The sequence below is a fragment of the Streptomyces sp. NPDC001985 genome, assembly GCF_040296845.1.
In the GTDB taxonomy this organism is placed as follows: domain Bacteria; phylum Actinomycetota; class Actinomycetes; order Streptomycetales; family Streptomycetaceae; genus Streptomyces.
Map to the genome: position 1 here is coordinate 113,243 of NZ_JBEOYB010000004.1, position 40,433 is coordinate 153,675.

Consider the following 40,433-nt stretch of genomic DNA (forward strand, 5'->3'; position numbering starts at 1 on the left):
CAGCACTCGGTTCAGCTGGGGTGCTCTCTCAGTGTTTGTACTGGACACCGGCTTGATTCCTCTCCGCGCCCGTCGGTTCAACGGGAGTTCAATCGATTCCCGAAGAGTGGCAAAACCCGGCGGTGACCGACATACGCATCTGTACGTACGGCGGGACGGCGGGCGGAGCCGGACGGGAGCCGGGCGCAGTGGCGGCGGGCGGGGCTGGTGGGGCCTGCGGGGCGGGGGCTGGGGGCGATACGTAATCTTACGGAGTTCGCGAAACGATCCGACTCGTTAACGTGTTCCTCGATCCCGCTCCGGAGAGAGGACCACAGATGTGGCCAGCAGGCTATAAGGCGGCTTTCGCGCTGACGGTCGACTTCGACGCCGAGGAATTGTGGCTCGCCGAGGACCCCGCCAACGCCCACCGCCCCGGAGTTCTCTCCCAGGCCCGGTACGGCGCCGAGATCGCGGTTCCGCAGTTGCTGGACATGCTCGACCGCATCGGAATACCCGCGACCTTCTTCGTCTGCGGCGGCGACGCCGAGCGCTATCCCTCGATCCTGGAATCGATCGCCGAGCGGGGGCATGAAATCGGCCATCACGGCTACTCGCACCGCTCCCCGCATCTCATGGAGCGGGACGAGGAGGCGGCGGAGCTGGCGCGCGGTCTCGCCGTGCTGCGGGAGTTCACGGACCGGGTCGAGGGGTACCGGTCGCCGTCGTGGGACCTCAGCCCGCACACCCTGGGGCTGCTGGCCGAGCACGGGTTCCGCTACTCCTCCAATCTGATGGACGCGATCCTCCCGTACGCCCACGCGGGTCACGACCTGGTGGAGATACCCGTCCACTGGTCCCTGGACGACGCGCCCCACTTCTGGTTCGACGCCACGAGCTGGGACCGGACGATGCGGTCCGCGCGGGAGGTCGCCGAGCTGTGGAACGAGGAGACCTCGGCGATCCACGACACGGGCGGGCTGGTGACGCTCACCGTGCACCCGCAGCTCATCGGGCGGCCGGGGCGGCTGCTGATGCTGGAGCGGTTCCTCACCGGGGTGCGGGACGGGAACAGAAGCGGCAGCGGCAGCGGCAGCGGCAGCGGCAGCGGGGACGGAGGCGGCTCGGGGGAGGTCTGGTTCGCGACCTGCCGCGAGGTGGCGGAGGCGGCGCGGGTCTCCGGACGCACCCCGGTCTCCCCGGAGGCACGGCCGTGAAGCGGCGCACCGCCGTGGTGACCGGCGCGGCGCGCGGGATCGGGCACAGCATCGCCCGGCGGCTGCTGGACGAGGGGTGGAATGTCGTCCTCTCCGATGTGGACCCCGGGGTGACCGCCACAGCCGAGCGGCTCGACGGCTCCGCGCGGCCCGAGGGCTCCGCGCGGCCCGACGGCGACGGTGAGCGGCGCGCGGTGGGGCTGGTCGCCGATGTGGCCGTGCCCCGGGACGCGGCGCGGCTGGCGGAGACGGCGGTGAGCGCCTTCGGCGGTGTCGACGCCCTGGTGGCGAACGCCGCCGTCGGCGGGCCCGACACTCCGCTGCTCGACACCGACGACGACGCCATCCGCCGGGTGTTCGAGATCAACTTCTTCGGTGTGCTGCACTGTGTGCAGGCGGTCCGGCCCCTTCTCGCCGGCGCCCCCGGTGGCGGGCGGATCGTGGTCATCGGCTCGCTCTTCGCCCAGCGGCCCACCCCCGGCGCGGGCGCCTACAGCGCCTCCAAGGCCGCCGTCCACTCCCTGATGCGCACGCTCTCGCTGGAGCTGGCCCCGCACTGCACGGTCAACGCGGTCGCGCCCGGCTATGTGATGACCGAGATGCACCGCGAGGAGCTGGACGCCCGCGCCCGGCGCGGCGGGTACTCCTTCGAGGCGGTACGCGACCAGGTGGCCGCCGAGGTGCCGCTCGGGCGGCACGGCGTGGGCGCCGATGTCGCCGACGCCGTCCACTATCTGCTCTCGGGGGCCGGCTATGTCACCGGCCAGACCCTGAACGTCAACGGAGGAGTGCTCACCTCATGAACAACACCACCCGGCGGCGGCTGGTCGTCACCGGCGCCGGCTCCGGGATCGGGCGGGCCACCGCGGCGCTCGCGAGCGGTCTCGGCTGGTCGGTCATCGGGCTGGACCTCCACCCGTCGGAGGTCTCCCCGGACTCCGGCCACGATTCCGGCTCCGGCTCGGATTCCGGCTCCGGCTCCGGCTCCGGCTCCGGCTCGGACCCCGTTGGCGGCTTCCCGGTGCTCCGGTGCGACATCACGGACGAGGACTCCGTGCGCGGCGCCTTCGAGCGGATCGACGAGGTGTGGGACGGCCGGGCGCCGGACGCCCTGGTGCACTGCGCCGGGGTCTACCGCTTCAAGCCCGCCACCGCCACCACCGCCGCCGACTGGGACGCGGTGCTGAACCTCAACGGCCGGGGCTCGCTGCTGGTCGCCGCGGCGGCCGGGCGGCGCATGATCGACGGCGGGGAGGGGGGGAGCGTCGTCCTGCTGTCGTCGATCGCGGCGGTGCGCGGCGACGCGGGCGAACCCAGCGCCGCGTACAGCGCCAGCAAGGGGGCGGTGGTGTCGCTCGCCCGTCAACTGGCCGTCGAGTGGGGACCGCACGGCGTCCGCTGCAACGCGGTCGCGCCCGGGGTGATCGACACCCCGATGACCACCGTCTCGCACTCCCCGGACGCCCTCGGGCAGGTCCTCGCGCGCATTCCCGCGCGCCGTCTGGGCACGGCGGGCGAGGTGGCGCAGGTCTGTCTCTTCCTCGCCTCCGAGCAGTCCGCCTATGTCAGCGGGACCGTGATCGCCGTGGACGGAGGGCAGAGCGCGTCATGAGTGGCACCGGCAGGACCGAACCGCTGGTCATACGGGTGAGCGGTGGGCCGCGCGAGCGCGGGCGGCGGTACGGGGTCGCGGCCCGGGAGCGGATCGGGCTCTCCCTGGAGAACTACGCCCGTGTGTACGAGAGGTTCGCGGAGCTGCGGTGGGACGCGGCGACGGAGCTGGCCGAGACTTTCGTCCCGGCGGTCTCGCGCTTCGACGCCGGGCTTCTGGAGGAGATGGAGGGCATCGCGCTGGGCGCCGGAGTGGCCTTCGAGGACATTCTCGCGCTGAATCTGCGGACCGAGATCCTGTTCTCCGGGAAGGCCCGCAGGATCGCGGCGGAGGCGGCGAAGGCGGCCGGTTCCGGGGCCGGGGCTGGTTCCGGTTCCGGGGCCGGGGCTGGTTCCGGTTCCGGTTCCGGTTCCGCTTCCGGGCGGGGTGCGCCCGGCGAGTGCACCGCCTTCTGCGATCTGCGCGGGCCCGAGCCGGTCGTGGGGCAGAACTGGGACTGGATTCCCTTCTCGCACGGCACGGTGGTGGTGCTGGAGGCCGCGCCCGACCGGGGGCCCCGGTGGGTGTCGGTGGTGGAGGCCGGGCTGCTGGCCAAGTTCGGGATGAACGCGGCCGGGGTGACCGTACTGACCAACGCGCTGGTCACCTCGGTGGACCGGGGTGCGCCGGGGATGCCGTACCACCTGCTGCTGCGGGCGCTGCTCGCGGCCGAGTCGCCCGGGGCGGCCGAGGAGGTGCTGCGTACCGTCACGCGCTCGTCGTCGGCGAACTATCTGATCGTGGGCGGCGGGCGGGGCGTCGACATCGAGGCGCGGCCGGGCGGTGCCGGTGACCTCAGCCGGAGGGCGGTGGGGCCGGGCGAGTTCCTCGTCCACGCCAACCACTTCACCGCCGGGGAGGGCGACTTCGCCTCCTCGGGCGCCGATCACGGACCCCGGGTCATGCCGGACACCCTCTTCCGGCAGGGGCGGGCGACGGAGCTGGCGGAGCTGATGCCGCAGCCGTCGGTCGCCGGGTGGCACGAGGTGCTGAGCGACCATGTCAACTATCCGGACGCCGTGTGCTGCCACCCCGACCCGCGCGAACACGAGCTGGAGCAGGGGTCGACGGTGGCGAGCGCGGTCATCGAGCCGGAGCGGCGGCTGATGCACCTGGTGCTCGGTCACCCGTGCGCGGAGCCCCGGGTGACCCATGACTACGGGGACTTCTTCTCCGGGCTCCCCGGAGCGTGAGGGTGGGGCGCGGCTGCTACGCCACGGTCAGGATCTGCTGGTCCGCGCCCGAGAGGCGGTAGGTGAGGGTGGGCTGGGAGAGGCTGCGGTCGACCGTGTCGTACGGGAATCCGCAGACCGCCTGGCCGGGTTCGGCGAAGAGGTAGGTGCCGTTGACCCCCCGGTAGGCGGAGTCCCGCAGATAGGCGCCGACCGCCTGCGGCCGGTGCGAGCCGGTGACGGCGAACGCCGCGTGCAGCATCCGTATCTGGTCGTAGGCGGCGCTGGCCTGGCTGCGGCCCGGGGCGGTGCCGAAGGTGCGGGCGTACGCCTCCGAGAAGCGGCGGCCGAGCGGGTCGTCGGGACGGCCGGTGACGGTGGACCAGACGACGCGGGCGCCGGAGTGCTCGATCCCGCGCGCGAAGCCCGGGACCGACGGGGTGTAGATGTGGTAGGTCAACTGGTGCGGGCTGTGGGCGGTGATCGCGTTCTGGAGGGCGGCGGCGGTCTCCACGGAGAGGTGGGAGACCACGACGATGTCCGGGCGGTCCGCGAGGACCCCGGCGATCAGCTCGTCCACGGCGTCGACGGTCAGGCCCACGCGGTGGGTGGAGGCGACCGTCCAGCCGATCTCCCTGGTCCGGGCCTCGAAGGTGTCATCGGTGACCGCGCAGCCGTAGCCGTCGAGTTCGATCACGGCCAGGCGGGGGGTGTGGTCGTCGGAGGCCCGTGAGCCCTTGAGGAAGGCGAGCAGCGCGGACTGGTAGGCGGTCTCGGTGGGACAGGTCTGGAAGACATGGCCCAGCCGGCGCGGGTCCTCGCGGACGGCGTCGACGCTGCGGGTCCAGGTGTTGGTGTGGAGGAAGGTCCGGCCGAAGTCGGCGGCGAAGTCGAAGACTCCGGGGCTCAGCGCGCTGGCGTAGCTGCTGGTGACAGCGTCGACATCGGCGTCGACGAGCGCGGCCAGACCCTCCCGTACGGATGTCTCGTCCAGCGGGTCGATGCCGACGACGACATGCTCGACCGAGCGGCCGTCGTCGTGGAGCAGGGCGTTGATGTCACGGACGGCGAGGGCGGCGCCCTGGGCGGTCTCCCGGCCGTCGGCGGCGAAGGCCCCGGCGACGGCGATGGTGCCGATCCGGACGGTGTCCCGGCCGGCGGCCCGGACCCGGCGGGGGGTGGGGGCGGCCGTCGGGGGCTCGGCTCCCTGGGCGTGGCGCTCGATGTCGAGGACCCGGATGCCGGGGTGGTGGTCGACCCCGCCGGGGACGGGCAGCCGGATCAGGTCGCGGTCGACGGCGAGGGCGCTCAGACCGGCCCGGGAGTCCTGGTCCAGCTTTCTGAGCAGGCGTTCGACCTGGGTGGTGACGGTGCGGATGCTGGTGCCGAGGCGGCTGGATATCTCACGGTTCGAGAGGCCCATCGCGACGAGCGAGATGATGTCGATCTCGCGGGCGGTGAGGCCGGAGGGCGGGCCGGGGAGCGGGCGCAGGGTGAGGGTGACGGCGGGGCCGGGACCGGGTGCGGGACCGGGACCGGGTCCGGCGCGCGTTTCGAGGGTGCACCAGGCCCAGTGGCCGTCTTCGCACCACAGGAAGCGGGCGGAGGCGAGCCGGGCGGCGTGGAAACCGGCGACGCGGCGGAGGAGAGGGGTGCTGAGGGGGGTGGCGGCGGGGTGGCCGGGGTCGGGGTCGCCGGGGGTGAGGGGGATGTCCCAGGAGAGCGCGGGGGTGGTGGGCGGTCCGGCGGTGGGCGTGCTGCCGCTACCGCTGTCGCTGTCGCTGTTGTGAGGCTGAGGCTCAGGTGTCCGCAAGGCGACTCCTCCATTCGTCTCGACGGGACGGCTCACCGTGACCCGCCCGCGCGACGGAACCCCCGCTCAGCACGATAGACCGAAGGGGCCACATGGGGGAATACCCGCCATGGCCTGAAATCGACGGACAGGGGCGGGTCCCGCCCCGGGAGCCCCCGCCGGCCCTCGGAACGGCCCAGCCACGGCCCGACCACTGCCCAGCCACGGCCCGGCATCGCCTCAGCGGCCGAAGCGGCGGCCCCGGTTCGAGTACGAGCGCATGGCGCGGAGGAAGTCCAGGAGCCGGAAATCGGGCCAGTAGCACTCGCAGAAATGAATCTCCGCGTACACGGACTGCCACAGCATGAACCCGGAGAGTCGCTGCTCCCCGCTGGTGCGGATGATCAGATCGACGGGTGGCTGCCCGGCCGTGTAGATGTGCCGGGAAATGAGATCCACATCGAAATTCATCGCGAGATCGTCAAGGCTCTGCCCGGAATCGAGATACTCCTCGATGGCGGATTTGACCGCATCGGCGACTTCCCGCTGACCGCCGTATCCCACGGCCACATTCACCTGGACACCGCCCGTGCGGTCGGCGGTGCGGGCGGAATTCTCCTTCAGCCGGGCGGCCAGATCGGCGGGGAGGAGATCGAGTGCGCCGATGGCCTTGATCGGCCAGGGGTGACCGTCGGCGGCCAGCGCGGTGACCGTGTCGTCGATGATGGTGACCAGGGCGGAGACCTCGTCCTCGGGGCGGTTGAGGTTGTCGTCCGAGAGGAGGAAGAGGGTGACGCTCTCGATTCCGACGGCATCACACCACTTCAGCAGCGTGGGAATCTTCGCGCCGCCCACCCGGTGACCGTCGCTCGGGTTGTCGAGCCCGATCGACTTCGCCCAGCGGCGGTTGCCGTCGACCATGACACCGATATGCCGGGGGACTTGGCCCTTCTGGACCTTCGCCATGAGCCTCTTGGCGTACACCGCTTCGAGTGCGGCCCTCAGAGCGTCTCGCATCATATGTCCCTCGCAGTGTCGTGCCGCACTCTTCTGAAATGACCCGGGAAATGATTTCGGCCTATTCGTGCGACGGTCCTGCTCGACCTGCAAGAATTTACTTCAACGGGGGACGCTGAAAACTTGACAGCCGTCGATTCGATCCGGAAGCCCGGCTCCGCCGGCGCGCTCATGGGGCGCCGGCCGATCTCTTCCCAAGTGACAAACTCGCCCTCGACCATATCATCAAACATGATCACCCCGATCACTGCACTTGGACATTTAACAACAACTACGCCAAGTGGCCGTCGGATGGAGTGAAATTCAGTCAATTTCGCCCAAATGGCGGACCTCGGGGGTGGGTGCCGATCATTCCCGAATGGGGGAGTGCGGGCCCGCCGCCACCGGGGCGCGGGCGCCTGCGGGGCACAGCTCCGGCCGCCGGCCGCTCGGCGGCCGCGGCGAGGGCGGTCCGCCGGCGGAGGTCACGGTGCGCCGCGTCGGCCGCGACGCCGACCGGGTGGGACGGGCGCGTACATCCCTCACCGGCCCCGGGGGCTGATGTCACGCGCGTGCCGCGCCCCCCGACATGGAGGGGGCGCGGCACGCGAGAGTCGTTTCCCCTCACACCGGAGGGCGCTCGGGTCAGGGAGTCGCGCTCCCCGCGCACATGCGTCCGCCCGCTCCTATGGTGATGTCATTGTCGGAAGCACCGGGCGGCAGGGTGCGGACCGGGGCACCGAGGGAGTGAATCCTCACCGGCACCGAAAGATTGTTCACTATCGACCGGGTCGAGCCGGAAGCGGCCGGGGCGGCACAGAAGTTCGTTCCGGCAATGACCTGGACGCTACCGGTGAAATTGACACCGGTGTACAGACAGAGCCTGGACGAAGCACAGTTCTGGGCGGTGGCTGTCACCGAGGCCGTCGTGGCCGGGGCGGCCACGGCGGGAGCCGCCGTGGCCAGTAAGCCGGCTCCGGCGATGGCGAGCGCCGAGAAGACCGCGGCGGATTCCCTCTTCACCTTCATGTTCTCCCTCTCCGAGCGAGTGCTGTCGTTGTCGATGGTCGGTGGTCGGTGGGTCGGTGGTCGATGCCGATGTGTTCGCACTGTTCCGAACGGATGGCCCCTGCCGGGACGCCCCCGCCTCCCGGGAGCGCGGCCGGAGGTCAGGGCGTCGCGCTGCCCATGCACACCCGGTCGAGGTTCCCTCCCCCGCGCGGCACCACGATGTCGCTGCTGAAGCCGCCGGACGGCAGGCCCTTGATGATCCAGTTGTCCATCAGGCCGTTCCACTCATAGATCTTGGCGTCAACCGAAAGACCATTGGAATAGGATCTGACCTCACTGAATCCCGGAGTGCTGATGGGACGGAAACAGGCATTGGTACTCGCACTCGTTATTTTTGTGCCGCTGAAGTTGACACCGTCCCACACGCAGAGCCGATTCGGCGCACAATCCCCCGCCGCCGCAGCGGACGGAGCCGTGACGAGCATTCCCGCTCCAGCGACGGCAAGCACCGAAAGAACGGCAGCAGACCTCTTCATCCAGTTCACTGTGTTTTCCCCTTCTCGAATACCGATGAGGCCGCTGCCTCGCGTATCCAGGGCCTCGACAGGCCATGGATGCCCATCCGGTTCACCCGCCACACACATAAATGTCCCGGGCGGCACCGAGCCGTATTCCTTATCGGCCGAGGAGCAGGAGGGTTCCTCAGAGGAAAGTCACGCAAAATGCTTGCACATAGTGTGAAATCAGGTACCGGAATGAGCCGCCCCTGAGGGCGCCCGGGCGGGGATATCACCGGATTTCCGATGCCTTCATCACCCGGGGATCGCCGTGTGCGACACGAAAGGCCTCCGGAACGGCCGTGGGCCGTTCCGGAGGCCTTTCGACGACTGTCGGCAGACGAGCCGGGCTGTACGCCGGGTTCTGTGCCTCGGGACCTCGCGGTCGTCGAGGCGACGGCCATCCATCTAGGACCGGTGTTGCCACCGGCCTCGTGCGGTCTACCCGCGGACTCGGGCGAGCAGCCCTCGAACGTCCGCGCAGGGCCACCGGTTGGGGTGGCCCCTCTTGACCTTGCTCCGGGTGGGGTTTACCTAGCCGCCTGAGTCACCTCAGGCGCTGGTGGTCTCTTACACCACCGTTTCACCCTTACCGGGGGCCGAAGCCCCAGGCGGTCTGTTTTCTGTGGCACTGTCCCGCGGGTCACCCCGGGTGGGCGTTACCCACCACCCTGCTCTGTGGAGCCCGGACGTTCCTCGGGAAGATCGGGTGGATCTTCACGCGGCCGTCCGCCCGGCTCGTCTGCCGTGTCGACCATGCTACCCGGCGGGTGCGAAGAGGACCTTCGCCACCCCGGGCTCCGCGCGGGTGAGCCGCACCCGGAGGCGCTCCCCGAGCGGCAGCGGCGGCGGGCCCTCGACCCGGCCCACGACCGCCGGGTCCTCCAGATGGACCGTGCCCACGCCCGGGTCGTGCTCCTTCACCTCGACGACGCGGGCGTCGAAGATCTCCCCGACCCGGCCGGCGAGGAGCGCCGCCTCCACGAGGTCCACGCACTCCCGCTCGACCGTGTTCGCGCGCCGGGAGCCCTCCGCCATCTCCCCGGGGAGGGAGTCGAGCGCTTCGAGCACCCACTCCGGCACGCCCCGCCCCGCGCAGGCCGCGAGGCACAGCTCTCCCGTATAGCGGTCGACCAGTCGCCGCAGGGGTGCGGTGCAGTGGGTGTACGGGGCGGCGACGGCGGCGTGGACCGCCGGGGAGGGGAGCCTGCCGCCGGTGAAGACGGTGTAGCCCGCGCCGCGCAGGAGGGTGGTGCACTCCTGGAGGAAGGCCGCGTGGCGGGGGTCGCGCGGGTCGAGGGAGCGGACCACGTCGGCGTACGAGACATGGTGCGGCCAGTCGATGCGCAGGGCCTTCGCCGAGCGGCGCAGCCGGGCGACGGCGCCGTCGGGGGCGGTGGGGAGGGTACGGAGCACGCCGGTGCCGGCGGCCGTCATGATCTCGGCGGCGGCCATGCCGGTGAGGAGGGAGATCTGGGCGTTCCATGCCTCGGTGGGGTGGGGGGCGCGGTAGGCGAGGTGGTAGGCGCCGTCGCGTTCGGTGATCTCCTGCTCGGGGACCTGGAGCGAGATTCCGCCGCGCTCGCGCTCGCGCTCCTCCCGGAGGAGGCCGATGGCGCGGAGGAGGGCGAGGGGTTCCTCGGCGGTGCGGGCGTCGATCCTGCGCTGGGCGGTTTCGTAGTCGAGCCGCTCCCGGCTGCGGACCAGGGCCCGCCGCACCTCGGCGGTGAGGGTGCGGCCCTCGGCGTCGAGGTCGATCCGCCAGAGGAGGGCGGGGACGGTGCGCCCGGGGAGCAGGCTCGCGGCGGCCTCGGAGAGAACGGGAGGGTGCAGCGGGATGGTGCCGTCGGGGAAGTAGAGCGTCTGGACCCGTCGGTGGGCCTCGGTGTCCAGGGCGCCGCCCGGGGTGACGAAGGCGGCGACATCGGCGATGGCGTAGTGGACGCGGTAGCCGGTGCCGTGGCGGGCGAGGTGCATGGCCTGGTCGAGGTCGAGGGAGTGGGGTGGGTCGATGGTGAGGAGGGGGAGGTGGGTGGCGTCGGTGCGGGGGGTGGGGGGCGCCGCGGTGGCGGCGGTGGCCGCGGTGGCCGCCTCGGCGAGGACCGGGGGTGGGAAGCCGGCCGGCGCGCCGAGGGTGGTGCGGAGGGTGTGGAGGGCGGTGCTGAGGGGGGAGGCGGTGATGCGGATCGGGCGGCGGGGCATGTTTTGAGCGTAGGGCGGGGGGAGGGGGTCGGCACCTGGGCGCGGGGGGCCGGAGAGGGCCGCAGGGGGCAGGGTCCCGTGGTCCGGGGTCCGTCATCGAACTCCCCCAGAGCTGCCTCCGGCAGGTGCCCCCGGACGGGCTGGGACTGCTCGGGTTGCCTGGGGACCGGGGTCCGTCCTCAAACGCCGGGCTCCCAGCTCCTCCGGCGGGCCGAGGCACACACCCCAGCGGACGGGCTCCCAGCCCCTCCGGCGGGCCGAGGCACACACCCCAGCGGACGGGCTCCCAGCCCCTCCGGCGAGCCGAGGCACACACCCCAGCCTCTGCGGCGACTGAGCCTCGCCACCCCAGCCTCGTCTGCGAGCCGAGGCACGGAATCCAGCCCCTCCGGCGACTGAGCCGCACCACCCCAGCCTCGTCTGCGAGCCGAGGCACACACCCCAGCCCCTCCAGCGACTGAGCCGCACCACCCCAGCCCCTCCGGCGATTGAGGAGCGGGGGTTCGGGGGCAGGCCCCCGACCGAGGCCCGCAGCATGCGGGGACCTGTCGCACAGGGTCCGTCCTCAAACGCCGGACGGACGGGTGGGGGGGTGGGGGGAACGTAAAGTGGGGGGAAGCTTTGTGGGTGAGGAGAGGGTTCGTGCTCGTACTGTTGCCGCCGTCCGAAGGCAAGGCCGCATCCGGGCGCGGAGCGCCTCTCAAGCTGGAGGGGCTCTCGCTGAGCGGCCTCGGCGACGCCCGGGCCGCCGTGCTCGACGAGCTGGTCGAGCTGTGCTCCGGCGACGAGGCGAAGGCTCAGCAGGTGCTCGGGCTGAGCGACGGGCTGCGCGGGGAGATCGCGAAGAACGCGCTGCTCCACACCGCGGGCACCCGGCCGGCCGGGGAGATCTACACCGGCGTACTGTACGACGCCCTCGACCTCCCCACCCTCCCCCCGCCCGCCCGCCGCCGCGCCCACTCCTCCCTCCTGGTCTTCTCCGGCCTCTGGGGAGCCGTCCGCGTCGGCGACCGCATCCCCTCGTACCGCTGCTCCATGGGCGTCAGGCTCCCGCGCGCCGGCGCGCTCGGCACGCACTGGCGCGGGCCCATGGAGTCCGTCCTGCCCGAGGCGGCCGGTGACGGCCTGATCCTCGATCTCCGGTCCTCCGCCTACACCGCCGCGTGGAAGCCGAAGGGCGAGCCGGCCGGGCGCACCGCGACCGTCCGGGTGCTGCACTCGCAGCTCGTCGACGGTGTCGAGAAGCGCTCCGTCGTGAGCCACTTCAACAAGGCGACCAAGGGGCGGATCGTCCGCGACCTGCTGCTCTCGGGCGCCGAGCCGGAGACCCCGGGCGAGCTGGTGGAGGCGCTGCGGGAGCTGAAGTACACCGTGGAGGCCGCTCCCCCGGCCCGCGCCGGGCGCCCCTGGGCGCTCGACGTCGTGGTGACGCAGATCCACTGACCCCACCTCATTGCGGAGGGTGCAACGAGCGTTGCGCCCAGTGCGGGGGCACGGCAGGATGAGCCCATGACCTCCGTGCTGGATCTCGCGCCCGTCGTCCCCGTCGTCGTCATCGAGGACGCCGAGGACGCCGTCCCCCTCGCACGGGCCCTCGTCGCCGGCGGGCTCCCCGCGATCGAGGTGACCCTGCGGACCCCCGCCGCGCTGGAGGCCATCCGCGCCATCGCCGCCGATGTGCCCGAGGCCGTCGTCGGCGCCGGCACCGTCCTGACCCCCGCCCAGGTCGACACGGCCGTGGACGCGGGGGCCCGCTTCCTGGTGAGCCCCGGGTGGACCGACCGGCTGCTGGACGCCATGAAGGGCTCGGGCCAGGCGTTTCTGCCCGGCGTCTCCACCACGTCGGAAGTGGTGGCGCTGCTGGAACGCGGGGTGAGCGAGCTGAAGTTCTTCCCGGCGGAGGCGGCCGGCGGCACCCCGTATCTGAAGTCCCTCTCGGGCCCGCTCCCGCAGGCCCGTTTCTGCCCGACCGGCGGGATCTCGCTCGCCTCCGCCCCCGCCTATCTCGCCCTGCCGAACGTCGGCTGTGTCGGCGGCACCTGGATGCTCCCGGCCGACGCGCTCGCCGCGAAGGACTGGGGCCGGGTCCGGGCACTGGCCGCCGAGGCCGCCGGACTGCGCGCCTGACGCGCGTACCCCGGCGGCGGTCGCCGAGACGGCGGCCCGTACCCGGCCGGGGCCGGGCGCGGGCCGTCGCGGTCAACCGCGCAGATGCGAGGTGTCGTTGAGCAGCCGGACGGACGCGTTGCCGTCGGCGTAGTACGCCACCGCCGAGACCGAGGCCGCCGACAGCTCCATCCGGAAGAGGGAGTCCGGCGGCGCGCCGAGGGCGAGCCTGACCAGGGTCTTGATCGGCGTGACATGGGTGACCAGCAGGGCGGTGCGCCCCGCGAAACGGTCCGTGAGCCGGTCCCGGGCCGCCGCGACCCGGCGGGAGACGGTGGCGAAGCTCTCGCCGCCGCCCGTCGGCCGGGCCTTCGGCGAGGCGAGCCAGGCGGCCAGATCGTCCGCGTACCGCTCCTGGACCTCGGCGAACGTCAGACCCTCCCAGGCCCCGAAGTCCGTCTCGCGCAGCCCCTCGTCGACCTCGACATCGAGATTCAGCCGGGTGGCGACCGCCTCGGCGGTCTCCCGGCAGCGCCTCAAGGGGGAGCTGACGATCGCCTGGACCGTGCCGCGCGCGGCGAGCGCGGACGCCACGGCCTCGGCCTGGCGCCGGCCGGCCGGGGAGAGGGAGGGATCGCCGCCGCCGCTGCCCGAGAAGCGCTTCTCGGGGGTGAGGGCGGTCTCGCCGTGCCGCAGCAGGACGAAGGTGGCGGGGGCGCCGAGGTCGGCGGGGGCCGCCCAGCCTACGGGAGGGGCGGCGGCGGTCACCTCGGGGGAGCCGTCGGCCACGGCGGTGGTGGCCACGGCGCCGGCGGCCGGGGCGGCGGCGGTGGCCACGGCGGCGGCGGTGGTGCTCAGTGCCGCGCGGGCCTTCGCCGCGCCGGCCGCCGCGTCGCCGACGACCCGGGCCGCCTCCTCGTCCCGCGCGGAGAGCTGCGCCATGGAGCGCGAGGGCTCCCACTGCTTGCCGCGCTTGCCCGCGTCCATCGCCTCGTTGGCGAGCCGGTCCGCGTGCTTGTTCTTCTCGCGCGGAATCCACTCGTAGGTGACGGAGGACGCCGGGAAGATCCGCGCCGCCTCCGCCGCCAGCGGCTTCATGTCCGGGTGCTTGATCTTCCAGCGGCCCGACATCTGCTCGACGACGAGCTTGGAGTCCATCCGGACGTGCACCGTCGCGTCCGGGTCGAGCGCGCGGGCGGCCTTGAGACCGGCCACCAGGCCCTTGTACTCGGCGACGTTGTTGGTCGCGACACCGATGTACTCGGCCGCCTCGGCGACCGTCTCACCGGTCGCGGCCTCGATCACCGCGGCGCCGTACCCCGCGGGGCCCGGGTTGCCCCGGGAGCCGCCGTCCGCCTCGACGATGAACCTCGGCTGGGACCTCGGCGGCATCAGAGACCGGACTCCGAGGTGCGGATCAGGATGCGGTGGCAGTTCTCGCAGCGCAGCACGGTGTCGGGGGCCGCGGCGCGGACCTCGTTGACCTCGGTGATGTTCAGTTCGAGGCGGCAGCCCTCGCAGCGGCGCTGGTAGAGACGGGCGGCGCCCACCCCGCCCTGCTGGACGCGGAGCTTCTCGTACAGCTTGAGGAGGTCGGCGGGGACGACGGCGGAGACGGCCTCGCGGTCCTTGGCGACCGAGGCGGCGTCGGCGTCCAGCGCGCCCTGGGCCTCGTCGCGGCGGGCCGTGGCGTCGTCGACCTTGGCCTGCACGGCCGAGACGCGCTCGGTCAGCTCGGTGACGCGCTCCTGCACGGACTCACGGCGCTCCATCACATCGAGGACGATGTCCTCCAGGTCGCCCTGGCGCTTGGCGAGGGAGACGATCTCGCGCTGGAGGTTCTCCAGGTCCTTCGGGGAGCCGACGGCGCCGGAGTCCAGGCGCTGCTGGTCGCGCACGGCGCGCTGACGGACCTGGTCGACGTCCTGCTCCGCCTTGGTCTGCTCGCGGGCGGTGTCGCTCTCCTCGGTCTGGGCGGCGACCAGGAGGTCGCGCAGCTGGGTGAGGTCCTTGGTGAGCGCTTCGATCTCGGCGTGCTCGGGGAGCGACTTGCGCTTGTGGGCGAGCTGCGACAGGCGTACGTCGAGGGCCTGGACTTCGAGAAGTCGGATCTGGTCGGCGGGCGCGGCGTTCAGTTGGGGGCTCCAGGAGAAGAGAATCGGGATGACCAGGGATCGGTGACCGTGCGCGAGACATGGACCCGCAGGTTCCAGCCCTGCCGGTCGGAGATGTCGTCGAGCTGGGCGGCGGCCAGCTCGCACCAGGGCCACTCGGTGGCCCAGTGCGCGGCGTCGACCAGCCCGAGCGGGGAGTGCTGGGTGGCTTCGGACACGGGGTGGTGGCGCAGATCGGCGGTGAGGAAGGCGTCCACGCCCGCGGCCCGTACGGCGTCGAAGAGGCTGTCACCGGAGCCGCCGCTCACGGCGACGGTACGGACGAGGGCGTCCGGGTCGCCGGCGACGCGGACGCCCTGCGCGGTGGCGGGGAGGTGCTTCGCGGCGCGCTCGGCGAAGGCGGCGAGGGTCTCGGGGTGGTCCAGCTCACAGATCCGGCCGAGACCGCGGCGGCCGGAGGGGTCGTCCGGAGCGGGGACCAGAGGGCGTACGACCCGGAGGCCGAGGGCGCCCGCGAGGGCGTCGGAGACCCCGGGGTCGGCGGTGTCGGCGTTGGTGTGCGCGACGTGGAGTGCGATGTCGTGCTTGATCAGGGTGTGCACGACACGGCCCTTGAAGTGGCCGGCCGCGACGGTGGTGGTGCCCCGGAGGTAGAGGGGGTGGTGCGTGATGATCAGTTGGGCGCCGAGGCGGAGTGCCTCGTCGGCGATGTCCTGGACCGGGTCGACGGCGAGGAGGACGGTGCCGACCTCGGCGTCCGGGTCGCCGCAGACGGTGCCGACGGCGTCCCACTGCTCGGCCCATGCGGGGGGCCAGAGGGTGTCGAGGGCGGCGATGACTTCAGACAGACGGGGCACGCAAACAGGTTACCCGCGCCACGGGGCCGCCGGTCCTGGGGAGCCCGGCCGCCTTCCGCCCCCGGGTCACCACCGGCCCGGGGGCCACTCCGGGCGCCGCCCGTCCCGTCCGACTCCGGATCGCCCGTGCCGCGGCCCTCGCGCAGCACAGGCCTTCCCTCCCCCTCAGCCGAATCCCCGGGTGGCCACCCTTATGTGTGAACCCGTCGGTCTCGCGTTGTTCGGCAGGGAGTGCGAAATCTAGCTTCGTGACCGGAGGTGACGAAGCGATGACAGTGTGTGCCATCACCGTGGACGGCTCGTACGCCGCACGGCTCGCGGGAGAGGGGGACGCCCTGTTCGCCGAGCGCTGGACGCTGGACGGCCCCGAGCCCTACGCCGTACCGCTGCCGCTCGCGCAGCCGGAGGAGCCCGGCACGGAGGTGGTGCCGCTGAGCGACGGGCGGGTGCTGGTCCGGCGGCGGGTGGCCGGGCGGCAGCTGTTCTCACTGGTGTATCCGGCGGGCGCGGGCACCGGGGAACTCCCGCTCGGCGGGGTCGAGTCGGACTGTCTGGAGCTGCTGCCGCCGGCGCCGGACGGGCGGCGGGTGTACGCCCTCGCCCCCGGGGAGCGGTCGTCGGCGATCTGGCTGGTGGCCGGGGGAGACTTCGGCCCCGAGCATGTCGCGGAGGTGCCCGGGCGCTGCTCGGGAGGGGTGTGGCTGGACCGTACGGGCCGGATGCTGGCGCTCGACCGGAGCCTCGGCGGGGGGCCGGTGAAGGCGGTCGCGGTGGATCTGGAGCGCGGCGGGGAGGTGTCCGTGCTGCTGGCCATCGCCGAGGGGAGCGACGACCGGCTGATCCTCGCGGACCCGGACAGCGGACTGCTGCTGATCCGCTCGAACGCGCCGGGGCGGGAGCGGCTGGGGTGGGGGGTGCTGGGGAGCAGCCGTCCGGTGCGCTTCCCGGAGTGCCTGCTGCTGCCGGACCGCGCGGTGACGCCGTTCGCGGTGCAGCCGGGGCAGGCGCTGGAGCCGGAGAGATGCGGGGTGGCGCTGCGGATCGAGGGGGTGGAGGGGAGCCGGCTGGGGGTGTGGCGGCCCTCGGACCGCCGGGTGCGTCAACTGGCGCCGCCGGCGGGGTGGCTGGTGGGGACGGGGCTGTGGAGCGGGGAAGGGGTGCTGCGGCTGCCGTGTGTCCGGGGGGAGCGGTGGTGCGGGGTGGCGCGGCTGGACACGGAGGGGGTGTTCGGGGAGGCGAGGGACGCGGGGGCGGTGGTGTGCAGGCCGGTGCCGTTGCAGCAGGCGCCGCTGAGGGGGCGGGTGGGGTTTGGATAAACTCTGCGGCCTGAAAAGTTGTTCGGCGATCGCGCAGGGGGGGGAGTTTTCGCATGTCCGATGGAGGAGTTGTTCCGGAGGAGGAGGGGTCGCGGGAGCGGGGGGAGAGGGAGAGGGCGGGGAGGCACCGGGGGGTGGCCGCTGCCGTGGAGGAGCCCGGGTCCGAGCCCCACGGCAAGCACCGCCGCCCTTCCCCGGCCCCTTCCCCCTCCTGACCCCGACCTCCCCGGGCCACGGGCAGCCCGAGCGATCCCGGCCCGCCCGGGGGCAGCTCCGGGGAAGCCCGAGGGACGGCCCCCGCGCCACAGGACCCCGCGTGCCGCGGGCCCGGGTCGGGGGCCAGGCCCCCGAACCCCCGCGCCTCAAACGCCGGCGAGGCTGGGATTCGTGCCTCGGGTCCCCGACGGAACCGGGGCTGCTCGATCCATCGGCGAGGCTGGATTCACTGGGTCACAAGGGATGGTGCAGGGTGAGGATTTCCGGGGAAGCGAAGGATTCCGAAGGGGGGCGGGTGGTGAAGTGAGGGGTCAGGAGGGTGTGGAGCTCGTCGTAGGTGAAGGCCTCCTTCGCCGTGTCGAACCTCGCCCCCACCCTCGGCCTCTCCATCACCGCCACCACCCCCCCATGCACCACCAGCACCTGCCCGCTCACCACCCCCGCCGCCGGACCGGCCAGATATCCGACCAGGGGGGAGACATGCTCCGGGGCGAGCCGGTCGAGTGATCCGGGCTCCGGTTCCGCGACACCGGCGAAGACGTCCTCCGTCATCCGGGTGCGGGCGCGCGGGCAGATCGCGTTGACCGTGACGCCGTACTTCGCGAGCGCCGCCGCCGTGGAGGTCGTCAGACCGACGATCCCCCCCTTCGCCGCCGCGTAGTTCGGCTGCCCCGCCGACCCCGCGAGGAACGCCTCCGACGAGGTGTTCACGATCCGCCCGTACACCGGCGCCCCCGCCGCCTTGGAGCGGGCCCGCCAGTGCGCGGCGGCGAAGCGGGTGGTGTTGAAGTGGCCCTTGAGGTGGACCCGTACCACCGAGTCCCACTCCTCCTCGCTCATCGAGAAGATCATCCGGTCCCGGAGAATCCCCGCGTTGTTGACCAGGATGTCCAGCTTCCCGTAGCTGGTGACGGCGAGCGCCACCAGCTCGCGCGCCCGGTCGTGGTCGGCGATGTCCCCGTGGTGGGCCACGGCCGACCCCCCGGCGGCGCGGATCTCCGCCGCGACCTCCTCCGCCGGGGCCGCCGACGCATCGCCGGAGCCGTCCCGGCCCGGGCGCCCGTGGTCGTTGACGACCACCGACGCGCCCAGCCCGGCCAGTTCGAGCGCCTCCGCGCGGCCGAGCCCCCGGCCGGCCCCGGTGACGACGGCGGTCAGCCCGTCGAGCGGATGGTGGAGCGGATTCATCCCGGTCACCTCAGATCTCGACGCAGGTGCGGAGGGCCTCGCCCGTCCGCATCTGCTCCAGCGCGTCATTGATCCCCGCGAGCGGCACCCGGTGGGTGATGAGCCCCGCGAGGTCGATCCGGCCCGCGCGCCAGAGGGCGATGGCCCGCTCGTACGAGGCGACGGCGTCCCCTCCCCCGTACATCGAGGGCAGAATCCGCTTCTCGTCGAAGAACAGCTCGAACATGTTGAGCTGGAGGAGGTCGTCCATGGAGCCGGCGCCGACGACGCAGAGGGTGCCGCCGCGCCGGGTCGCCTCGTACGCCGTCCGCGCGGTCGCGGACTTCCCGACCACCTCGAAGACGTAGTCGAAACCCTCCCCCGCGGTGATCCGCTGCCGCGCGTCGCCGAGCCCGTCGGGCGCCACCGCCTCGGAGGCGCCGAAGCGGAGGGCGGCCTCGCGGCGGGAGGCGACGGGGTCGACGGCGACGATCCGGGCCGCGCCCTTGAGCCGGGCGCCCTGGATCGCGGAGATGCCGACGCCGCCGCAGCCGATGACCGCGACCGAGGAACCGGCCTCCACCTTCGCGGTGTTCAGCGCCGCGCCGAGGCCGGTGGTGACCCCGCAGCCGATGAGCGCCGCGATGTCGTAGGGCAGGTCGTCGGGGATCGGGACGGCGCAGGCCGCGTCGACCACGACCTCCTCGGTGAAGGTGCCGACGCCCGCGAAGCCGAAGACCTCGCCGCCGGCGCGGCGGAAGTTGGGGGTGCCGGCGTTCATGAAGCCGGAGAGACAGAGATGGCTCTGTCCGCGCTTGCAGGAGGGGCAGGTTCCGCAGGCGGGCAGCCAGCAGACGAGGACCCGGTCGCCGGGCCGCACCCCGGTGACGCCCTCGCCGGTCTCGACGACCTCGCCCGCGCCCTCGTGGCCCGGGATGAACGGCACCGGCTGCGGCAGCACCCCGGTCATCGCGGAGACATCGGAGTGGCACAGGCCGGTGGCCCTGATCCGGACCCTGACCTTCCCCGGGCCGAAGCCCACGGCCTCGACATCGTCCAGCACTTCGAGCTCGGTCTGCCCTGTCTCGTGCAGTACGGCTGCGCGCACGGCGCGGCTCCTCTCGTTCGCTGCGTCCTGGGTTCCCGGGCCGGGTGGGTCTCGGTGGATCGAGGGGTGTCGAGTGGTATCGAGGGGTGTCGAGGGGATCGGTGGGTCTCAGCTGTGCTCGACAGTGGTGTCGGCGAGGACCGGCGCGTCCTCGCGCTCGGCGGCGGTGACCGCCACCCGGACCAGGCCCGGCCCCTCCCACATCCTGATGCGCAGGGTCTCTCCGGGGTAGACCACCCCGGCGAAGCGGGCGGTGTACGAGCGGACCCGGGCGGTCCCGCCGCCGAGGACGGTGTCCACGACCGCCTTGAGGGTCATGCCGTAGGTGCAGAGCCCGTGCAGGATCGGCCGGTCGAAGCCGGCGAGCGCGGCGAACGCGGGATCGGCGTGGAGCGGGTTGAGGTCGCCGGAGAGCCGGTAGAGCAGCGCCTGGTCCTCGCGGACGGGGCGCTCCACCGTTCTGTCGGGCTGTCCGGTGGGAGGGTCGGGGCGGCCGGCCGGGCCCCGGTCGCCGCCGAAGCCGCCCTCCCCTCTGACGTAGATCCGGGAGTCGCTGGTCCACAGCGGGCCCCGGGCGTCGGCCGCCTCCGTGCGCAGCACCAGGATCGCGGCCTTGCCCTTGTCGTGGACGGCGGCGATCCGGGAGGTGGAGACGGCGGTGCCGCACGCCGGGATGGGGCGGTGCGAACGGATGGTCTGGCCGCCGTGGAGCACGGACGCGAGATCGATGTCGACACCGGGCGCGGTGAGCCCGCCCGCGATGCCCCGGCCCGCGCCCGCGACGGTGGCGAAGCTCGGCAGCACCTGGAGCCCGGACTCCAGGGTGTAGCGCAGTTCGGCGGGGTCGGTGGCGGGGATTCCGGCGCCGAGGCCGAGGTGGTAGAGCTGGACGTCCTTGTGGTTCCAGCCGATGTCGGCGCTGCGGGGGGCCGCGGCGAGGGCCCTGGCGGGGTCGATGGGCATCTGGGTGCTGTTCTCCCTCTCCGTCTCCGTCTGCTGCTCCGCCCCGCGGGGTCGGTCCGCGGGGTCGGTCCGCGGGGTACGAGGGCCCCGGGCGCGGGATGCCACGGGGGCTCCTGAGGCTCATGGGGACGAGCCCCCGCACGGCCCCCGGACAGGGCCGGGGGGGGCGCGGTCGCCCCGGGCCCCGCGGGGCCCGACCGGGAGACCTCGGCACGGCCGTCCGCACCGTCGGCCGCACCGAGGTCGTACGGGACCGGCCCCGCGCCCGTTCTAGAACGCGTTCTAGGCCCGGCTGGCCCTATGTATAACGCAGCCCCCACCACTTGTGAAGAGTGCTGACGCCACGTCAGCCACCGCCGTCCGCCGGTACATTTGTCACTGCCGAGTCCGTACATGCGCCTCTCCCGCGCGGGCCCCGCCCGGACTACCGTCGTTCCCATGACCCAGACGCCAGAGACAGAGCTCGCCGTGAGCCTCACGGGGGTGGCCAAGTCCTTCGGCCGCGTACCCGCCGTGGACGGTGTCGACCTCACCGTCCGGCGGGGGGAGACCGTCGCCCTCCTCGGCCGTCACGGCGCCGGGAAGTCCACCGCCATCGGTCTGATGCTCGGTCTGCACCCGCCGGACTCCGGTGAGGTGCGCCTCTTCGGACTCCCGCCCGCCCAGGTGGTCGCGGCGGGCCGGGTGGGCGCCCTGCTCCAGGACAGCCGGCCCATCCCCCGTACCACCGTCCGGGAACTGGTCACCTTCGTGGCCCACACCTACCCCCGCCCCCTCCCCGTGGCCCGGGCACTGCGGCTGGCGGGTCTGACCGAGTACGCCGACCAGCGCGCCGACCGGCTCTCCAGCGGCCGGCTCCAGCTCGTCCGGTTCGCCCTCGCGCTCGTCGGCGACCCGGAGCTGATCATCCTCGACGAGCCGACCGCGGCCCTGGACGCCAAGGCGCGCAACGCCTTCTGGACCTCGATGCGCGGCTACGCCGCCGAGGGCAACACCGTGCTGTTCTCCACCCACTACCTGGAGGAGGCCCACGACAACGCGGACCGGATCGTCGTGGTCGACCACGGCCGGATCGTGGCCGACGGCACCGGCGACGACCTCCGTCGCTCGGCGGGCGGCACCATCGTCTCGTTCGATCTGGCCGGCCGGGGCAGCCACGGTCTGACCGAGCTGCCCGGGGTCGTCTCGATGGAGATACGCGGCGACCGCGCCCGCCTCACCACCACCGACTCCGACGCCACGGTCGTCGCCCTCGCCCGGATGGACGCGATCCGCGGTCTGGACGTCTCCGCGGTCTCCCTGGAGGACGCCTTCCTCTCCCTGACCTCCCGGCTGGAGGCCGCCCGCCTCGACCGGCCGACCGGAGCGGACCGGCCCGACGACGCCCTGGCGGGATGCGTGCGATGACGCTGCGGTACGTCAGACTGGAGGTCCGGCGTGCGCTGCGGGACACCGGGTTCGCCGTCTTCGGCGTCGGACTGCCGGTGCTGATGTATCTGCTCTTCTCCGCCGTCGGCACGGCGGCCGAGAGCTGGGCCACGCCCCGGATGGTGGGCATGGGCGCGTACGCGGCGGTGGCCGCGGCCCTCGCCACCGGCATCGGGGTCGCCGAGGACACCTCGACGGGGTGGCTGCGGCAGCTCCGGACCACCCCCATGACCTCACGGCAACTGGTGACGGGCCGGGCGATCACCGGCTCGGTGGCGGTGCTGCCCCCGGTGGTCGCGGTGCTGGTGACGGGCGGGCTGGTCAACGGCGTACGGCTGCACGCCTGGCAGTGGGCGGCGATCACGCTGCTCCTCTGGCTCGGCGCGCTGCCCTTCACCCTGCTCGGCATCGGCAACGGCTACTGGCTCTCCGTCCGCACCACCGGGCTGGTGAACGCGGCGTCCGCAGCGGGGCTCGCCGTCCTCGGCGGACTCTGGTTCCCCGCCACCCGGCTGCCCTGCCCGCTGGAGTGGCTGGCCGGCTACACCCCGGCGGGCGGCTTCACCGCGCTGGGCCGGGCGGTCGCCGACGGGGTGCCGCCGGGGCCGATGACCGTGCCCGTCCTGGGCTTCTGGGCGGTGCTGTGTACGGGGTACGCGGCCATCTCGTACCGTCGGTCGGCGAAGGACGGTGTGCGATGGCGTGTGGACAGGTATGGACCGAGCGCGGGTGGACCCGGTGGACGGAGGGAGGCCGCGATGAACTGGGGCCGCCCAGCGGCTTCGCCATGCTGCCCTGGCTGCTGCTCGGAACGGGAGCGGTCTTCAACCTCCTCCAGGGCGAGACTCCCCGGCCCTGGCTCGGCGCCCTCGGGCTGCTGATCTTCAACGTCCTCTACGTCAACCTGGTCTTCCGCTCCGTCGACCGGGCCGCCCGGGAGGCCCCCGCCACCCGCTGGCTGCTGCTCGCGCTCGCCGCCGTCGCCTTCGCGCTCGGCGGCGGCTACGGCGGGACCTGGCTGCTCTTCTTCCCGATGCTCGCCCTGGCGGTGGGGACGGTGCTGCGCGGCCGTCAGGTCAAGGTGTGGGTCATCGCCCTGACCGTCGCCGCCAGCACGGTCGGCTTTCTGCGGGAGGGCTGGAGCGCGGTCGGCATCTCGTACGGAACGTTCATCTCCGGCATGGTGTCCGCGGCGATCATGGCGCTCTCCGAGACGGTGGGCGAACTGCGGGAGACCCGGCAGGAGCTGGCGCGCACCGCCGTCGAACGGGAGCGGCTGCGCTTCTCCCGCGATCTGCACGATCTGCTCGGGCACACCCTGTCGGTGATCGTGGTGAAGTCGGAGGCGGCCCGGCGGCTGGGGCCGGGGAACATGGAAGCGGCCCTGTCCGAGATCGCCGATATCGAGTCGGTGGGCCGGCAGGCGCTCACCGAGATCCGCGAGGCGGTGACCGGCTACCGGGAGGGCACCCTCACCACGGAGCTGGACCGCGCCAGATCGGCCCTCACGGCGGCCGGGATCGAGCCCGTCGTCCGCCAGTCGGGGCCCCCGCTGGACCCGCAGACGGCGGCGCTGCTCGGCTGGGTGGTCCGGGAGGCGGTGACCAACGCGGTACGCCACAGTGACGCGACGACCTGCGAGATCACCGTGCTGGGGACGGCGTGCCAGGCCCGGGTGACCATCGTGGACGACGGGATCGGGCTCTCCGGCACCGACCGGCGCGGCACGTTTCCGCTCACGGTGCCGCTCACGGTTCCGCTCTCCGGGGATGCTCTGCCCGAGGGCGACGGAACGGGGCTGCGGGGGCTCGCCGAACGGCTCGCCGCCGCGGGCGGCCGGCTGGAGGCGGGGGCGCTCGGCCGGGGCGGCTTCCGGGTCCGCGCCGAACTGCCGGTGGACGAGGGGCTGGACGTGGTGTGGGAGCGGGAGACGGGGGCGGGGACGGGGGCGGAGGCGGATACGGCATGTGCGCCGGACCCTGCGGAGATGCCGTACCCCGGACGGTGACACCGCGCTGTGGGGGCGCGGGCCCGGGCGGGCTGCGGGGTGCCGGGGCGCGGGGCCCGGGCGGGCTGCGGGGTGCCGGGGCGCGGGCGGGCGCGGGCCTACGATGGCGCCGTGGAAGAGATGCCCCGGGATCATCGCCCGGCCAGGTCCGTACGCCTTCTTCTCGCCGAGGACCAGGGCATGCTGCGGGGCGCGCTGGCCCTGCTGCTCGGGATGGAGGCCGATATGGAGGTCGTCGCCCAGGTGGGGCGGGGCGACGAGATCACCGCCACGGCGCTCATGACCCGGCCCGATGTGGCCCTGCTGGACATCGAACTCCCCGGCCGCAGCGGGCTGGACGCGGCGGCGGAGCTGCGGGACGAGGTCCCGGACTGCCGGGTGCTGATTCTGACGACCTTCGGCCGGCCGGGGTATCTGCGGCGGGCGATGGAGGCCGGGGCGGCCGGATTCCTGGTCAAGGACGGGCCGGTGGAGGATCTGGCGCGGGCGATCCGGCAGGTGCTGACCGGGGAGACCGTGATCGATCCGGTGCTCGCCGCCGCCGCGCTGAGCGCCGGGCCCAGCCCTCTGACCACCCGGGAGCGGGATGTGCTGAACGCGGCGGTGGACGGGGCGACGGTCGCGGACATCGCGGAGGGGCTGCGGCTCTCCGAGTCGACCGTGCGGAACTATCTCTCCTCGGCGATCGGGAAGACGGGCACCCGCAACCGCATGGAGGCGGTGCGGGCGGCCCGCCGTCAGGGCTGGCTCTAGGGTCCGCCGGGGCTCCGGGGGCTCTCGGGGCCCTCAGGTCGTCCCGGTGCGGCGCGGCAGCCAGAACAGGCTGAGCAGCGCGCAGGCCAGCAGCAGCCCCGAGCCCACCTGGAACGCGCGCGCGTACCCGGCAGCCAGCTCCGCCGGGTCCGTGCTGCCGCCGGTGCGGGCGGCGGCGACGGTGGAGAGAACGGCCAGGCCCAGCGCGCCGCCCATGGTGCGGGAGGTGTTGATGAGCCCGGACACCAGTCCCGCGTCGCCGGGTTCGGCGCCGGCGGTGGCGAGGGCGGCGAGCGGGGTCGCGGCGAGGCCGATGCCCAGCATCATCAGGATGCCGGGGCCGAGGATGGTGGTGAGGAAGGTCCCGTCGGCGGTCATCAGGGACTGCCAGCCGAACCCGGCGGCGGCGATCAGCGCCCCGGTGACGGCGATGGTCACCGCTCCGGCCCGCACCATCAGCCGCGGGGCGAGTTTGGAGCCGATGACGACACTGATGGAGCTGGGGATGAGGGCGAGACCCGCCTCCAGCGGGGTGTAGCCGAGCACGTTCTGCGCGTACACCGTCATGAAGAACCACATGGCGAAGGAGGCCGAGCCGCAGAGCATCATCGTCACATTGGCCGCCGTGACCGCGCGGGAGCGGAAGAGCTTCAGCGGCATCAGCGGGGCCGGGGTTCTCGCCTCCACCGCGACGAAGAGGCCGAGCAGGGCGATACCGCCGAGCAGCGGCAGCAGGGTCGCCGAGGCCGTCCAGCCGGTCTCCTCGGTCTGGACGATGCCATAGGCGACGGCCGCCAGACCGCCGGTGACCAGCACCGCGCCCGGGAGGTCCAGCCGGCGGCCGGCGCCGGAGCGGCTCTCGGTGAGCCAGATCGCCGCGCCGAGCAGCACCAGCGCCCCGACCGGCACATTGATCAGCAGCACCCAGCGCCAGGAGAGCAGATCGGTGAGCAGGCCCCCGACGAAGCCGCCGGCCGCGCCGCCCGCCGCGCCCACCGCCGACCAGGTGCCGATCGCCCGGGTGCGGGCGGGGCCCGCCGGGACGGCGGAGGTCACGATGGTCAGCGTCGCGGGCGCGAGCACCGCAGCGCCCAGGCCCTGCACCGCGCGGGCCGCGAGGAGTTGCCAGCCCTCCTGGGCGAGACCGCCCGCGAGGGAGGCGAGGGTGAAGAGCCCGAGCCCGAAGAGGAAGGTCCGCTTGCGGCCGAAGAGGTCGGCGGCGCGCCCCCCGAAGAGCATGAACCCGGCGAAGGCGATGCTGTAGGCGTTGAGCACCCACTGGAGGCCGGTGGTGGAGAGTCCGAGGTCGGCGCGCATCGAGGGGAGCGCGACATTGACGACGGAGACATCGAGGACGACGAGGAACTGCCCGGCGCTGGCGGCGAGGACGACCAGCCAGGGGCGGACGGGGCGGACGGGGCGGGCCGCGGAGGGGGATATTCGGGGCTTGGCGGCTTCTGAGGGGGCTTGGACCATGACTGTCATGGTCTCAGCCACCCCCGGTCCCGTACATCCGGATATCGGGGCCGGGGCGCGGGCCGGGGCGCGGGTACAGGTCCGGGCACGGACCCGGGGTGCGGGCCCGGCCCTCCGGACCGCCGGGCCCGGCGACGCCCTCCCCCGAGCACACCCCACCCGCATCCGGCTCTCCCGGCGGAGTTCAGGGGCCCCGGAAGAGGGTGACGACCGCCGCGCCGCCGAGGCCGATGTTGTGGGCGAGGGCGGTCCGGGCGCCCGCGACCTGGCGGGGGCCGGCCTCCCCGCGCAGTTGCCAGACCAGCTCCGCCGTCTGGGCCGGCCCGGTGGCGCCCAGGGGATGGCCCTTGGCGATCAGGCCGCCGGACGGGTTGACCACCCACCGTCCGCCGTGGGTCGTCGCCCCGCTCTCCACCAGCTTCCCCGACGCGCCCTCCGGGCACATGCCGAGCGCCTCGTAGGTGAGGAGTTCGTTGACCGAGAAGCAGTCGTGCAGCTCGATGACGTCGATGTCCTCGATCCCCAGGCCCGACGCCTCGTACAGAGGGCCTCGGCCCCTGCCTCGCGGGCCATGTCCCAGTACCGCCGGTCCCGGGACTCGGGCTTCTCGAACCGGGTCATGCCGACGCCGGCGACATAGCTCCTGGGCATGGTTCTCCTTCGGGCTCGGTGGCGTGGCCACCGGGCCCGGCGGACGCGCCGCGAAACGCGGGCCCGGCGCGGGGCCTGGCGCGGTCCGGCGGCGGCCACGGGCGGCAGAGTAGAACACGTTCCATTGAGAGGGAAGACCGGGAAGCGGCGCGGGCGGCCCGCGCGCCGCCTCCCCGGCGACCACGGCGGGGCGTACGGCACCATGGGCGGCTGTGGAACATCCGTACGACACGGCAAGGAAGCGCCCATGACCACCGCCACCCCCGAGCCCGCCGTCCTCGAAGCCTTCGAGAGCGCCAAGGGGTTCATGCCCCGCACCGAGGGGCTCGCCCTGTACGCCGCCGCGCGGGAGGCGGGGGCGCTGGGGCTGCCGCTGCTGGAGGTCGGGACGTACTGCGGGCGGTCCACCGTCCTGCTCGCCGACGCGGCCCGGTCGGCGGGCGTCACCGCCGTCACCGTGGACCACCACCGGGGCAGCGAGGAGCAGCAGGCGGGGTGGGAGTACCACGATCCGGCCGTGGTGGACCCCGAGGTGGGACGGATGGACACGCTGCCGGCGTTCCGGCGCACCCTGTACCAGGCGGGGCTGGAGGACCACGTGGTCGCGGTGGTCGGCCGCTCCCCGCAGGTCGCCCGGCTCTGGAACACCCCGCTGGGCCTGGTCTTCATCGACGGCGGGCACACCGAGGAGCACGCGAGCGGCGACTACGAGGGATGGGCGCCCCTGGTGGCCGGCGGCGGGCTGCTGGTGATCCACGATGTCTTCCCGGACCCGGCGGACGGCGGCCGGGCACCGTACGGGATCTACCTCCGCGCCCTCGCGTCGGGCGCGTTCACCGAGATCTCCGCGACCGATTCGCTGCGGGTGCTCCGGCGCACGGGCGCGGGCATCTGACCCCCGTACCGTCCCCGCACCGCCGCCGCACCACCCCCGGACCGACCCGCGCCCCCACCGGACCGGCCCCGGGCGCGCCCCCGACACACCGCTGACACACCCCGGCCACGCCGACGGGCCCGCGCGGCGACGGCCTAGCATCGGACAGATGTCGTACGAGGAGAACAGGCGTCCCGCCCGTCGCGGGCCCACCGCCGTCGCCACCGCCGTGGTGACGGTGGCCGCGCTGACGGGGTGCGCGTCCGGCGGGACGCCGGGCGGTGCGGACCGGGAGGACGCCAAGCCGGGGCGCTCCGCCGACTCCCGGGCGGCGGGCGAGCGCCCCTCCCGCCAGCCGCTCGCCGGGCGGACGGTGGTGGTCGACCCCGGTCACAATCCCGGGAATTTCCAGCACACCGACGAGATCAATCAACTCGTGGACATCGGAACCAACCGCAAGAATTGCGACACCACGGGTACCGCCACCAACAGCGGTTACACCGAGGCCGCATTCACCCGCGATGTTTCACAACGCCTGCGAACCCTTCTCGAAAAGCAGGGCGCGCGGGTGGAATTCACCCATGACGGAAACCGGGCATTCGGCCCGTGCGTGGACGAGCGGGCCCGGATCGGAAACGCGGCGCGCGCCGATGCCGTGGTCTCGGTCCACGCCGATGGATCGGCCCGGGGCAACCGCGGATTCCATCTGATCCTGCCCGGACGGGTCAAGGAGGGGCAGGCGGACACCACCCGTATCGTGGGCCCGTCGCGCGCGCTCGGCGAGCGGATCGCCGGGTCCTTCGCCCGCGCCACCGGGAGCGAGCCGGCCAACTACATCAACGGCGGGAGCGGGCTCGATGTGCGCACCGATCTCGGCGGACTGAATCTCTCCACCGTGCCGAAGGTCTTCATCGAATCCGGCAATATGCGCGATGCGGCCGACGCGGCGCTGCTCTCCAGCCCCGGGTGGCGGCAGCGGGCCGCGGCGGGCATCGCGAACGGCATCCGGGACTTCCTCACCGGATAGCGGAAGCGCCGCCCCGCTCGCTCCCCGACCGCTCCCCGACCGCTGCCCGGTCACCCTTCCGGGCGGAGACGACTCCCGATACCGGGCAGACGGCCATGGAGCCCAGACGATAGATTCATCCCCACGAAGGGGACCCCCTCCCCCGCTCCGTGCCACGCACACCGCCCCAGGCGGCAGCGACGACCGCCCCGATGAGACGACCCAAGAAGGACTTTCTACGTGAACATCCGCTCCCTCACACGAGGTGATGGCGTGGTGATCGGAGCAGCGGTACTGCTGTTCATCGCCTCGTTCCTGGATACGATCGACTGCTCCGGCACCCTCTGCGGGGATGTGCCGAACGCGTGGGACAACGGCTCGCTGCTTCTCGGCGTCTATCTGGCCGGCATCATCAGCGCGGCCCTGATCGTCCTCTCCCGGCTGCTGCCCAGCCCTCCGAAGGTCATCGGCATCGAGCTGGGCCACCTCGGCATCGCCCTGGCGCTCTTCACGGCCTGGTCGGCGCTGGGCGCGATCTTCGACCCGGCGGGCTCGTTCAACGGCGAGCTGGACCCGGACGCCGGCACCGGGCTGATCCTGGGCTTCATCGCGGCCCTGCTGCTGGCGGCCGGCGCGGTCACCGCCCAGCTCGTGCCCGCGCTGAGGGCCCCGCTGATCGGCGCCCCGCGCCCCACTCCGGCCCCGGCTCCGTACGGCGGCCAGCCGCAGACGGGGTACGGCTACCCGGGCGCGCAGCAGCAGCCGTACGGCGGCGCCCAGCAGCAGCCCTCCTACGGCGGCAACCCCGCCCAGGGCGGCCCGGCCGCGGCGCCGCAGCCGGGCGGCGGCGGCGCGGACTTCGCGCCGTTCTGGTTCGCGGTGCCGGTGGCCCGCCCGCTGTACGGCGAGGACGGCTCCCCCAGCCCGATCGCCGAACTGGCGCCGGGCACCTGGTATCTCGCGGTCGAGCAGCGCGGTTCCGGGCTGATCGCGCAGACGCAGGACGGGCGGCGCGGGGTGCTCCAGGACACCTCGGGCATCCAGCGCGGCTGACGCCCCGCCCCGAGAACCCTTGAGGGGTGCCACCGGACGCACGGTCCGGTGGCACCCCTCCGGCGTGCTCAGCGGAGGTTGTCGCCCCAGCCGCCCTGGAGCATGGTCTGGAACGCCCACGCGCCGTCCCGCTTGATCAGGATGTCGGCGTACCGCAGTCGCTGGGTGTGGCCGCCGGCGGTCATGGCCGAGTCGGTGAAGACGATCACCATGGCGGGCGAGAGGAAGACGGGCGTACGGGTCGACTCGAAGGTGATGTCCTCGTCGCCGCCGCCCATCACCTGGGTCATCGTCTCGACGAACCGGGCGCGGTCCCACTGGGCCGCCGCGCCGTTGCCCTGGGAGTCGTCGCTGACGAGGTTGAGCGGGAAGACGGCGACATCGGCCATCCTCTCGATCTCGCGCCGCGCGCTGTAGCCGTCGTAGGCGGCGAACCAGGCGTCGATCTCGGCCAGCTCTTCGGTGGTGGGGATGTGTCCGGCGTCGGGCAGCAGGGGCATGCGAGGGTCTCCCGTTCGGATGGATCAGGTGGAACGTCCACGACCGTAGTTCCCCGGCCATCATCTAGTCAAACTTGATTAGACGATCGGACCCCGGCTCCGGCTCCATTGCCGAGGCACCAGGCCCGCTCTACTCTGACGGTCCATCAGATACGGGTGTGGCGGCACGGAGGTGGTGGGATGCGGCTGGGGCTCGCGCTCGGCTACTGGGGCCGCGGCCCCACCCCGGGACAGCTCGACCTCGCCCGCGAGGCCGAGCGGCTCGGATACGCCTCGGTGTGGACGGCCGAGGCCTGGGGCTCCGACGCCTTCACCCCGCTGACCTGGATCGCCGCGCACACCTCCCGGATCGGACTCGGCACCGCCGTCGCGCAGATGGCGGCCCGCACGCCCACCGCCACCGCCATGCACGCGCTCACCCTGGACCATCTCTCCGGCGGGCGGATGATGCTCGGGCTCGGGCTCTCCGGGCCGCAGGTGGTGGAGGGGTGGTACGGACGGCCGTTCCCGAGCAGCCCGCTCACGGCGAGCCGGGAGTATGTGGAGGTCGTCCGGCAGGTGCTGCGGCGCGAGGGGCCCGTGGAGCTGGACGGGCGGTTCCACCAGCACCCGTACCGGGGCGCGGGCGCGAGCGGGCTCGGCCGGGCGCTGGCACCGATCACCCACCCCCTGCGGGCCGGTCTCCCCGTGCTCCTCGGAGCGGAGGGGCCCAAGAACATCGCCCAGACGGTCCGCATCGCCGACGGCTGGCTGCCGCTGTACTGGTCGCCGCTGCGGACCGGCGCGTACCGCGAGGCGCTCACCGGTGCGCCCGACGGGTTCATGGTCGCTCCGATGGTCCGCGCCCGGGTCTGCGACGACCTCGCGGAGGGGCTGCTGTCCGTCAAGGCGATGCTCGCCTTCTACATCGGCGGCATGGGGCACACCGCGCGGAACTTCCACGCCGATCTGATGGCGCGGATGGGGTTCGAGGGCCCGGCGCGGGACATCCAGCGGCTGTTCGCCGAGGGCCGCCGCGAGGAGGCGGTGCGCGCGGTGCCCGACGCCTTCGCCGACGAGATCTCCCTGACCGGACCGAGGGAGCGGATCGCCGAACGGCTGGAGCTGTGGCGGGCGGGGCCGGTGACCGATCTGCTGGTCGCCGGGCCCGACCCGGCGACCCTGCGGACCCTGGCGGAGCTGGTGCTCTGACCGCTCCGGCACGATCCGGAAGAGACGACCTAGCCGCAGGCCCCGCAGTCGGGGGTGAGGCCCCGGGGGAGGCGTTCGCCGCCGAAGACGGCCGTGGTGGCCTCGTCGCCGCCGAGGGCGGCCACCGCGAGCAGCAGGGAGCCCGCCGTCCAGGTGGTGCGTTCCTCGGGCCAGATCGCGCGCTCGCCCTCGAAGACGTACCCCGTCCAGTACATCCCGTCCGGGGCGCGCAGATGGCCGATGGACTGGAGGATCTCCAGCGCCCGGTCGGACTCCCCCGTCATCCAGAGCGCCAGGGCGAGTTCACAGCTCTCGCCGCCCGTGACCCACGGGTTGGGCAGCACACAGCGCACCCCGAGGCCGGGGACGACGAAGTCGTGCCAGCCCGACTCGATACGGGCGGTGGCCGCCGGGCCCTCGACCGCGCCGCCCAGGACCGGGTAGTACCAGTCCATGGAGTAGCGGCGCTTGTCCAGGAAGCGTTCCGGGTGGCGGGCGATGGCGTGGGCGAGGGCGCCCGCCGCCAGTTCCCAGTCCGGCTGGGGCTCCTCGCGCTCGTCGGCGATGGCGAGCGCGCAGCGCAGGGCGTGGTGGATGGAGGAGCTGCCGGTGAGCAGGGCATCGGTGACGGGGGTCCCGTCGGCCTCGCGCTTCCAGCCGATCTGGCCGCCGGGCCGCTGGAGCCGGAGCACGAACTCGGTCGCGGCGTACACCACCGGCCACATCAGGTCGAGGAACGCCTCGTCCCCGGTGGCGAGGTAGTGGTGCCAGGTGCCGACGGCGACATAGGCGCAGAAGTTGGTCTCGCGGCCCCGGTCGGTGGGCCGGTCCGGGTCGCCGTCCTGGTAGGCGGCGTACCAGGAGCCGTCGGCGTTCTGGTGCCGGAGCAGCCAGGCGTACGCCTTCGCCGCGGCCTCGTGCTCACCGGCCGCGTCCAGGGCCATGGCGGCCTCGATGTGGTCCCAGGGATCGAGATGGTGGCCCCGGAACCAGGGTATGGCGCCATCGGCCCGCTGGACGGCGAGGACGCCGGCGACGGTCTCGGCGGCCTGCTCGGCGGTGAGCACGCCGGGCAGGACGAGGTGCTCGGTGCGGGGAGTGGTCACGCGTCGGCCCCGGTGGCGGGCGCGGACGCGGGCGCGGACGCGGGCGCGGACGCGGGTTCGGGCGCGGGTTCGGGCACGGTCGCGGGTTCGGGTTCGGGCGCCGGGAGGTGCGGCTTGGTCGCGTACGCCACGAAGCTCTTGCCGATCAGCGGGTTGAGCGCGCGTTCCGCGAGGCGGGTGGCGAGGGGCTTCTTCATGATGTCCCAGACCAGCAGCTTGTGGTACGCCTTGACCGGCAGGACCTGGTCGTTGTCCACGCCGAAGGCGCACTTCAGCCACCAGTAGGGGCTGTGGAGCGCGTGGGCGTGGTGGGTGCCGTAGGGGACGAGGCCGGCCTCCTCGATCCTGGTGAGGAGTTCATCGGCCCGGTAGATGCGGATATGGCCGCCCTCGACCTGGTGGTACGCGTCGCTGAGGGTCCAGCAGACCTTCTCCGGGCCGTACCGGGGCACGGTGACGGCGATCCGCCCGCCGGGCCGCAGCACCCGCACCATCTCGGCGAGCACCCCCTTGTCGTCGGGGATGTGCTCCATCACCTCGGAGATGATGACGACGTCGAACGACTCATCGGGGAAGGGCAGGTTGAGCGCGTCGCCCTCCATCGCGGTGGCGGTGGCGCCCTCGGGGGCCTCCCCCGCCTCCTTCATCGCGGCGAACCACCTGGCGACCTCGCGGATCTCCTCGGCGTTCCGGTCCAGGGCGACGACCCGCGCCCCGCGCCGGTAGCACTCGAAGGCGTGCCGCCCCGCGCCGCAGCCGAGGTCGAGCACACGGTCGCCCGCCGCCAGCGGAAAGCGGGTGAAGTCGACGGTCAGCACAGGTTCCCGCTTTCGCAGTCGGAGGATGGGGGCAGAGGGGTGGTGGGCGGGCGGCGGTCCCGCCCGGGCGGTCAGCGGGGAGCGGTGCTGGCGATGGCCGCCCGGTAGAGCTCCACCGTCCCCTGGGCCGCTTTCGCCCAGGTGAAGCGCTCCAGGACCCGGGCCCGGCCGGCCGCGCCCAGCCTGGCCCGCAGCTCCGGGTCGCCGAGCAGCCGGCCGAGGGCGGCGGCCAGCGCGCCGGCGTCCCCGGGCGGCACGGCGAGGGCGCTCTCCCCGTCGGGGCCCGCCACCTCCGGGATCGCGCCGCCGGTGGTGGCGACCAGCGGGGTGCCGGTGGCCATCGCCTCGGCGGCGGGCAGCGAGAACCCCTCGTACAGCGAGGGCACACAGGCGATCTGCGCGCCGCGCACCAGGCCGACGAGTTCGGTGTCGGAGATGCCCTTGACGAACTCGACCGCGCCCGCGAGGCCGTGGCGCTCGATGAGCCGGGCGACCGGGCCGTCCTCGGCACGGCGGCCGACGACCACCAGATGGGCGTCCGGGTGTGCGGTGCGGAGCCGGGCCAGCGCCTCCACCAGGTGCACCAGGCCCTTCAGCGGCACATCGGCGCTGGAGGTGGTGACGATCCGGCCCGGCACCTCGGGAACGGCGGGGTCGGGCGAGAACAGTTCGGTGTCGGCGCCGATGTGGACGACCCGGACGCGGTCCTCGCGCACGCCGAGATGGCCGACGATCTCCTGCCGGGATGAGCCGGAGACGGTGAGGACGGAGGGCAGCCGGCGGGCGACCCGCTTCTGCATCCGGGTGAAGCCGTACCAGCGGCGCACGGAGGCCCGCCGCTGCCAGCCGTCCGCCGCGTCCAGCTCCAGCCGGCGGTCGACCGTGATGGGGTGGTGGATGGTGGTGACCAGGGGCGCGCCGAGGTCGGCCAGGAGTCCGTAGCCCAGGGTCTGGTTGTCGTGGACGACGTCGAACCGGCCGCGCCGGGCCGCGAGATGGCGGCGGGCGCGGAGCGAGAAGGTCAGCGGCTCGGGGAAGCCGCCGGTCCACATGGTGGCGACCTCCAGCCGGTCGATCCAGTCGCGGTACTCGTCGCGCGCGGGGGTGCGGAAGGGGTCCGGGCTGCGGTAGAGGTCGAGACTGGGCAGCTCGGTGAGGGTGACGCCCTCGACGCCCTCGTCGAGGACGGGGTAGGGCTGGGCGCCGATCACGTCGACGGTGTGGCCGAGGCGGGCGAGTTCGCGGGAGAGATGGCGGACGTAGACGCCCTGGCCACCGCAGTACGGGTTGCCCTTGTAGGTGAGCAGGGCGATCCGCAGCGGTCCGGCGCCGTCGCCGGCCGCGGCCGGTCCCTCGGCGCGGGGGGCCCGGCCGGAGTCCTGGTCGGGGCCCTTCCCCGAGCCCGGGTGCGGGCTGTGGCGAGGGCCCTGGCCGCCGCCCGGCTGGGGGCCGGCCTCAATGGCCTCAGCGGTCACTCACGGCCCCCTTCTCGCTGTGTTTTCGCCGGAGCGTAACCGCTCGCGCTAATCTAGAACAAGTTTCAGACTTGATCGCTCAAGGAGCTTCGAATCTACCGGCAGGTAGCGCCGCTGTAAGGGCTGGAACAGGTGATTCGCACCACGGCGGGCGCGCTGTCCTGCTGCGCCGCCCCTCCGTGTCCGATACTCGCCCGGTAGCCGCCCGGTGCGACCGCCTCGCCGCACCCGGACGGGACGATCCGCCTCGTGATGGAACGGGACCTATGACAGCCGAAGCCAAGGCCAAGGTGCAGGCCGGCCCTGCCGCACCCCAGCTGACCGAGCGCCAGGAGGCGCGCCGCCGCCGCATTCTGCACACCAGCGCCCAACTGGCCAGCCGTGGCGGCTTCGACGCGGTGCAGATGCGGGAAGTGGCCGAATCCTCCGAGGTCGCCCTGGGCACGCTGTACCGGTACTTCCCCTCCAAGATCCATCTGCTGGTCGCCACCATGCAGGACCAGCTCCAGCATCTGCACACCACCCTGCGCAAGCGCCCGCCGGGCGGGGCGGACCCGGCCGAGCGGGTGGCCGAGACCCTGATGCGGGCCTTCCGGGCGCTCCAGCGCGAACCGCATCTCGCGGACGCGATGGTGCGAGCGCTGACCTTCGCGGACCGGAGCGTGAGCCCCGAGGTGGACACGGTCTCGCGGCAGACCACCGCGATCATCCTGGACGCGATGGGTCTGGAGCACCCGACGCCCGACCAGCTCTCGGCGGTGCGGGTGATCGAGCACACCTGGCACTCGGCGCTGATCACCTGGCTGTCGGGGCGGGCCTCGATCGCGCAGGTGAAGATAGACATCGAGACGGTGTGCCGGCTCATCGAGCTGACGGAAACGGAGCGCCCGCGGCGCTAGGTGCCGGCGGGCCTGCCCGGGGTTTCAGTCCTCCGGCGGGAACACCGGTTCACCGCCGGCCGCGAGGGTGATGGTGATCGCCTCCACCGGGCAGTTCTCGGCGGCGGCGAGCACCGTCTCGCTCGCCTCCGCCTCGGGCTCCCGGGGGTGCGACTGCCGCGCCCCGTCCAGGCTGAATCCGTCCGGCGCGGTGCCGGCGCACATGCCGGAGCCGATACAGACGGCGCGGTCGACCCGGATGTTCCAGCGGTCGCCCATCAGTTGCCTCCGTCTCCCGTGGACGCGCCCCCGGGTCCGGTGGTCCCGAGCCCCGGGGCCTCGTATCCGGCGGGCAGATGGATCATCTTGTGCTCCAGATACTCACCGTAGCCCTCGGGGCCCAATTCGCGCCCCATGCCGGAGTCCTTGTATCCGCCGAACGGCCCAAGCATGTCCAGCCCGAAGGTGTTGACGCAGTACGTGCCGGTCCTGATCCGGCGGGCGAAGTCGATGCCGCGCTCCACGTCACCGGTCCACACACTGCCGCTGAGCCCGTAGTCGGAGTCGTTGGCCACCCGGGCGGCCTCCGTCTCGTCCCCGTACGGCAGCAGACAGATCACCGGCCCGAAGATCTCCTCCCGGGCGATCCGCATGCCGTTGTCGACCTCGCCGAAGAGGGTCGGTTCGACATACCAGCCCCGGTCCAGACCGGCGGGGCGCCCGCCGCCGGTGAGGAGCTTCGCGCCCTCCTCCCGGCCGATGCCGATGTAGTCGAGCGAGCGCTGCCGCTGGCGCCGGGCGACCAGCGGGCCCACCTCGGTCGCCGGGTCCAGCGGGTCGCCGACCACCAGCGCGGCGGCGGCGGCCGTCAGGGCCTCGGCGATCTCGTCGTAGCGGGAGCGCGGGGCGAGGATACGGGTCTGGGCCACACAGGCCTGTCCGTTGTTCATCCAGGCGGCGGGCACGATCCCGGCGATCGCCGACTCCAGGTCCGCGTCCGGGAGGATCACGGCGGCGGACTTGCCGCCCAGTTCGAGGGTGACACGGGTGAGATTGCGGGAGGCCACCTCCATGACCCGCCGGCCCGCCGCGACGGAGCCGGTGAAGGAGACCTTGTCGACCCCGGGGTGCCCGACCAGATACTCGCTGACCTCGCGGTCCGCCGGGAGGATGGAGAGCACGCCCTCGGGCAGCCCGGCCTCCTGGGTGATCTCGGCGAGGAGATAGGAGTCGAGCGGCGCCTCGGGGGACGGCTTGAGCAGCGCCGTGCAGCCGGAGAGCAGCGCCGGGGCGAGCTTGGCAGCGGCGGTGAACTGCGGGACGTTCCAGGGCAGCACCGCCGCGACGACCCCCACCGGCTCCCGCCGCACCAGAATCCCGCCGAGCGCGCCGGCCCGCCGCTCCTCGTGGGTGAAGTCCCGGGCGACCTTGAGATACGAGTCCCACACCAGCACCGCGCCCAGCGCCTGGGCGAAGACGCTCCAGGAGTACGGGGAGCCGTTCTGCGCGCTGATCGAGCGGGCCAGCTCGTCGTGGCGGGCGGTGATCGCGTCCTTGATCCGCTCGACCACGGCGATCCGCTCGGCGAGCGGCGTCCGGGGCCAGGGCCCCTCGTCGAATGCCCGGCGGGCGGCGGCGACCGCTCGGTCCACGTCGGCGCGGGAGGCGTGCGGGACCCGGCCGATGACCTGCTCGGTGTGCGGGGAGACGACCTCGATGGTTCCGGTGCCGAGCGGATCGGCCAACTCGCCGCCGATGAAGAGCTTTCCGTGTTCCACGAGCTGGGCCATGCTGCTGCCTCCTGCGCCCCGACGCGGTAGCTGACACTGCTTCAGAACTGATATCAGTTCTAATTATCGTGGGCAATGCTCGTGAGGCGATGCCCGCCGGGGGCGCGGAGGGGCTGCGCGGGCCCCGGGAGGCGGAGCCCGGCCGCCTCGCCGAGCAGGGGGGCGACCGGGGGCCCGATGAGCACACGGCGCCGCAGCCGGGCGGGTGGCGCCGGGTGCCGGAGGCGGAGGAGCGGCAACCGGGGCGCGTCCGCCGGGGAGGGGGCAGCTCCTCCCCGGGGACCATCCGCCGCACGGGGGCACGCCCCGCGCCGGGCCGGACGACGCCGCGCCCACCGCCCCCTCGGCTCCCGGGCGGGTCCGGGAGCCGCCCGGCCACCGCGAGGAGCTGGGGCGCGGACCATCGCGGTGGCGCGGGCGGAGGCACCTCCGCGGAGACCGGTGAGGCCGGGGCTCGCGGAGGAGCCGCCGGGGGTTCCGGTGCGGTGCGCGGCGGTGCGGAGCGGGAGGCCGGAGGGAAGCGGGGGCGCAACTTCCGGATGCGCGGTGACCGGCCGGTAGAGTGGGCAGGTCGTCATCACACCCGTACGGGGGGAAGCCGGTGCGAATCCGGCACTGACCCGCAGCCGTGAGCCGCCCGCCGATCACCGGGGGCGGCGAGCCGGAATGCCCCGTACGCGACCGTGAACGGCTCGTGCCACCGGCAGCCCGCCGGTGACCGGCACCGTCGAGGAATACGGAGCCGGAGCCCTGGTGCCCGCGTGTGCCCGTGCCCGGCTCCCGCAGGAGAGGCCCGCCCCGCTCATGACCACCGCCCGCCGCAGCGCAGCCGCGCTCGCCGTGTCCGCCGTCCTCTCCGTGGCCGTCGCCACCGCGGCCCCGGCCGCCTTCGCGGCCCCCACGCCGTCGCCCGCCGGGAAGCTCCCCGCCGGTCTGTACGGCACCGGCGACCCCACGTACGACGGTGTCTGGCGGCAGTCCCTCGCGCTGCTCGCGCAGGACACCGCCGGGGTGAGGCCCGCCGCGCAGGCCGTCGAGTGGCTGACCGGGCAGCAGTGCGACAGCGGTGCGTACGCCTCGTACCGCGCCGACACCACCGCGCCCTGCGGCCCCAAGCTGCCGCTGGACTCCAACGCCACGGCCGCCGCCGTGCAGGCGCTCGCCGCGCTCGGGGGTGAGGAGAAGGCCGTCGAGGAGTCGGTGGGCTGGCTGAAGGCCGTGCAGAACCCGGACGGCGGCTGGGGGTACAACCCCGGCGGCGCCAGCGACGCCAACTCCACCTCCGTGGTGATCGGCGCGCTCGCGGCGGCCGGTGAGACGCCCGAGGACGTGCTGTCGAAGGACGGGCAGTCGCCGTACGACGCGCTGCTGACCTTCGCGCGGCCGTGCGGCGGGAAGAACGGCGGGGCCTTCGTCTTCCAGCCGAAGCAGCCCGGGATCGTCGCCGACTCCACGGCGGCTGCGGTGGTGGCCGCGAAGGGCGAGGGCATGGTGGTGCGGACGGATGTGAAGGATGTCCGGGGCCGGTCCTGCGGGCCCTCCAAGACCGTCCAGGGCGCCGCGCACAACGGCGCCGCCTACCTCGGCGCCGCGCTCGCGAAGACCGGCTATCTCACCACCCCGCCGATGCCCGGCTCCGACGACCCGGCCGAGAAGCCGGACCACGGCAACACGGCGGACGCGGTGGTCGCGCTGAGCGCGCAGGGGATGGCCGAGCAGGTGAAGAAGCCGCTGGCGTGGCTGGAGCGGAACGCGGCGGACTGGGCCGAGGAGTCCGGGCCGGCGGCGTACGCGCAGCTGATCCTGGCGGCGGAGGCGGCGGGCGCGGACCCGTCGAAGTTCGGGAAAACGGACCTGGTGGCGGCGTTGAACGCGACCGGGCCCGAGCCGCGGAAGGAGTCCGCGGCGAAGGACGGGGACTCCGGCGGCGGCACCTGGTGGTTCGTCGGGGCCGGCGCCGCCGCGCTCGTCGGTGTGGGTGTGCTGTTCGGCGGGCGCCGCAGGTCGCAGCGGTGAGGCGGGGCGGCGCGCTGCTGCTGGTGCTCGCCGCCGTGCTGACGCTGTTCGGTGCGGGGGCGGGGGCGGCGCAGGCGGCGGGGTACCGCTACTGGTCGTACTGGCAGGGCGACGGCGGGACGTGGGTGTACGCCACGGAGGGTCCGGCGACGGCCCGGCCCGCCGACGGGTCGGTCAGCGGGTTCCGGTTCTCCGTGAGCGAGAACAGCGCGGACGCGGCGCAGCCGCGCCGGGAGCCCGGTTTCGCCGCGATCTGCGGGGGGACGGACGCGGAGCCGGGCAGCAAGCGCGTCGCGCTGGTCATCGATCCCGGGACCGCGGGGGACGCGCCGTCCGGGGAGACGCCGCCGCCGCCGCGGACGGCCTGTGCGAAGGTGCCCGGGGCGGCGACGACCGCGGACGCTCTGGCGAGCGTGGCGAAGCCGCTCCGCTACAACGGGCAGGCGCTGCTCTGCGCGATCTCCGGGTACCCGGGGACGGGCTGCGGCGAACAGGTGTCCGCCCGGGAGCCGTCCGCCTCCGCCTCCGCCTCCGCCTCCGCCTCCGCGCCCGCCTCCGATGAGGGCGGTCCCTCCCTCGGCGTGATCGCGGGCGCCTCGGCGATCGCGGCGCTGGCCGCCGCGACCCTGTGGCAGTCCCGCCGCCGCCGGACCCGATGAGCGCCGCGCCGGGGCGCGGTGCGCGCTTCCCGCTCCCCGCCTTCCGGGCCCTCCGCCGGCTCGGCACCTGGAGCCCGAGGGTCCGTCCTCAAACGCCGGACGGGCTGAAATCCCCGGCCCCCCAAGCGGAGGACCGCACCCTGCGAGAGGCCGATCCCACAGCACACCCAAGGCACGAAGCCCACCCCCAAACACCGGACAGGCAGAAACCCCCGGCCCCCCAAGCGGAGAACCGCACCCTGCGAGAGGCCGATCCCACAGCACACCCAAGGCACGAAGCCCACCCCCAAACACCGGACAGGCAGAAACCCCCGGCCCCCCAAGCGG

Annotated in this window: 37 protein-coding genes, 1 other RNA gene, 1 pseudogene and 1 riboswitch (1 of these 40 cut by a window edge); of the genes and pseudogenes, 18 read left to right on the top strand and 21 right to left on the bottom strand. The window is 73.4% G+C overall.

The genetic code is table 11. The features are described 5' to 3' along the window. A protein-coding gene (locus ABT122_RS02855; protein WP_351544294.1) for an APC family permease crosses the window boundary here: on the bottom strand, positions 1–48 show its 5' portion. Its footprint begins 1,338 nt before the window's first position; only the first 48 of its 1,386 coding nucleotides appear in the window; it begins with the start codon at positions 46–48; the stop codon falls past the left edge of the window. 269 nt (positions 49–317) lie between these two features. On the opposite strand from ABT122_RS02855, the gene ABT122_RS02860 reads away from it, so the two are divergent. Genes ABT122_RS02860 through ABT122_RS02875 form a run of 4 tightly spaced genes read left to right on the top strand, consistent with a single transcriptional unit; the run spans position 318 to position 4,040 of the window. Next, entirely contained in the window at positions 318–1,196 is an 879-nt protein-coding gene (locus tag ABT122_RS02860; protein WP_351544297.1) for a polysaccharide deacetylase family protein, read from the top strand. Next, positions 1,193–1,999, top strand: coding sequence for an SDR family NAD(P)-dependent oxidoreductase (locus ABT122_RS02865; RefSeq protein ID WP_351544300.1), 807 nt, complete (start codon positions 1,193–1,195; stop codon positions 1,997–1,999). The genes ABT122_RS02860 and ABT122_RS02865 overlap by 4 nt, the downstream gene beginning before the upstream one ends. Further along, positions 1,996–2,808 carry an SDR family NAD(P)-dependent oxidoreductase gene (locus ABT122_RS02870; RefSeq protein WP_351544303.1) on the top strand — a complete coding sequence of 271 codons (813 nt, stop codon included), beginning with the start codon at positions 1,996–1,998 and terminating at the stop codon, positions 2,806–2,808. Before ABT122_RS02865 ends, ABT122_RS02870 begins: the two co-directional genes overlap by 4 nt. Further along, the gene (locus ABT122_RS02875; protein ID WP_351544306.1) at positions 2,805–4,040 is read left to right on the top strand and encodes a C45 family autoproteolytic acyltransferase/hydrolase; all 1,236 of its coding nucleotides are present in this window, start codon (positions 2,805–2,807) and stop codon (positions 4,038–4,040) included. The genes ABT122_RS02870 and ABT122_RS02875 overlap by 4 nt, the downstream gene beginning before the upstream one ends. Before the next feature lie 16 nt (positions 4,041–4,056). On the opposite strand, the gene ABT122_RS02880 is transcribed toward ABT122_RS02875, so the two are convergent. From ABT122_RS02880 to ABT122_RS02905, 6 genes are all read right to left on the bottom strand, one after another. Beyond that, positions 4,057–5,832, bottom strand: a complete 1,776-nt coding sequence (locus ABT122_RS02880; protein ID WP_351544309.1) for an ABC transporter substrate-binding protein — start codon at positions 5,830–5,832, stop codon at positions 4,057–4,059. Between the two features lie 219 nt (positions 5,833–6,051). After that, on the bottom strand, positions 6,052–6,828 hold the full coding sequence (locus tag ABT122_RS02885; RefSeq protein WP_351544312.1) for an isoprenyl transferase: 777 nt from the start codon (positions 6,826–6,828) through the stop codon (positions 6,052–6,054). A gap of 624 nt (positions 6,829–7,452) precedes the next feature. Next, entirely contained in the window at positions 7,453–7,836 is a 384-nt protein-coding gene (locus ABT122_RS02890; RefSeq protein WP_351544315.1) for a peptidase inhibitor family I36 protein, read from the bottom strand. Positions 7,837–7,976: 140 nt separating this feature from the next. Then, positions 7,977–8,456, bottom strand: coding sequence for a peptidase inhibitor family I36 protein (locus ABT122_RS02895; RefSeq protein WP_351544318.1), 480 nt, complete (start codon positions 8,454–8,456; stop codon positions 7,977–7,979). 256 nt (positions 8,457–8,712) lie between these two features. Then, an RNA gene (gene rnpB, locus ABT122_RS02900) (RNase P RNA component class A) lies at positions 8,713–9,116 on the bottom strand. 18 nt (positions 9,117–9,134) lie between these two features. After that, complete coding sequence (locus ABT122_RS02905) at positions 9,135–10,577, bottom strand: RNB domain-containing ribonuclease (protein WP_351544321.1); 1,443 nt, start codon at positions 10,575–10,577, stop codon at positions 9,135–9,137. Positions 10,578–11,219: 642 nt separating this feature from the next. Between ABT122_RS02905 and yaaA the strand changes: the two genes are divergently transcribed. Further along, on the top strand, positions 11,220–12,020 hold the full coding sequence (gene yaaA / locus ABT122_RS02910; RefSeq protein WP_351544323.1) for a peroxide stress protein YaaA: 801 nt from the start codon (positions 11,220–11,222) through the stop codon (positions 12,018–12,020). A 66-nt stretch (positions 12,021–12,086) separates the two neighbouring features. After that, on the top strand, positions 12,087–12,704 hold the full coding sequence (locus ABT122_RS02915; RefSeq protein WP_351544326.1) for a bifunctional 4-hydroxy-2-oxoglutarate aldolase/2-dehydro-3-deoxy-phosphogluconate aldolase: 618 nt from the start codon (positions 12,087–12,089) through the stop codon (positions 12,702–12,704). Positions 12,705–12,776: 72 nt separating this feature from the next. On the opposite strand, the gene ABT122_RS02920 is transcribed toward ABT122_RS02915, so the two are convergent. The 3 genes from ABT122_RS02920 to ABT122_RS02930 are packed head-to-tail and all read right to left on the bottom strand — an operon-like array spanning position 12,777 to position 15,654. After that, on the bottom strand, positions 12,777–14,075 hold the full coding sequence (locus ABT122_RS02920) for a bifunctional RNase H/acid phosphatase (protein ID WP_351544329.1): 1,299 nt from the start codon (positions 14,073–14,075) through the stop codon (positions 12,777–12,779). Then, entirely contained in the window at positions 14,075–14,818 is a 744-nt protein-coding gene (locus ABT122_RS02925) for a zinc ribbon domain-containing protein (RefSeq protein WP_351544444.1), read from the bottom strand. The genes ABT122_RS02920 and ABT122_RS02925 overlap by 1 nt, the downstream gene beginning before the upstream one ends. Beyond that, complete coding sequence (locus tag ABT122_RS02930) at positions 14,815–15,654, bottom strand: Nif3-like dinuclear metal center hexameric protein (protein ID WP_351544332.1); 840 nt, start codon at positions 15,652–15,654, stop codon at positions 14,815–14,817. Before ABT122_RS02930 ends, ABT122_RS02925 begins: the two co-directional genes overlap by 4 nt. A gap of 269 nt (positions 15,655–15,923) precedes the next feature. On the opposite strand from ABT122_RS02930, the gene ABT122_RS02935 reads away from it, so the two are divergent. Then, a complete protein-coding gene (locus tag ABT122_RS02935) occupies positions 15,924–16,970 on the top strand; it encodes a hypothetical protein (protein WP_351544335.1) in 1,047 nt (348 codons plus the stop codon). A 450-nt stretch (positions 16,971–17,420) separates the two neighbouring features. Here the strand turns inward: ABT122_RS02935 and ABT122_RS02940 are convergent, their stop codons facing one another. From ABT122_RS02940 to ABT122_RS02950, 3 genes are all read right to left on the bottom strand, one after another. Beyond that, positions 17,421–18,374, bottom strand: a complete 954-nt coding sequence (locus ABT122_RS02940) for a 3-oxoacyl-ACP reductase (protein WP_351544337.1) — start codon at positions 18,372–18,374, stop codon at positions 17,421–17,423. 10 nt (positions 18,375–18,384) lie between these two features. Then, positions 18,385–19,461, bottom strand: coding sequence for a Zn-dependent alcohol dehydrogenase (locus tag ABT122_RS02945; protein ID WP_351544340.1), 1,077 nt, complete (start codon positions 19,459–19,461; stop codon positions 18,385–18,387). 108 nt (positions 19,462–19,569) lie between these two features. Continuing rightward, entirely contained in the window at positions 19,570–20,424 is an 855-nt protein-coding gene (locus ABT122_RS02950) for a MaoC/PaaZ C-terminal domain-containing protein (RefSeq protein WP_351544343.1), read from the bottom strand. 438 nt (positions 20,425–20,862) lie between these two features. On the opposite strand from ABT122_RS02950, the gene ABT122_RS02955 reads away from it, so the two are divergent. From ABT122_RS02955 to ABT122_RS02970, 4 genes are all read left to right on the top strand, one after another. Next, positions 20,863–21,831, top strand: coding sequence for an ABC transporter ATP-binding protein (locus tag ABT122_RS02955; RefSeq protein ID WP_351544346.1), 969 nt, complete (start codon positions 20,863–20,865; stop codon positions 21,829–21,831). Beyond that, entirely contained in the window at positions 21,819–22,733 is a 915-nt protein-coding gene (locus ABT122_RS02960) for an ABC transporter permease (RefSeq protein WP_351544349.1), read from the top strand. The genes ABT122_RS02955 and ABT122_RS02960 overlap by 13 nt, the downstream gene beginning before the upstream one ends. After that, positions 22,640–23,860 (top strand): sensor histidine kinase, encoded by a 1,221-nt coding sequence (locus tag ABT122_RS02965; protein WP_351544352.1) that lies wholly within the window; start codon positions 22,640–22,642, stop codon positions 23,858–23,860. The genes ABT122_RS02960 and ABT122_RS02965 overlap by 94 nt, the downstream gene beginning before the upstream one ends. Before the next feature lie 120 nt (positions 23,861–23,980). Continuing rightward, the gene (locus tag ABT122_RS02970) at positions 23,981–24,613 is read left to right on the top strand and encodes a response regulator (protein ID WP_351544447.1); all 633 of its coding nucleotides are present in this window, start codon (positions 23,981–23,983) and stop codon (positions 24,611–24,613) included. 33 nt (positions 24,614–24,646) lie between these two features. Here the strand turns inward: ABT122_RS02970 and ABT122_RS02975 are convergent, their stop codons facing one another. Next, positions 24,647–26,089 carry an MFS transporter gene (locus tag ABT122_RS02975; protein ID WP_451067986.1) on the bottom strand — a complete coding sequence of 481 codons (1,443 nt, stop codon included), beginning with the start codon at positions 26,087–26,089 and terminating at the stop codon, positions 24,647–24,649. A gap of 184 nt (positions 26,090–26,273) precedes the next feature. Continuing rightward, positions 26,274–26,633 (bottom strand): annotated as a pseudogene (locus tag ABT122_RS02980) (thiolase C-terminal domain-containing protein); the annotation flags it as partial. A gap of 354 nt (positions 26,634–26,987) precedes the next feature. Between ABT122_RS02980 and ABT122_RS02985 the strand changes: the two are divergent. The 3 genes from ABT122_RS02985 to ABT122_RS02995 all read left to right on the top strand — a co-directional run bounded on the left by ABT122_RS02985 (position 26,988) and on the right by ABT122_RS02995 (position 29,673). Continuing rightward, the gene (locus tag ABT122_RS02985) at positions 26,988–27,635 is read left to right on the top strand and encodes a class I SAM-dependent methyltransferase (protein ID WP_351544357.1); all 648 of its coding nucleotides are present in this window, start codon (positions 26,988–26,990) and stop codon (positions 27,633–27,635) included. 148 nt (positions 27,636–27,783) lie between these two features. Continuing rightward, entirely contained in the window at positions 27,784–28,641 is an 858-nt protein-coding gene (locus tag ABT122_RS02990) for an N-acetylmuramoyl-L-alanine amidase (RefSeq protein ID WP_351544359.1), read from the top strand. Between the two features lie 219 nt (positions 28,642–28,860). After that, positions 28,861–29,673 carry a hypothetical protein gene (locus tag ABT122_RS02995; RefSeq protein WP_351544361.1) on the top strand — a complete coding sequence of 271 codons (813 nt, stop codon included), beginning with the start codon at positions 28,861–28,863 and terminating at the stop codon, positions 29,671–29,673. A gap of 68 nt (positions 29,674–29,741) precedes the next feature. Here ABT122_RS02995 and ABT122_RS03000 read toward each other — a convergent pair whose 3' ends face one another. Continuing rightward, a complete protein-coding gene (locus ABT122_RS03000; protein ID WP_351544364.1) occupies positions 29,742–30,173 on the bottom strand; it encodes a nuclear transport factor 2 family protein in 432 nt (143 codons plus the stop codon). A gap of 180 nt (positions 30,174–30,353) precedes the next feature. On the opposite strand from ABT122_RS03000, the gene ABT122_RS03005 reads away from it, so the two are divergent. Then, positions 30,354–31,364, top strand: coding sequence for an LLM class F420-dependent oxidoreductase (locus ABT122_RS03005; protein ID WP_351544367.1), 1,011 nt, complete (start codon positions 30,354–30,356; stop codon positions 31,362–31,364). Between the two features lie 29 nt (positions 31,365–31,393). Here ABT122_RS03005 and ABT122_RS03010 read toward each other — a convergent pair whose 3' ends face one another. From ABT122_RS03010 to ABT122_RS03020, 3 genes are all read right to left on the bottom strand, one after another. Continuing rightward, on the bottom strand, positions 31,394–32,470 hold the full coding sequence (locus tag ABT122_RS03010; RefSeq protein ID WP_351544370.1) for a prenyltransferase/squalene oxidase repeat-containing protein: 1,077 nt from the start codon (positions 32,468–32,470) through the stop codon (positions 31,394–31,396). Further along, on the bottom strand, positions 32,467–33,288 hold the full coding sequence (locus ABT122_RS03015; RefSeq protein ID WP_351544372.1) for a class I SAM-dependent methyltransferase: 822 nt from the start codon (positions 33,286–33,288) through the stop codon (positions 32,467–32,469). Before ABT122_RS03015 ends, ABT122_RS03010 begins: the two co-directional genes overlap by 4 nt. Positions 33,289–33,359: 71 nt before the next feature. Then, complete coding sequence (locus ABT122_RS03020; protein ID WP_502976086.1) at positions 33,360–34,763, bottom strand: glycosyltransferase family 4 protein; 1,404 nt, start codon at positions 34,761–34,763, stop codon at positions 33,360–33,362. Positions 34,764–35,029: 266 nt separating this feature from the next. Here ABT122_RS03020 and ABT122_RS03025 point away from each other — a divergent pair, with 266 nt between their 5' ends. Continuing rightward, complete coding sequence (locus ABT122_RS03025; protein ID WP_351544374.1) at positions 35,030–35,662, top strand: TetR family transcriptional regulator; 633 nt, start codon at positions 35,030–35,032, stop codon at positions 35,660–35,662. Positions 35,663–35,686: 24 nt separating this feature from the next. Here the strand turns inward: ABT122_RS03025 and ABT122_RS03030 are convergent, their stop codons facing one another. Together ABT122_RS03030 and ABT122_RS03035 are read right to left on the bottom strand one after the other, a co-directional pair. Further along, complete coding sequence (locus ABT122_RS03030) at positions 35,687–35,920, bottom strand: ferredoxin (protein ID WP_351544376.1); 234 nt, start codon at positions 35,918–35,920, stop codon at positions 35,687–35,689. Then, on the bottom strand, positions 35,920–37,431 hold the full coding sequence (locus ABT122_RS03035) for an aldehyde dehydrogenase (RefSeq protein WP_351544378.1): 1,512 nt from the start codon (positions 37,429–37,431) through the stop codon (positions 35,920–35,922). Before ABT122_RS03035 ends, ABT122_RS03030 begins: the two co-directional genes overlap by 1 nt. A 592-nt stretch (positions 37,432–38,023) precedes the next feature. Then, positions 38,024–38,102: riboswitch (cobalamin riboswitch) on the top strand. 133 nt (positions 38,103–38,235) lie between these two features. Here ABT122_RS03035 and ABT122_RS03040 point away from each other — a divergent pair. Both ABT122_RS03040 and ABT122_RS03045 read left to right on the top strand, forming a co-directional pair. Then, a complete protein-coding gene (locus tag ABT122_RS03040) occupies positions 38,236–39,447 on the top strand; it encodes an SCO2321 family membrane protein (protein WP_351544381.1) in 1,212 nt (403 codons plus the stop codon). Then, on the top strand, positions 39,444–40,106 hold the full coding sequence (locus tag ABT122_RS03045) for an SCO2322 family protein (protein ID WP_351544383.1): 663 nt from the start codon (positions 39,444–39,446) through the stop codon (positions 40,104–40,106). Before ABT122_RS03040 ends, ABT122_RS03045 begins: the two co-directional genes overlap by 4 nt. The last annotated feature ends 327 nt before the right edge of the window (positions 40,107–40,433 follow it).

Excerpts from the sequence above, each read along its gene's own strand:
- ABT122_RS02860 (WP_351544297.1), top strand. The coding sequence starts at position 318 with ATGTGGCCAGCAGGCTATAAGGCGGCTTTCGCGCTGACGGTCGACTTC.
- ABT122_RS02870 (WP_351544303.1), top strand. The coding sequence starts at position 1,996 with ATGAACAACACCACCCGGCGGCGGCTGGTCGTCACCGGCGCCGGCTCC.
- ABT122_RS02875 (WP_351544306.1), top strand. The coding sequence starts at position 2,805 with ATGAGTGGCACCGGCAGGACCGAACCGCTGGTCATACGGGTGAGCGGT.
- ABT122_RS02885 (WP_351544312.1), bottom strand. The coding sequence starts at position 6,828 with ATGCGAGACGCTCTGAGGGCCGCACTCGAAGCGGTGTACGCCAAGAGG.
- ABT122_RS02890 (WP_351544315.1), bottom strand. The coding sequence starts at position 7,836 with ATGAAGGTGAAGAGGGAATCCGCCGCGGTCTTCTCGGCGCTCGCCATC.
- ABT122_RS02905 (WP_351544321.1), bottom strand. The coding sequence starts at position 10,577 with ATGCCCCGCCGCCCGATCCGCATCACCGCCTCCCCCCTCAGCACCGCC.
- ABT122_RS02915 (WP_351544326.1), top strand. The coding sequence starts at position 12,087 with ATGACCTCCGTGCTGGATCTCGCGCCCGTCGTCCCCGTCGTCGTCATC.
- ABT122_RS02920 (WP_351544329.1), bottom strand. The coding sequence starts at position 14,075 with ATGCCGCCGAGGTCCCAGCCGAGGTTCATCGTCGAGGCGGACGGCGGC.
- ABT122_RS02935 (WP_351544335.1), top strand. The coding sequence starts at position 15,924 with ATGACAGTGTGTGCCATCACCGTGGACGGCTCGTACGCCGCACGGCTC.
- ABT122_RS02940 (WP_351544337.1), bottom strand. The coding sequence starts at position 18,374 with ATGAATCCGCTCCACCATCCGCTCGACGGGCTGACCGCCGTCGTCACC.
- ABT122_RS02950 (WP_351544343.1), bottom strand. The coding sequence starts at position 20,424 with ATGCCCATCGACCCCGCCAGGGCCCTCGCCGCGGCCCCCCGCAGCGCC.
- ABT122_RS02955 (WP_351544346.1), top strand. The coding sequence starts at position 20,863 with ATGACCCAGACGCCAGAGACAGAGCTCGCCGTGAGCCTCACGGGGGTG.
- ABT122_RS02960 (WP_351544349.1), top strand. The coding sequence starts at position 21,819 with ATGCGTGCGATGACGCTGCGGTACGTCAGACTGGAGGTCCGGCGTGCG.
- ABT122_RS02965 (WP_351544352.1), top strand. The coding sequence starts at position 22,640 with ATGCTGCCCTGGCTGCTGCTCGGAACGGGAGCGGTCTTCAACCTCCTC.
- ABT122_RS02970 (WP_351544447.1), top strand. The coding sequence starts at position 23,981 with ATGCCCCGGGATCATCGCCCGGCCAGGTCCGTACGCCTTCTTCTCGCC.
- ABT122_RS02975 (WP_451067986.1), bottom strand. The coding sequence starts at position 26,089 with ATGGTCCAAGCCCCCTCAGAAGCCGCCAAGCCCCGAATATCCCCCTCC.
- ABT122_RS02985 (WP_351544357.1), top strand. The coding sequence starts at position 26,988 with ATGACCACCGCCACCCCCGAGCCCGCCGTCCTCGAAGCCTTCGAGAGC.
- ABT122_RS02990 (WP_351544359.1), top strand. The coding sequence starts at position 27,784 with ATGTCGTACGAGGAGAACAGGCGTCCCGCCCGTCGCGGGCCCACCGCC.
- ABT122_RS03000 (WP_351544364.1), bottom strand. The coding sequence starts at position 30,173 with ATGCCCCTGCTGCCCGACGCCGGACACATCCCCACCACCGAAGAGCTG.
- ABT122_RS03005 (WP_351544367.1), top strand. The coding sequence starts at position 30,354 with ATGCGGCTGGGGCTCGCGCTCGGCTACTGGGGCCGCGGCCCCACCCCG.
- ABT122_RS03025 (WP_351544374.1), top strand. The coding sequence starts at position 35,030 with ATGACAGCCGAAGCCAAGGCCAAGGTGCAGGCCGGCCCTGCCGCACCC.
- ABT122_RS03030 (WP_351544376.1), bottom strand. The coding sequence starts at position 35,920 with ATGGGCGACCGCTGGAACATCCGGGTCGACCGCGCCGTCTGTATCGGC.
- ABT122_RS03035 (WP_351544378.1), bottom strand. The coding sequence starts at position 37,431 with ATGGCCCAGCTCGTGGAACACGGAAAGCTCTTCATCGGCGGCGAGTTG.
- ABT122_RS03040 (WP_351544381.1), top strand. The coding sequence starts at position 38,236 with ATGACCACCGCCCGCCGCAGCGCAGCCGCGCTCGCCGTGTCCGCCGTC.